Consider the following 56090-nt stretch of genomic DNA (forward strand, 5'->3'; position numbering starts at 1 on the left):
GACCACCCGCCGAGACGCCCTACCCGGCTGGCTCCACTTCTACAATCACCACCGAGCCCACAGCGCCATCGCAGGCCTACCACCGATCAGCCGCCTGACCAACCTGCCTGGACATCACAGCTAGGGCGTGTCTGACAATTCTCGCTCGTCGCGAACGGCGGTCGGGTGCGCGCGATGCAAGGCGGAGGAGGACGGTCGTAGCCTGCTACGGCCGACGACGACAACGCGGCAGCGTGCGTGCCCGGGCGTCGCGCAGCAGAGCATGGGATTGTCAGACACGCCCTAAGTGTCACCGGCCATCAGGTTGGTAGCCGGACAAGTAGACCTAGTAGCGCGGTGGCGGGGTCTGCACGCCCGCCACATGGACCGGACCCTCCCGATCGCGCAGCGCACCCCCGGCGGACGCCGAGCGTCCGGCCAGGATCTCGGCGACGATGGAGACCGCGATCTCCGCGGGGCTGTGGGCATCGATGTCCAGACCGGCGGGACCGTGGATGCGGTCGAGGTCCGTCACGTCGTGCGCGGTGAGCCACTCGCGGCGCGCCGCCTGGGTCCGTCGCGACCCGAGCGCGCCGACGTAGCCCACCCGTGACGCCAGTGCCGCGGTGAGGGTGGGTCCGTCGACATCGCGGCTGTGGCTCAGGACGACGACGGCATCGCTGCGATGCAGGGCGGTCGTCAGCCGGACGGCCTCCGCCACATCGGCGGTGATCTCGCTTCGCCACCCGAGCAGCCGACCCTGCGCGGCGAGGGCATCGGCGATGAGCCCGTCACCGACCACGACCAGGGTCGGCACCGGCCAGAGGGCGACGACGGCGCCTCCGCCCACCACCGCGGTCGTGGCGGTCCCCCGCCCGAAGAGCCGCGGGATCTCGTCGGCGTGCCGGTGCGCGTCCCGGATGGTCTCTGCGGTGTAGACGGTGCTCGTCGGGTGCTCGGTGACGAGACAGACCGGCTCACGCGTGGCCAGCAACGGCCACAGCTCGGTGGGGAGCGCCGCGGCGTCGTAGACCTCGACGGTGACGTGACCACCGCACGACAGGCCGGCGGTGGCGGCGGTGGCCTCGGAGATGGCGAGCTCGTGCCGTCCCGGCTCCGACGGAGGCTCGACGGGCAGGCCGAGGCTGCCGATCCGCTCCCCACCCGACCACGCCAGCGCCGCCGCCTGGTCGCGCGAGCTGACGCCGCGCGTCGCCACCACCGTCGCGAGGCGGACGTCCCGGCCCTGACGCAGCCAATCGGAGACCTGCTCAGCGATGTCGTACACCCGTCCTGTCTAGCCAGCCGGTCCAGACGTGGCAAGGGGATCGGGCGGGCTCAGCCCAGCCAGCGCCCGAGGGCGTCGATCCCCCGTTCGATCTCGTCGCCGTCGCCGGCGAAGCACATCCGCACGAAACGGCCGCCCGCCACGGGGTCGAAGTCGACGCCGGGCACCAGTGCCACGCCGGCCTCGTCCAGGATCCGCGCGCACCAGGCGAGGGAGTCCGAGGTCCACTCGGAGACGTCGGCGTAGACGTAGAAGGCGCCGTCGGCCGGCGCCAGGCGGGTGAGGCCGACGGCGTGCAGCTGCGCCAGCAGCCGGCGTCGGTTGTCGGCGTAGCGGGCGACGTTGGCGTCCAGCTCGTCGTACGCCTCGAAGGCCGCGACCGCGGCGACCTGCGAGACAACCGGCGCGCAGATCGTGAAGTTGCCGGCCAGCCGGTCGACGGAGTCGATCAGCTCGTCGGGCACCAGCAACCAGCCGATCCGCCAGCCGGTCATGGAGAAGTACTTGGAGAAGGAGTTGACGACGACGCTCTCGTGGTCCGTCTGCCAGGCGCTGGTGGCCACCTCGCCGAAGGTGATGCCGTGGTAGATCTCGTCGGAGATGAGCCGCGTGCCGTTGGCTGCGCACCATTGCGCAGTATCGCGCAATTCCTCCGGCGACACCATGGTGCCGGTCGGATTCGCCGGACTGGCGAGCACCAGTCCCGCCGGTGGCTCCGGCAGCGCCGCCAGCTGGGCGACGGTGGGCTGAAACCTGGTCTCGGGACCGCACTCCAGCTCCACGACGCGGCAGCCGAGGGCGGCCAGCATGTTGCGATACGCCGGGTACCCGGGCCGCGCCAGGACCACGGTGTCGCCCACGTCGAAGGCGGCGAGGAAGGCGAGCTGGAAACCTCCCGAGGAGCCGGTCGTCACCACGACGTTCGCCGGGTCGACGCGCATTCCGCCCCGGTCGAGGTAGTGGCGGGCGATCGCCTCGCGCAGCGGCGCGATGCCCAGTGAACCGGTGTAGCCCAGGCGGTCGCTCTCGATCGCCCGGACCGCTGCGGCGCGCACCGGGGCGGGCGCCGGTGTCGACGGCTGGCCGGCGGAGAGGTCCACCACGGGCAGTCCGGCGGCCCGGCGGCTGGCGACGGCGTCGATCACGCGCATCACCCGGAACTGCGGCACCTGCCCGCGCTGCGAGATCACACCCTCGACACTAGACATCGTCGCGTCCGCTGCAGCGCCAGGAGACGCCGGCGGGGTCCTCACGCCGACGACGGTAGCCTCCGGCCGTGCCCGACTTCGCCGACGACCTCGCTCTGGCCCGCCAGCTGGCCGACCTCGCCGACGCCATCTCGTTCGCGCGCTTCCGCGCCCACGACCTGGTGGTGGAGACCAAACCGGATCTCACCCCGGTCAGCGACGCCGATCGTGCCGTCGAGCAGGCGATCCGCTCGGAGCTCGCCGCACGGCGGCCGGAGGACGCGGTCTCGGGCGAGGAGTTCGGCAGCACGGGCTCCGGAACGCGGCGCTGGGTCATCGACCCCATCGACGGCACCAAGAACTACGTCCGCGGCGTCCCGGTATGGGCCAGCCTGATCGCCCTCCTCGACGGCGACGAGGCGGTGGTGGGGGTGGTGTCGGCCCCGGCCCTCGGCCGTCGCTGGTGGGGCGCGCGCGGGCTCGGCGCCTACGGCACCGCGCTCGGCGGCGAGCCGGCACGGCTCGCGGTGTCGCGGGTGGCGCAGCTGGCAGACGCCAGCCTCTCCTACTCGTCGCTCGGCGGCTGGCGCGAGCGCGGCGTGGACCTGGGCGCGGTGACCGACCGGCTGTGGCGCAGTCGCGCCTACGGCGACTTCTGGTCCTACATGCTCGTCGCCGAGGGAGCCGTCGACGTCGCCGCCGAACCAGAGCTGTCGCTGTGGGACATGGCCGCCCTGGTCCCCGTCGTCACCGAAGCCGGCGGGGTGTTCACGTCGGTGGACGGCACCGCCTGGGTCTACGGCGACAGCGCGGCCGCCAGCAACGGGCTGCTGCACGACGAGCTGCTCGCCGCCCTGCGCCCGAGCTGACCTCAGCCGGCGAGCCCCTGGACCACCTCGGACGCGAGAGTCTCGCTTGACGCCCCGTCCTGAACCCACGACGAGAAGCGAACTCGTCCTGGGTTATATCGGTGGCATCCCGCATGATGGCCAAATGAGCAGTGACGAGGAGAGGGCGCCACTCCGCTTGACTAAGGGCTCTAATGCATCTCTGCGTGATCGTGACGCGGAGCTGGGTTCGGTCACGGTCGTGCTGGAAACTGGCGACGCCGACGGCGAGCCGATCGACGCAGATGTCAGCGTCCTGATGCTCGGCGAGGATGGTCGAACTCGAAGCAACGACGATCTGGTTTTCTACAACAACCGGATTGCATTCGACGGAGCCATCAACTTGCGCGAGAAGCTTCGCACCACCGACAACGGCCAGCCCGTATCAGCAGACGTCGTCACCCTGCAACTGGACGACATCCCCGACGACGTCGAACGCATCGTGCTCTCAGCCAGTATCGATGCGGCCCTGGGAGTTGCGTTCGGCGCGGCGCGATTCGTTCGTCTGCGGGTTCAGCGCACCTCAGATGCGGCTGACTTGTTCATGTACGACATCGACGATGCACAAGACGAACTCGCTCTGCTCTTCGGAGAGTTCTACCGACGCCGGGGCGAGTGGCGTATTCGCGCGATCGGCCAAGGCTATGCCGACGGACTCGCCTCGCTCGTGACCGATTTCGGCATCGAAGTCGAATCGGACGCGGCCGAAGGTGATCAATCACCGGACGGAGCCGAAGCGGATGTGCGGCCTGCGGTCACACCCGTCGACGGGACCCCTGCAGAATTGCAGCCCACGCCGCCCTCTGCCGGTGTCTCGGTGCGCCGCGAGGTCAGAGCCCCACGCATGCCGGCCACGTGGAACAAGACACTGCCCTCCGAGGGCGAGACGGACGGACAGATCGCGCGACTCTTCCCGGTGGCAGGCATCGGTGGAGCGGACGAGCAAGAGCGACGGGCGACGTCGGCCTTGCTCGCAGTCATGGCGTTGGTGCGTGACTTCGGCCGGGATCTCGGCTCACGTGTCGGCGCCTCGGGCGGTCAGCTGCAAGCCTTCACAGAGGTCACGTTCGGACGCGACGACGAAGCAGTCCGACCGGACGGCGTCATCAAAACCAAGTGGGGGCAACGCACCTGGACAGCGCTCGTCGAGGTGAAGACCTCGGACGGGAAGCTGTCGACACCTCAAATCGAGGCCTATCTCGACGTAGCCAAGAGCCGTGGCTACGACGCCGTCATCACGATCAGCAATCAACTGGTCGGCGCCGGCGGCGATCACCCGGTTTCAGTCGATCGTCGCAAGCTGCGCAAGGTCGCTCTGCGACATCTCTCCTGGGACGAGATCCGGTGCCGAGCGCGCATCTTGACGCAGCATCAGGGCCTTGCCGACCCCACGCAACAGCGGGTCCTCGAGGAATTTTTGCGTTACATGGATCATCCCCGTTCGGGAATGCGCGGTTTCGAGGACATGGGTCAGCGATGGGTCACCGTCCGTGACGCGGTCAAGGCGCGTACGCAGCGCGCCAACGACAAGAGCTCCGTCGAGGTCGCCGATCGTTTCGACCAGCTCGTCCGGCACACCGCCTTGCGCCTCTCCGGCCTTCTGGGTGTCGAGGTGCAGGTGCAGCTACCGAACGATGCGGCCGACTCCGCTACGAGATGCCAGCAGTTAGCAGACTCCGGCCTGCTCTTCGGCTCGCTGCGCGTTCCCGGCGCCGCCGGCCCGTTGGTGCTGACTGCCGATCTTCGGGCCGACCGCGTGACCTGCTCGATGTCGGTCTCGGCCCCGAGAGAGGGGCGGCAGACCACTCGTGTCAACTGGCTCCTCCGCCAACTGGCTGAGGCCCGCGACACCACCCGAGTCGAGTCCCTGGCTGCAGGATCGCGCAACGCCTCTCTGCCTGCGCTTCTCAAAGCAGCACGCGAGAACCCCGCAGCATTGACACCCGACAACGACCGGGAGATCAGGTCGTTCAAGGTGTCGCTCGATCTTCCGCTCGGCAGCAAGCGGGGCACTGGCAGCGGAACCTTGATCGACTCGGTGATCGGCGCCACCCACCACTTCTACGCTGAGGTCGGGCAGCACCTGCGGCCGTGGTCGGCCAAGACTCGACCGCCGAAGATGGAGTGAACTGACCTCAGCCTGCGAGCCCCTGGACCACCTCGGCGCCGGGGAGGTCGGCGAGGGCAGCGGGCGGGAGCGCGATCTTGGACTGTCTCAGCCCGCTGCCGATGACGACGGCCGGCCGGGTGAGGACGGCGGCGTCGACCAGGATCGGCCAGTCGGCGGGCAGGCCGATCGGCGTGATGCCGCCGTACTCCATCCCGGTGAGCTCGACCGCGTCGGCCATCGGCGCAAACGATGCCTTGCGGGCGTCGAGGCGCTTGCGGACCACGCCGTTGACGTCCGCGCGGGTGGTCGCCAGGACGACGCAGGCGGCGTGACGGACCACGTCCCCGCGACGACCAGCGATGATCACGCAGTTGGCCGAGTCGGCAAGTTCCACGCCGTATTCCTCGCAGAACTCGGCGGTGTCGGCGAGCGATGCGTCGATCGCCGCGGCCCGGACCTCTGCTCGTCGCGGCCAGCCGGCCAGGAACGCCGCCACCGGTGCGGCCACCAGGTCGTCGGCGGCGGGCTGCCAGTCCAGGGTTCCGGGCATCGTCATCAGCCGACCGTACTGTGGCGGTCATGACCACCGACGAGACCGTCGAGCAGATCCTGCGCACGTACGACACGATCACCGTCGTCGGCGCCAGCAACGACCCGGCCAAGCCGGCCAGCTACGTGCCGCGCCACATGCAGGACCACGGCTGGCGCATCATCCCCGTCAATCCCCGGGGCGGCACCGTCGTCGGCGAGACGGCCTACGAGACCCTGGCGCAGATCCCCGAGAAGGTCGGCCTGGTGGATGTCTTCCGGCCTTCGGCGCAGGCGCCGGAGATCGCGCGGCAGGCGGTGGCGGCCGGCGCGAGCGCGCTCTGGCTGCAGCTGCACATCACCTCCGACGAGGCTCGGCGCATCGCCGAGGACGCCGGGCTGCTCTACGTCGAGAACCGCTGCCTCATCGTCGAGCAACGCCGCACCATGCTCGAGGCGCCGCAGCTCTGAGCCGTCCGATTCGGGAGCGCTGGTCCCGCTGAGCGGGACCGGCGCTCCCCGATCGGCGATGGGTCAGCCGGCGAGACGCAGCTCGCGCGGCCGCGACGGCCAGGCCGGCTGCACGCCGGCGGTCCAGAAGGCGACCGCGCCGCTGGCCTCGCCGTCCCTGCGCCGCTCGAACTGGTCGGCGACATCGTCGATCCCGTCGGGCCGGCCGGCGGTGTCGTGCCAGGCCGCGTTCGTGACGTACTCGGAGTCGCTCATGGGGGACCTCCCGTGGTCGCGTCGATGACGATCACGGTCCTCCGCCGTTGTGACCGACGCGTTTCACCCGGTCGACACCGGTGCTAATCCTGCGAACGCGCTATCCGCCGGCGAACGGCGGCAGGACGTCCACCTCGGCGCCGCCGACGAGCGGCGTGTCGTCGCGTGCCCGCTGGCCGTCGACGAGGAACGAGGCGACCGTGCTCAGGGCCGTGAGTGCTGGACGGGCCGCGAGTACGTCGCGCAGCTCGCCCACCGTGGCCGCGGCCAGCAGCTCGTGGTCCACGCCCGCGGCACGCTTCGCGCCGGCCCAGTAGCGGACGGTGACGACGGCCATCAGCCCAGCTTGCCACCTGCCGTGCCCGGCCTCGGGTAGGCGGTCACATCCGTTGCCTTGGCGGCGAGCCAGACGCCTCGGCCGGGGGCGAGGTCCAGCTCGGCGACGGCGGCGGCGCTGACGTCCACGGTGGCCTCGAGCTCGCCGGAGGTACTCACCCGGACTCGGTCGCCGAGCGGGGCGAGTGCGGTCACCGTCGCCGGCCACCGGTTGCGCGCGCTGGCGCCGTCGGGCCGCTGCCTGTGCACGGTGATCGCCGACGGTCGCAGCGCGGCGAGCACCGGTCCCGCCGGCGCGTCGGCCGCGATGAGCACTCCCCCGGCCGTCGTGACGATGCGACCGGCGCTCGCCTGCCCCTCGTAGAGGTTGACGCCGACGAGCCGGGCCACGTACGGGGTGAGCGGCCGAGTGGTGATCTCGGTCGGCGTGCCCTGCTGGACGATCTCACCTCGCTCGAGGACGACGATCCGCGAGGCGAGCAACAGCGCCTCGATGGGGTCGTGCGTGACGATGAGGGTGGGGCCGGTGAAGGCGGCGAGGTGCTCGCGCAGCTCTCCCTGGACCTCGGCCCGCGTCTGCACGTCGAGCGCGGCCAGCGGCTCGTCCAGCAGCAGCACCGCGGGGTCGCAGGCCAGCGCGCGGGCGAGCGCGACTCGCTGTGCCTGTCCCCCGGAGAGCTGCCGGGGATACCGTCCGGCCAGGTCGCCCAACCCGAGTCTGTCGAGCCAGTGCCGCGCCGTCTGCCGGGCCGGACCGCGCCGCACGCCCCGCGACCGCGGACCGAAGGCGACGTTGTCCAGCACCCGCAGGTGCGGGAAGAGGCGGTGGTCCTGGAAGACGACCCCGATCCGCCGCTGCTGCGGCGGCAGGTAGACGTCGGCAGCGATGTCGTCCACCACCGTGCCGCCGATGCTCACCCGACCCGCGTCCAGCGGCAGCAGTCCCGCCACCACCCGCAGCGTCGTCGACTTGCCGGCACCGTTCGGTCCCAGCACCGCGACCACCTCGTTCGTCGAGGCGGTGAGGGCGAGCCGCAGCGTGAACTCGCCGACGGTGACCTCCCCGTCGAGCTGCAGCGGCTCGCTCACGACGCCGCCACCGGGCGCATCCAGCGATCCCGCAGCGCGCCGAGCACGAGCAGCGCGGCGGCGATGAGCGGCAGGCTGAGCGCGGGGGCGTCGGCGGGGTTGTCCTGGAAGACGGTGAGGACCGCCGTCGGCAGCGTCTGGGTGCTGCCGGGCTGATTCCCGCCGACCAGCAGCGTCGCCCCGAACTCACCGAGCGCCCGCGCCCAGCAGAGCACCGTCCCGGCCAGGATCGCCGGCGTCACCAGCGGAACCGTGACCCGCAGGAAGATCCGGCCGCGGGAGGCGCCCAGCGTCGCCGCGGCCTCCTCGACGCCGCGGTCGGCGATGCGGAAGGCCCCCTCGACCGTCACCACCAGGAAGGGCATCGCGACGAAGGTCTGCGCCACCACGATGGCCGGATAGGTGAAGGTGAGCTGCCCGCCGAAGACATCGTCGATCGGCCCGCCGAGCAGCCCGAAGCGGCCGAAGGCATCGAAGAGGGCCACGCCACCGATGACCGGAGGCAGCACCAGCGGAACGGTGACGATCGCCCGGACCACCCCCATCCCCGGCAGCCGGAACCGCGCCAACATCCAGGCCAGCGGGACGCCGAGCAGCAGCGCGATCGCGGTGGCCTCAAGCGAGCTCTCCAGCGAGATGCGCAGCGCCGTCCAGACCTGGCGGTCGCGGTAGATGCGGCCGAGCTCCGTCCACGGCACCCGGACCACGAGCGCCAGCGTCGGCAGCAGCAGGAAGAGCACGCCCAGGACGGCCGGCGGCACCACCAGCAGCGGGGTACCGGAGCCGGCCGCACGCCTTGCGCGCGACCGGGGATTGATCATGCGGTCACGACGGCGCCTTCTCGAAGCCCGCGGCGGCCAGGATCCGCTGCCCTGCCGCGGAGCGGACGAAGGCGACGAAGGCACGGGCCAGTGTCGGGTTCTTCGACCCGGTGAGCGTGGCGATCGGGTACGTGGTGCTCGCGTTGACGGCAGTGGGGATCGCGATGCCCTTCACCTTGCTGCCGGCGGCACGGACGTCGGTGACGTAGACCAGTCCGGCGTCGGCCTCGCCGGACTCGACGACGGCGAGGGTGGCCTTGACGTCCGACAGCGACGCCGCGGGCTTCACCGCGAGCTTGGCGTTGGCGAAGACCTGCTTCGCCACGGCACCGCAGGGGACGGCCGCGTCGCAGACCGCGACCTTCACCCCGGACCGCGCCAGGTCGGCGAGCCTGGTGACGCCGCCGGGGTTGGACGGCGGCACCGCGATCTCGAGGGTGTTGGCGGCGAAGTCCACCGGGGACTTCGCGTCCCCGGCCTTGGCGACCGAGGTCATGTTCTTCGTCGAGGCGGAGGCGAAGACGTCGGCGGGCTTGCCCTGCGTGATCTGGGTGGCCAGGTCCGAGCTCGCTCCGAACGCGAGGGTGACGGTGGTGCCGGGGTTGGCCTTCTCGAAAGCGGTCTTGACGTTGCCGAAGGCCTCGGTGAGCGAGGCGGCCGCCAGCACGGTGACCGACCCCGACGGCGTGCCCGATGCTCCTGACGATCCGCCGCTGGACCCCGTGCTGTTCGAGCCGCAACCGGCCAGCAGCAGCGTCGCGGCGGCACCGGCCGCGACGAGACGACGGGACGAGGTGAGCCTCATGATCGGACCTCCGAGATCTCAACGACGACGTTGGTGGACTTCACCGACGCGGTGGCGGTGACGCCGGGTTCGAGGCCGAGGTCGTCAGCCGCCTCACGGCTCATCAGCGAGACCACCCGGTAGGGGCCGCACTGCATCTCGACCTGGGCCATGACACCGTCGCGTAGCACCCGGGTGACCAGGCCGACGAACCGGTTGCGTGCCGACTCCCGGCTGACCGGGCCGACCTCGGGGACAGGTCCCGCGTTCTGCTCGGCGAAGCGCGCCAGGTCGACACCGTCGATGACGCGTCGGCCGGTGCCGTCGGTGCTGGTCGCGACCCGGCCGCTGTCGGCCCATCGGCGCAGCGAGTCGTCGCTGACGCCCAGCAGCGCTGCGGCCTCCCGGATGCGGTACGTCGTCATGCGGACGACACTAGCCGGTTGCAGCCGCAGACGCGGCGCATGCGCGACTCATCAGACGCATCTACTGACATGCGGGTTAGGTGGCGACGGATTCGGTGTCGCGCGCGGCCGGCATTCGGTCACTCACCCACTTTGCGCACCGTCGCGCCGCAGACCGAAGCCGCATCGCGCTGCGGCGTGGCCGTTTCGCAGCGCGGATCGTGCTGCGTCTCAACTCGCGGCAGGCACCAGCGATAGCCCCCGTCACACCAGACGGGACGACGAAAGGTGGCCGAGGTGTACGACGACGATGACGAGATCGTGCAGGCATTCCTCGTCGAGAGTCACGAGGGACTGGACGAGCTCGACCGCGACCTGGTCGAGCTGGAACGCACTCCGGAGGCGCGTGAGGTCCTGTCCCGCGTCTTCCGCACCATCCACACCATCAAGGGGACGAGCGGCTTCCTGGCCTTCGGTCGGCTGGAGCGGCTGACCCATCGCGGTGAGGACGTGCTGTCGCGGCTGCGCGACGGCAAGCTCACCCTCACCCCGCCGATCGCGGACGCGCTGCTGGCCATGGTCGACACGGTCCGCGCGCTGCTCGCCGACATCGAGGTCACCCGCAGCGACGCCACGGCGGCGGTGGACATCGACGCCGTCATCGCGCAGCTGGCGGCCGCGGCCGACGGTCCCGCCCCGGCTGCCGCCCCGGCTGCCGTCCCGGCACCGGTCCCCGCTGCCCCGGCACCGGTCGCCGCTACCCCAATGCCGGTCGCCGCCACACCGGTTGCCGCCACCCCTGTGCCGGTCGCCGCGACCCCGGCAGCCGAGCCCGCGGTCGCCACTGCTCTGCCGCAGCCCGACACGGTCCGGGTGGATGTCGACCTGCTCGACACCCTGGTCGGTCTCGTCGGTGAGCTCGTCCTCACCCGGAACCAGATCCTGCAGCACGCCGATGCCGACGCCCCCGCCGAGCTCGGGCGGGCGGCACAGCGCCTGGACCTCGTGGTCAGCGAGCTGCAGGAGGGCGTCATGCGCACCCGGATGCAGCCGATCGGCCAGGCCTGGACCAAGTTCCCGCGCGTCGTCCGGGACCTCGCCGCGCAGCTCGGCAAGCAGGTGCAGCTCGTCACGACCGGACAGGAGACCGAGCTCGACCGCTCGCTGCTGGAGGCGGTGAAGGACCCGCTCACTCACCTCGTCCGCAACGCGATCGATCACGGCATCGAGACTCCCGCCGAACGGATCGCGGCCGGCAAGCCCGCCGACGGCACCCTGGCGTTGCGCGCCTACCACGAGAGCGGGCAGGTCGTCGTCGAGATCAGCGACGACGGCAAGGGCCTGGACCCCGTCCGCATCGGTGCTGTCGCCGTGGAGCGGGGTGTCGTCACCGCAGACCAGCTCGCCCGCATGACCGACCGCGAGATCACCGAGTTGATCTTCCGTCCCGGCTTCTCCACGGCAGCGGCCATCACCAACGTCTCCGGCCGCGGCGTCGGCATGGACGTCGTCCGCACCAACATCGAGCGGATCGGCGGCGTCGTCGACCTCGCCGGCCACACCGGCGCCGGCACCACGGTCCGCGTCCGCATCCCGCTGACGCTGGCGATCATCCCGGCGCTGCTGGTCGAGACCGGCGGCGAGCGCTTCGCACTGCCGCAGGCCAACCTGGTCGAGCTGGTGCGGCTCGAGGCCGCCGACGCGGCGCGGGCCATCGAGACTGTGGCGGGGGCGCGAGTGCTGCGGCTGCGCGGCCAGCTGCTGCCGCTGCTCACCCTCGCCGACGAGCTGGGGTTGCCGGTCCGTGGTGACGACGCGCTGCGCATCGTGGTCGTGCAGGCCGACGAGCTGCGCTTCGGCCTCATCGTCGACGAGGTCCACGACACGCAGGAGATCGTCGTCAAACCGCTCGGCCGGCAGTTGAAGGCGCTGGCCGTCTACGCCGGAGCCACCATCATGGGCGACGGTCGGGTGGCGCTGATCCTGGACGTCAGCGGGCTGGCCCGGGGCGCCGGCATCGACCAGCCGAGCGGCGGGCGCCGCTCCGGCGGCGGACCGGGCCACGCCGATGACGCGACGTCCCTGCTCGTCCTCGACCTCGGCGGGGAGCGCCGCGCCGCCCTGCCGCTGGCCGAGGTGTCGCGGCTCGAGGAGTTCGAGCCGCAACGCTTCGAACGCTCCGGCGAGACCGAGGTCGTCCGGTACCGCGGCGGCATCCTGCCGCTGGTCCGGCTCGCGGATGTCCTCGGCCTGCCCTGCCTCACCGGACGAGCGACAGCCGAGGCGGTGTCGGTCGTCGTGCACCAGGAGGCCGGCGGGGCGCTCGTCGGCCTGGTCGCGGACGGAGTGGTCGACGTCGTCGACATCGGCACCGTGCCCAGCGCGGCGGGCCACCGCCCCGGCGTCCTCGGCACCGCCGTGGTCCTGGACCGCGTCACCGACCTGATCGATCTGCCCGCCGTCGTCGGAGGGGCGCGATGAGCCGCTACTGCACCTTCACCGTGGCCGACCTGCATCTCGGTGTCGGGGTCCACGACGTCCAGGAGGTCCTGCGCAGCCAGGAGATGAGCAACGCGCCCGCCGCGCCCGCCGGTATCCAGGGGCTGCTCAACCTGCGCGGCCACATCGTCACCGCGATCGACCTGCGCCGCCGTCTCGGACTCTCGGCGCGACCGGACCCGTCGGCCGCGATGAACGTCGTGGTCCGCAGTCGCGGCGAGGTGGTCAGCCTGCTCGTGGACGACATCGGCGACGTCATCGACGCCGACGGCGTCCCGCTGGAACCTGCCCCCGTCACGGTGCCTGCCGCTGTCCGCGACGCCGTCCACGGCGTGCTCGCCCTGCCCGAGCACATCCTGCTCGTTCTCGACGCCGACCGCGCCGGCGACGTCACCCCCGACGTCCCGGCTCTCACCCCAGGAGGAGACCAGTGACCAGCACCCTCGACCGCCCGACCCCCTCGGCCGACACCGCACTGCACGAGCGCGCGGCGCTGCTCGAGGAGCTGCCGCTCTGCGCTCTCGTGCTGGGTGGCGACGGCGGCATCGCCTTCGCCAACCGCGCCGCCCGCGCCGAGCTGCGAAGTGCGGAGAACCCGCCATCGTTCGTCGAGCACGTCGGCACGAACCCCGGCGCGCTGCCCCGGCGCTCACTCGAGCAGGTGGACGGCCGGACGCTCGACGTCAGCGCCGTCACCCTGCGGGGCGCCGACGGGGAGCGTGTCGGCACCGTGGTCTCTTGGCACGACGTCAGCGAGCAGCACGCACTGCGCGCCGCGCAGGCCGACACCACACGCCACCTCGCCGCGGTCAACTCGCTGGTCGACGCCGTCCGGGACGCGGCCACGCCCGAGGCAGCGATCACGCTTGCGCTCGACACCGTCCGCGAGTCCTTCGGCTGGGCCTACGGCTCCTACTGGGCGATCGGCGCCGACAACGCGCTGCACTTCAGCGCGGAGTCCGGTGACGCCGGTCCGGAGTTCCGTCGCGTGACGCTCGAGGCGTCGTTCCGCGAGGGCGTCGGGCTCTCCGGCCGCGCCTGGCAGCGGCGGGACCTCTTCTTCGTCGCGGATCTGGGCGAGATGACCGACTGCGTGCGCGCCCCGGTGGCGCAGCGCGTCGGGGTGAAGTCCGGCGTCTGCTTCCCCATCATCACCGACGGCAACGTCATCGGGACGATGGACTTCTTCACCACGGTGACGCTGGCGCAGTCCGACAGTCGCATCGACGCACTGCGCAACGTCGGCCGCATCGTCTCGACCGCCCTGGAGCGCAAGGCGCTCGCGGCGAAGGTCGACCACATGCTCGCCACCGTCGAGGCGGTGACGGCCGGGGACCTCACCTGCGAGATCCCCGTCCAGGGCACGGACGCGATCGGACGCCTCGGCAGCGGGCTCGCGCAGCTGCTCGGGAACCTTCGCACCAGCATGAGCGAGATCGGCGCTACGGCCGAGGCGCTGGGCCGGGCCGCGGACCAGCTCGGCGGGGTCAGCGACAGCATGGGCAGCGGCGCCTCTCAGACCTCCGAACGCGCTACCAGCGCGGCCGCCGCGGCTGAGGAGATCTCGGTCAACGTGCGGGCCGTCGCCACCGCCGCCGAGCAGATGACCGCGAGCATCGGCGAGATCAGCAAGAACACCTCCGACGCCGCAGCCGTGGCCGGCGGTGCCGTCACCGTCGCCGCCGACGCGCAGCAGACCGTCACCAGCCTGGGGCAGGCCAGCAGCGAGATCGGCAAGGTGATCAAGGTGATCACCTCGATCGCGCAGCAGACCAACCTGCTCGCCCTCAACGCCACCATCGAAGCAGCCCGGGCCGGCGACGCGGGCAAGGGCTTCGCCGTTGTCGCCAACGAGGTGAAGGAGCTCGCCAAGGAGACCGCCCGCGCCACGGAGGACATCGGGCTGAAGATCGAGTCGATCCAGTCCAACACCCGCGGCGCGGTGGACGCCATCGGCGAGATCAGCACGATCATCGAGCGGATCAACGACTTCCAGACCACGATCGCCTCGGCGGTGGAGGAGCAGACCGCCACCACCAACGAGATCTCGCGCAGCGTCGCCGAGGCGGCGACCGGAGCCACCGGCATCTCCGCCGACGTGGCCGAGGTCGCCATCGCCGCGCAGAGCACCCTCGACGGCTCCGTCGAGACCCAGCGCTCGGCGACGACCCTCGCCGACATGGCCGCCGAGCTGAAGCGCCAGCTCGCGCAGTTCCGGTACTGAGCGGCCTGCGAGGTACCCGGTTTGGAACCCCGTTGCGGTGTCTGTAAGCTGAACTCACCGACGCGGGGTGGAGCAGCTCGGTAGCTCGCTGGGCTCATAACCCAGAGGTCGCAGGTTCAAATCCTGCCCCCGCTACTGTTCAGCTCTCGCCGGGCCCGAAGTGATTCGGGCTCGGCGGGAGCTTTTTCATATGCTCCACAATGAGCCCGGGTGCCCGGTAGCGGTCAGCACCCTCCCCAGCGAGCGCTCGCCAGCAGGGCAACGAACTCGACGACCACAGCGGTTCGGATCGAGTAAGCCGAATCGCACCGTGAGGATGTGCCGACGCGAATCATGGCAGCCGCCGCGGTGGTGAGGCGATCGGGCAGCTCAACGAGTCGGGGTGGGTTCCCGCTCGAGCGGCCACGATCGAGGTGTCGCACAACCGACGACCCGCGCCGATACCGAGACAGAGATTTCGGGCGCCGGTTGTGAGCGCGTACCGAGGGCCTACGACGCCCCCGCAGGGTCTCCGCAGCGCTGGATTGTGAGACGTGCGGACTCACCGGCCAACGTTTGTGGGTGTCTCACAACTGTGTTTCGTAAACGGGTGGGTTTCGGAACGAGCGCGCGTTGCAGCGCGATGTCGTTAGCCGGGCTGGGGGGTGACGGTGTGTGCGTCCGCGGGGCTGACGTGGATGGTGGCAGCGTTCAGGCGTCGGACGTCGGCGAGCAGGTGCCGTTCGACGTGGTGGGCAAGGTCATGGGCCTGCACCAGGGAGAGATCGGTCGCGGCGGTGACATCGACCTCGGCACGTAGGGTGTGGCCGATCCAGCGGATCCGCAGTTCGCGGATCTGCTGAACTCCGGGGACGCCCGCAATCGCCGTGCTGGCCTCGTCGACGATCTCGGGGTCGACAGCGTCCATGAGTCGGGCGCCGACCTGTTTGGTGGCCGAGCGGAGTACGCCGAGGATGGCGACGGTGATCGCCAGACCGATGATCGGGTCGGCCCACTGCCAGCCGAGAGCGACGCCGCCAGCGCCGACGAGGACAGCGAGGCTGGTGAACCCGTCAGTGCGCGCGTGCAGGCCGTCGGCGATCAGGGCAGCCGAGCCGATCTGTCGTCCGACGCGGATGCGGTAGCGGGCGACGAGCTCGTTGCCGAGGAAGCCGACCAGGCCGGCGCCGGCGACGGCCCAGAGATGGCTCACGTCACGGGGGTGAACGAGGCGGTCGATCGCCTGGAAGGCCGCGAGGACGCCGGACATGATGATCATGGCGACGACGAAGAGGCCGGCGAGGTCCTCGGCCCGGCCGTAGCCGTAGGTGTACCGCTTCGATGCGGGCCGGCGGGCCAGCGAAAACGCGATCAGCAACGGCACCGCGGTGAGGGCGTCGGCGACGTTGTGCAGCGTGTCACCCAGCAGCGCGACCGAACCGCTCACCACGACGACGACCGCCTGCAGCGCTGCCGTCACCAGCAACGCCACCAGACTGATCACCAACGCCCGGCGTCCCCGCGCGTCGGCCTCGAACGCGTGGTCGATCGCGTCGGCCGAATCATGGGAATGCCCGCCGATCAGGTCGGACAACGCATGGCGGAAACGCGACCACAGCGACGTCCCATGACCACCCACGTGACTGTGCGGATGATCATGACCGTGCCGGTGGGGGTGCGAGTGATCGTGGGTCTCCCCCGCTGAGGGGCGCTCCTGACGTTCCACGCCTCGAAGCTAACACGTATTCGCAGATGCGAATATGTTGCGATAATCGGTAGGGTCGACTCATGCACCGCGTGCGGCCTGACATCTACGAGCTGACCGAGTCCGACCATCCCGAGACCCTGACCGACCGCCAGGTGTCCGCCGCCGCGCTGGCCTTCAGCCTGCTCTCCGACGAGACTCGCGTCCGGATGCTCTGGGCGATGCGCGACTGCGAGCAGGACGTCACCAGCCTCGCCGCCGCCGCCGAGTGCCGGCAGACCGTTGCCAGCCAGCACCTGTCCAAACTCCGGCTGGCCGGCCTCGTCCAGACCCGCCGCGACGGACGACGCGTCCTCTACAGCGTGCACGGCGGCCACGTCCGCAACCTGCTCGTCGAAGCGCTCTTCCACGCCGACCACCAGGCAAGCGGCAAGCCCACACACACCTAACCCCACCCCGTCTGTCTTCACCCCACGCCTCAGACCGCGGGCAGCACGCCGCTCCACTGGACGGCGTGGGCCACCGCAGCCGGTGCCATGCCCAGGTCCCACGCGGTCAGCACCAGAGACAACAACGCGTGATCAATATCGGAGCACTCGCCGGAGGCGATCAGAACTCCGCTTGCCTCGAACATCGCTTTCGGATCGATCGGGTCGGTCACCAGGACCCCCGTCGGGTGTGGGCCCTCCGTGTGTCGGTAAGACCATCACCGACCGTACCCGCAGGTTCAGAGAACAGCGGCGACGCGCCCGCAACCCGCCCGGAGCACGAGACAGGTCCGTCGAGCTGCACTGGGCGATGGGTGCCCACTGCACTCGACGAGTGAGCGGGATCGTCGCCCCTCGGCGCCGATTCACGGGCGGCCGGTGAGAGCCGGCCGCCCGTCGATCGGTTCGCTGCCGTACTACTCGCTGACGTACTACTTGAAGACGATCTTCTTCTTGGAGAATTCGGCGATGACCTTCTTGAAGGCTGCGGCTTGGCTCCCGGGAACCTTGGTCACGATCAGCTCGCCCGGGCTCGTCCACCCCCCCTAGCCGACATCGACGGTCCCGCTGAACTTCCCGGGACGGCCCTTCACCGGGTCCTCGATCTGCCGCGGGTGCCGGTGACCGATGAGAACAACGAGTTGCTGCTTGCGGCCGACATCGATCGGGGCCGCGACGTACTCCAAGGTGCCCCCGTTGGGTGCCCCCTTCAGGGACTGCTGATTGCGCTCCTGGGCTTCTTTGACCTGCTGACGATCGAGGGACGGGTCGGGCATGAAGGCCTCCTGTTTCCGCGGCGGCGTATGCGGCGGTGTGTTCGGTTGGGTGCAGCTCGGACTGTGGGGCAGAGGGCCAGTCACGTCCTCTCAACCTCTGTCGGCTCCGGATTGGCAACCCCCCGAAGCCATCAGCACACGCGCACCGCGGACCACACTCGCTCCTGCTCGCCCCACCCGAACATTCGCACCACCGTCCACACCGGGCCGGACCTACGGCTCCACGCCGCTAGCGGCGACGCCAGATACGAGCCCATGCCACTCCTCACGGTCCTCGAATGCACAAGCGCCCTCGATCCCAGCCCTCGACCCGTCTCACGACCGTGTCGACAACAGACCCCGAACACCACGAAGACCCCAAGGCACGCGGATCTCGAGACATGCCGCCCACCACACACAACCCGGTCTCACAAACGGTCGATTCTGAGACGCGAGACGGCGTTGCCGGGCCCCGGCAAACGGATGCGGCGCGCACTGGGGACCAACTCCGACACCCGGCCGTGGTGAACCGACGGAGGGTGGGCGTTGCGGATCGGGGTGCCGGCGTTACGGCTGCGGCCGGTCGGTCTGCAGGCTGCTGAGCCGCCGATCGGCCAGACCCACTGCCACGCTCAGGTCGGCTGAGGGCATGACGTGCTGCACGGCTCGCTGGGCGGACGCGAGGACCCGCTTGATCTCGAGCCGGTCGATCGAGGGATGCAGAGCGGCGAGGTAGTTGACTGCCTGCGCCACTGCCTGTGGGGACTGCCGACCCCCTTCGTCGGTGGGGCTGACGCGGCGGGAGGTGGGCGTCTGCGGGGTGTCCACCGGCCGAAGGTATGACGAGTGGATCGGCGCCGTCGACGGGCCCTAAGTCCCATTTTGAGGCGCGCTCTTAGATTGTGGGTTACTTAGCTGCCACCCGGACCGCCGAGCGCGACTCAGCCGGCGATCGACGCTGCGCGCGGCCCCGAGACCGACGGCAGTAAGGCCGGCGGAGGCGGCGCTCTCGAGCCGGCTGTGAACCTGGATGCGGCGGTGGCGGCGTTGAGGTCGCGGGTCGGTTGTAGCTACGCCGGCGCCGAGATGTTGCTGCGCATGACGGCAGGTGAGCTCGGGGAGCGCGTGACCGATGTCGCGGCCTATGTCGAGCGTTTCGGCGAGCTGCCTTGACACGAGCCGACCATGCTGCTGACGGCTGAGGTTATCGAGGTCGGTACTGGCTGCGGTCGCCTTGTTCGAAGGCTGTGCCGATGTCGCGGCTGTGTCGTAGTGCGTTCTCAAGGTTCTCGTTCTTAGCTCGGATGGTCGCTGTGGGCTGCTGCTCGCGGGTCAGCGCGAGGGCCAATTCGTCTTGCGGATCTGCCTCACCAGGCGGTGTCGGCGCGATGACCGCGGCAGCGTCGACGGCGGCATTGCCGGCGGCAGCGTCGACGGCGGCATTGCCGGCGGCAGCGTCGACGGCGGCATTGCTGGCGGCAGCGTCGACGGCGGCGGTCACGTCTTCGACGTGGTGGAGCACGCCGGCAACGCTGGCTCCGTCGCGTAGCGGAGAGTTGATCGGTCGCCATACCCGCCGGACAAAGGTTCCGTCGCGTTCTGGCGCCGGAACGTCATAACGCTGCAACCGCGTGCGCTGCTGCGTGCCGCGCTGAAGCACCGTCTCCAGCGAGTGCCCGAGGTTCGCCACCGACTGCGCCTCGGGGGTGTCGGGGTTGTCGGGGAACGCCTCGAAGATCTGACGTCCCACGAGCGCCTCGGCCGGTTGCAGCGTCGCCTGCTGGTAGGCCTCGTTCACCGCCCGGATGCGCAGGTCACGGTCCAGGATGAGATATGGCGACGCTGTCGCGGTGAAGGCCTCGCGGCGCGCTTACTCTGTGGGCGCCTACCGGCCTGTGATCATGAGAGCGTCCTGCGGCGTCCTGCGGCGTCCTGCGGCGTCCTGCGGCGTCCTGCGGCGTCCTGCGGCGTCCTGCGGCGTCCGGGCGCGAGTGCGCCGGGGCGACACGGGAACGCCCCGTCCGGTAATGCGTCCTGGTTATCGGTGCGACGACGAGTGCGCCGCGGTCAGGGCGGAATGCAGTGCTCGCGTCGCTGCGCCCTGTGGGCGCCGTCGATCCCGCACCACCGTCAGGTCGTGCTCGGGGGGCGGTCGCCGTAGCGAGACCCGACCGACGCCGCCGTGCCCCGTGAGCGCGGAATCGGGCAGAAAGCCAATGCCGAGGCCTCCGGAGATCAGGTCGAGGGCCGACGATACGTCGGCTACCTCGAAGGCGACGCTGCGACGGAGGCTGTCCCGGGCGAAGGCAGCTTCGGCGATGCTCCGATTGCCCCAACCCGGCGGGAAGTCCACCCACGTCCGGTCGACGAGGTCGCTGAGCTCTACCCGTTTTCGACGCGCCAGCGGATCGTCGGACGCGCAGGCCAGGACGAGCTGGACCTTCCCCACGACCTCGATCTGTGCCCACCGTGGTGGGTCGGTCGGTGCGACGACGAGGGCCAGATCGACGTCACCGGCGGCCACAGCGCCCAGATAGTCCGTCGTCACGGTGGCGAGTTGCCGGATCGACACCGTCACCCGCGGGTAGGTGTCGTTGAAGTCGCGTAGCAACCGCGGCAGTTCGACGTTTCCCGTGGACAGCAGCGTTCCGAGCACGACCGAGCCCGACACCCCGTCGCGCAACGAGTCGAGATCCTGCTGCGCGGCCCGCACCTGAGCGAGCAGCGTGCTCGCGTGCTCGCGCAACACCACCCCGGCCGCGGTGAGTTCGATCCGGCGCGGCGTGCGCTCGAACAGCGGTTGCCCCAGTTCGCGCTCGAGTCGTGCGATCGCAGCAGAGACGGTCGACTGGACCACGTGGGCCCGGCGCGCACCGGCACCGAACCCGCCCTCGTCCACGACGGCAAGGAAGTAGGCCAGCTGCTGCAGCTCCACGCTTTCCATCATCGCATCTAACGATCGCAAACATCGAAATTCATCGTTGGACTAAATCAATTGCTCCGCGAAAAGTGAGAACTGCCGAGCAACCGCATCCGCCGAGGGGGGCCACCATGCACGGGCAGCCGCAGTCACCGCGGTCCCAGCCGCATCAGCACATGACGCGAACGGACGCGTGGACGCTGGTGACGGTCGACGTCGCGAGCGGCAGCCAGGTCGCCGTCGCCACGGGCGGTGACGCGCCCGGAGAGTTCCGCGTTCCGGCGTTCCTGGACGGGTTCGCTTCGGTGTCCGAGGTGGTCACACAGTGGGCAGCCCTGGAACCCGAACTGCGCGACCTGCGTCCGGGTGAGGGCCGGCTGCTCGACGGGCGCATCGGCACACTGCTGCGGTGGCCGCGCAAGGTGATGTGCTCGGGTCCCAATTTCGCCGACCACCTCACTGAGATGGGCGAGAGCGGTCTCGGCGACGACTGGGGTGGCTTCTTTTTCCTCAAGCCGCCGACTACCACCGTGATCGGCCCCTATGACCCGGTGATCGTCAATCCGACCTGGCGCGCCGATCGGGTGGATTGGGAGGGCGAGCTCGCCGTCGTCCTGGCCACCGGAGGCCGCGACCTCACCCCAGCCGAGGCGAGCGATCACATCGCCGGTTACACCGTCGCCAACGACATCTCCTTGCGCGGCCCCCACCGTCGCAGCGCCTCACCGGCGCCGCTCGCATGGGACTGGGTGGCGTCGAAAGCCGCCGACTCGTCGCTACCGCTCGGCCCGGGACTGCGGCCGCACTGGCTCGTCTCCGACCCCAGGCGTCTACGCATACGGACCCGGGTGAACGGCCTCCTGAAGCAGGACGGCTGCACCGCCGACATGGTGCTGGACGTCGCGCACCTCGTCGCCGCCGCCAGCCGGTTGCTGACCCTCGAGGCAGGCGACGTGATCGTGACCGGCACGCCCGCCGGCGTCGGTGCCGGCCACAACGAATTCCTGCGCCCTGGCGACGAGGTGTCAGTCGAGATCGACGGCATCGGACGACTGCACAACCGCATCCACCTACGCCATGACACCCCACCACGCCACGACACCCCACCACGCCACGACGCACGCCGCGTCGGGAACGGAGAAGGACAGTGACCATCAGACCAGCGAGCGGGGCCGGCGTCACACACCTGCGCAGCATCGCCATCTCGGCGCAGAACCCCACCGACCTGCTCGACTTCTACACCGACACCTGGGGGCTGGACCCCGTCGAGTCCACCTCCGACGGTTCGCTGCACCTACGTGCGCGCAGCCCCGAACACCACGTGTTTTCCCTGGTGCCCGGTGACGGCCATTCGCTGGAGCGGATCACGCTCGGTGCCGACTCGCGGGCGGCCGTCGACGGCATTGCCGCCCGGGCCGCGGCCGCGGGCGTCACCGTGGAACGCCAACCCGGCTCGAGCGACCAGCCCGGCGGCGGCTACGCCACCGTGTTGCGCGATCCCGAGGGCCGTCGCGTCGAGATCAGCGCCGATGTCGTCGAACACGCCATCCCGGCCGAACGAACGTTCGGACCCGATCGGCTCTCACACATCGTCCTGAACTCGACCGCGCTGAAGGCGAGCGAGGAGTTCTACACCGAGGTCCTCGGCTTCCGCGTCAGCGACAGGTACGAGAACGACCAGATGGTGTTCCTCTCGTGCAACGACCTGCACCACTGCGTCGTGCTCGCCCCGGGCGAATGGGTCTCACTGAACCACGTAGCGTTTGAGGTGGCCTCGATCGACGAAGTGATGCGGGCGCTCGGACGGATGCGTCGCAACGGCTACGACACCGTGTGGGGCCCCGGCCGCCACGGGCCCGGCGGCAATGTCTTTTGCTACTTCGTCGACCCGGTCGGGAACGTCATCGAGTACACCGCCGACCTCATCGTGCTCGATCACGACTGGCAGGCACACTCCTGGGTCCGGAATCAGGGCAACGCCGACGTGTGGGGAACCAGCGGCGGCATCAACCCCACGGTGCTCGCGGCGATGAGCAACCCGCCGGCGTCAGTTCCCAGGCCGGCGGTCTCCCTCGCGTCGGCCCAGGGGACGTCGGTGCCGGGGGTTGCGTCATGAAGGCGATCGTCCTGCCCGAGTTCGGCTCGCCGGACGTACTGGGCTTCGATGAAGTGCCCGACACCGTGCCCCGCCCTGGTGAGGTGCGCGTCCGCGTCAAGGCGATCGCCGTAGCAAGCACCAAGGACGTCGCCACGCGCGCCGGCCGCCCGCCCTTCGCGTCCCAGGTCCCCGGCTTCCCGCACGTGCTCGGCACCGAGTGCGCGGGAGTCGTCGACTCGGTCGGCGTCGGCGTCGATGAAGACATCGTGGGTGGCCGCGTCGCTGTCTCGGCCGTACTGTCCTGCGGCCGGTGTCGTGCCTGCGAGGTCGACCGCGAGGAGGCCTGTGCGCAGTTCCGCCTCGTCGGCGTTCATCGGCACGGGAGCTACGCCGAATACGTCACGGTGCCGCTGGCGAATGTGCAGCCTTTACCCGACGAGGTGCCCCTGACCGACGCGGCTGCCCTCGCCGCGAACGGCGGGGTCGCGCGGGCCCAACTCGACGCCGGCGCCGTCGGTCCCGACTCGACCGTGCTCGTCATCGGCGCCGGAGGATCACTCGGCTCGACCGCGGCCGCGCTCGCCGCGTTCCGAGGGGCGCGGGTCATCGGCGTCGACCGCCTCTCCGCGCACCCCGACTGCCTGGACGGGCTGCCCCTGCACGCAGCGCTGGACGGCGACCCGGCGGATCTCACCGACCGGCTCGACGCCGCCACGGGGGGCTCGGGGATCGACTGCGTCGTCGACAACCTGGGTCTGCCCTCGGTGTTCGCCGCCTACCAGCCCGTGCTCGCCGCCATGGGACGGATCATCGTGTCCGGCGCGGTCCAGCACGAGCCGCTGCCTATCCGGCTGCTCCCGTTATACCTCCACTCGCAGTCACTCATCGGCGTTCGCACCGGCAATCGTGAGCAGATCGCCGGCCTGTGGCGCGACGTGGCACGCGGGTTCCGCCCGCCACCGTCGCACGTCCATCCGCTGTCCTGGACCCACGTCGCGCTCGCCCACCGACGGGTCGAGGCCGGCACCGCCGGTGGCCAGAGCGTGCTGGAGGTCCCGTGAGCGCCGGCGGTGTCGTGCTTGCCTGCGACGACGGTTCTGCAGGCTCCCGCAACGCGATGCGACACGGCATGGACCTGCTGCGCCCGACCTCCGTAGTCGTGCTGACCGTGTGGGAGCCGCTCGATCTGCAGCTGCGCAGGGTCGCCGCGTTCGGCAACATCGCCGCGGCGACAGTATCGGCCGAGTTCGACATCGAGGAGGAAGCCGCAGCGCGGCATACCGCCGCGGAGGGAGTTCGGCATGCGGTCGAGAACGGGCTTCGGGCCGAGGCCCGCGTCGCGCGCTGCGGTGACGCGGTGTGGCGGACCGTCGTCGAGACCGCACGTGAGCTGCAGGTCGACACCATCCTGCTGGGCTCACGCGGCCGCGGACGGCTGCGCTCGGAGCTGCTGGGCAGCACCTCGCATCACGTTCTCGGCCACGCAACCTGTCCCGTGCTCGTTGTTCCGGAACCGGAGGTAGATCGATGACCTCGCGTCGCTGGACCGAGCAGCGGTGGCTCATCGACCAGGCCATCACCACCTCGGGGATGGAATTCGACCAGCACCGCCTGGGGTATTACCTCGGCCCCGTCAACGACCCCTACGTCGCAGCCGATCGCGCCGTTCTGCTCGGCGGCATCCATTCGCTGGCCGACTTCACCCCACTGGTCGCCGCCCGAGCCGCCCACCGCGATCGGCTCGCCGATATCGCGGCCAGCGCGGATCGCGTCGCGACAGCGGGCGCGCACCGCTTCGCCGCCGCCATGCTGTGGGAGATGGCCGAGTGGCCCTGCTGGCACACCGACGACGCGCTGCGCGACCTCGACCGTCACAAGAACAATTCCTACGACACCTGGGCGACCACGGCCGACCATGACGTTCTGTCGCTCGACATCCCCAGCCCGGCCGGCGCGCTCCCGGCACACCTGCACCTGCCACGCGGTGCCGTCCTTCCGCCCGTCGTGATCGCAATTCCCGGCATGGACGCGGGGCGAGTGACGCTGGTGAGCCGGGTGGCGGACCCGTTGATCTCGCGCGGCGTCGCCGTGCTGGCCGTCGACGGCCCCGGCCAGCACGAGGCGGCCATCCGCGGAATCCACACGACCCCGCAGGCCTGGGCCGACCTCGGCCCGGCACTGGTCGAATGCCTACGCGCGCGCGGCGATGTAGACATGTCCCGCATCGTGGTCACCGGCACGAGCTTCGGCTCCTTCTTCGCCACGTTCATGGCAGCACACGCGCCCGGCTTGTTCGCCGGCCTCGCCGTGGCGCTGCCGGTGTTCGAACCGGGCGCGCGCGCCATCTTCGAGGAGGCGGCTCCGTCCTACCGCGAGCGGCACATGTGGATGGCGGGCGTCGACGACGACGTCGCCTTCGACAAATTCCGTGCCGGGTACGACCTGCGGCCCGTCGCGGGCAACCTCAATCTGCCCTGGCTGATCGTGTGCGGCGGAGGCGACGAGCTCTCGCCGACCCACTGGGTCGACGAGTTGGCCGCTGTCGCCCCAGCCGCCAGCACCGTACTGCGTTACGAGGGAGCACGTCACGACATGGGCGGCAGCGCCTCGACCGTGCAAGGCCCGCCGTGGCAGAACGAGATGAGCGACTGGCTCGCCGCAACCGCGCTCACCGCGGCTCCCGATTTACCTCCGCTGCGCACAGTTGACCGCACCGGCCACGTGCACACCGATTGACCTTCGCCTCTGCTCCCACTCGGATAGAAACCTGTGTCACATCAGGCAGTACCCGACGTCCGGGAACAGGGCCGCCGCGTGAGTTCCGATGCCGTGGCGCGGCTGCGGTAACGGGACGCCGACTTTTCTCACTACCGCGCAAACAACCTGGTCGCGTTGCGGGTGGTGAGCCCGCGCCAGGTGTCGTCGTCCGGTTGTCGCGCGGCGTCCACGGACGCCACCTGCTGCGCGGTAGCGTCGACCGGGGTCCAGCAGTAGTCGCTGCCGTAGACCAGGCAATCGGAACCGAACACCTCGAGGCGCCCTCCAAGCGATGCAACGGGCGAAGCAAGCCGTGGGCGAGGTCGCGGGGGGCGAGGCACCTTGCGCCTGGGCATCCTCTAGGGCCTGACGCCGCCGCAAATCTGGGATGCGCTCGCCCGGTTCCGAGCCGCGCATCCCGCCGTGGATCTTCGCCTGACCGGACCCCGGGCCGAGGGCTCCGCCGATCACACCTCTCGCGTGCGCGACGGCGCCCTCGACGCCGCCGTCGTCATCTCCTCGGGCGCGGTCGCCGGTGTCACGCAGTACGCGTTGCACGCCGAGGACCTGTTGCTCGCCTGCCCGGACGGGCACCCGCTGACCCGGGCAGCCGGGGTGTCGATGCTCGATCTCGTCGACGAGGCCCTGATCGACTTTCCTCGCGGATGGGGTGTGCGCACAGCCGTCGACAACGCCTTCGCCGGTGCCGGCGTCGCCGCGCGCGAGCCGGCGGTCGAGATGAACGACGTGTCGTCCATCCTGCACCTGGTCAGGCTCGGTGTGGGGGTCGCCTTCGTGCCGTCCATCATGCGCGACACCGCCACGGACCTGACCTACCTCCGGGTGAGCGGCCGACCCCCCGGCTACCGCATCTGCCTGGCCGTTCCCGGCACCCGGCCCGTCACCCCCACCGCACGGACGTTTCTCGCGGAAGCCGTTCAGAGGTAGGTGACGGGCCGGGTCGGTCACGTGGTGCAGACCATGCCGGGGGCGGGGAGCGCCCTGGTGCTTAGGTAGTCGACGAGATGCTCCTGCACGCAGGGCGAGAACAGGAACATGGAGTAGTCGTCACCGCGCCGGGTCAGGACGACGCTGCCGGGCAGTTGGGCGGCGAGGCCGAACCCCCACGAGTAGGCCGAGCTGGACTGGTGGCTGGACTGCATAATCAGCGCAGGCGCGACGCCGGGGACGGTGCGCACTGGGGTCGCCGCGGCCGCGCGCGGCGGGACGGGCCAGCCGACGCAGCCGGCGACGGATTCCCAGGCCTGCGTGGCCCCGTACAGGTGTGCAGAGAGCTCGGTGACCATCCGTCGCAGCGCGGTCAGTTCGCCGAACGACGTGACGCGCACGGGGTTGTCCACGCACGCGTGGGTCAGCACTTCGACGCGGTTGAGCGTCTTGTCCTGCGGGCGGGTGAAGGCGGATGCGTCACCGCGACGGGCGTCAAGGATGGCTCGGGCGAGCAGCGGCTGACGTGGACCCTGTCGTCGTTGTCGGTTCAGGTCGCCAGGGTTTGTAGGTTCTCGGGTTCGGGGTTGGGTCGCCAGGTGGCGGCGACTTCGGTTGGGGTGCGGTAGCCGATCCCGGAGTGGGGTCGGTGGTGGTAGGTCTGGATGTAGTCGCCGATCTCGGTCCGGGCCTGCTCGATGGTCTCCCACTCCGCGCGCCAGGCGCAGCGTTTCTTGAATTGTCCGAACCAGGACTCGATGAAGGCCTGGGATTCGGGGTCGCGGTAGCCGCCGCGGCGGTGGGTGACGCCGCGCGCCGAGAGGTGCGTGCGGAAGTCGCGGGCGGTGAACTGGCTGCCGTTGTCCGAGCCGAGGGTGAGTCGGCCGGGTGGGACGGCGCGGGCGATGAGACCGGCCTCGACGCAGGCGATCGCCTCTTCTGTGCGGGTGCGCAGGTCGACGCGCCAGCAGGTGACCTCTCGGGTGCAGCAGTCGACGGCGACGTGCAGATAGACCCAGCCGTGGGCTGCGGTCCAGACCTTGGTCATGTCGATGTGCCAGAGCTCGTCGGGGCGGGTGACCCGAAAGAACCCCGGTCGGCGACGGCGATCGGTATTGCGGGTGCGCTGCAGCAGTCGGTGCTCACGCATGACCCGCTGCACCCGTTTGCGGTTCACCGCCTCGCCCAGCTCGCGGGAGGCAAGTGCTGCGACCATGCGGGTGCCGTCGGTCGGGTTCGCCTTCGCCACCTCGACGATTGATTCATCACCCGGCCGGCCACGACGGCCATCACCCGGACCGGCCGCGGCAGGGCGGCGGCTGATCGGGCGATAGACCGACTGGCGTGAGATGCCGGCGACGCGGGCGACGACGGCGGGTTTGCGCCCGGTGGCGATCACGGCGCGGGCCCTGAACTGGCACCTGGACACCCGGGTGCTCACGTCCAGTCCCGCGAGAGTTCCCCCGCGATCTCCAACTCATAGGTCTTGCGCCCGAGCGCACGCTCCAGGCTGGCGATCTTCTTCTTCGCCTCAGCCAGCTCCGCCGCCTCCGGCGGCTTCTTGTCCCGCGACGTGGCCAGGGCGGCCTTGCCGCCTTCCAGCAGCCGGTCGCGCCACTGGTAGAACAGCGCCTCGCTGATCTCGTACTCGCGACACACATCGCGAACCGAACGATCACCGCGCAGGCCGGCCAGCACGATCTCGGTCTTCTGCTCCGGCGTGAACGTCCGGTACTTCCGCTTCTCGCTCATCCACCCTCCTCGGGGTGATCAGAGCGACCATTCTCTCAAGCCATCGCCGAGAGAAACCGTCAACGAGCTACCGGGGTCCGCGTCACTTTCCATCATCGCGTTGTCCAGGCCGTCGCCGACGGTCCCGAAGCTAGGGAGCAGGCCAGCGGAGCGGATCTTCTCCCCGAACACCCACGACGTGAATTGACTGCCGTGGTCCGCGTGGACTATTCCGCCAGGCTCTGGCCGCCGGTTGCGGATGGCCATGTCGAGGGCGTTGACCACGAGGGTCGCGTCTTGTTTCGAGTCGATCGACCAACCGACGATGCGGCGGCTGAACGCATCCAGCACTGCCGCGCAGTAGAGCCACCCTTCTCTCGTTCTGTGTTGCGTAATGTCGGTGACCCATAGCTCGTTGGGTCGTAGTCGATGGAACTTGCGGTTGACCAGATCGTCGGCGGTGACGACGCCTCGGAGCCGCTTGACTCGCGTTGGGCCGGGCAGCCCGTACAACCCGGCCTCGGTCATGAGCACCGACACCGTGCGTTCGCAGACGGTGACGCCCATGCCCATCGTCAGCTCGGCATGGACGCGGCGGTAGCCGTAGGTGCCACGCGAGGCGACGTGCACCTCGCGGATCAGCCCGGTCAACCACTGCCGCCGCAGCTGCGTCTTCGTGATCGGTGCGCGTTTGGCGAGGTAGTAGTTCTGCCGGTTGACCCCGAGCACCCGGCAGGCACGGTCGACGGGAACCCCGGCGTCAGCGAGACGCTCGATCACCTCCGAAGAGCCTTTTGGGCGGGGCCGGTCCTCCCCGAGGAACTTCGCCGCCTGCCGGATGATCACCAGTTCGGCCTCAAGCTCTCGGATACGTCGCCGCGCCGCGCGCAGCTCCGCGGACTCGGTGGAGCTGAGACCGGGGATCTCGCCGCGGTCAACGCGATCTTGCTTGACCCACGTCGACAGCGTGACCGGATGGATGCCCAGCTCGGTCGCGGTCTGCTTCTGTTCCTTGCCGGCCCGGACCAGGGCAACAGCCCGGGCACGGAACTCAGCGGGATAGGCACGGGGCACGATGTTCAGCCTCTCGATGAGGCAGCCACTTAGCCAGCAGAACTGGAACGTTTCCGGTGGGTCAGGTCAAACTGTCACCCGTTCGTGCAGCAGACCCGTCTACGCCCGCGCAGTCGGACCACCTGCACTGCATGCGTGCGGATGGTCCGGGGTCTGATGACCGCCAGGAGCCGGACAGACCCGTTCGACCTCGTGGTCGGGCGCAGGTGGGCGGCGCTCATAGTCGAGGTCCTGCTGGCCTGCGATGAGGTCCTGCTGGCCGGCGATGAGCCGATGCGCTTCGGCGAGATCGTCGACGGCGTGCCGGGGCTGACCAAACGGCTGCTCAACGAGTTGGAAGAGGCCGGCGTGGAGCGTCGCGAGGTGCGAACCGCCAGGCCGTCCGTGATCACGTACGCCCTTGTCGACGCCGAACTGGTGAGGACCGGGCTACGAGCTCTACGGGCGTGGAGCAATCAAGTCTCGACCTGATACGAGCCGGGGCCAGGGGTGCGCTGCGCTTGTGTGCGCGTGTGCGAGCCAGACCCTTGCGCCGTCAGATGGGGTGATGGGCGCGCTCAGCGCCGCGGGTCCGAAGCCAGCCAGGCTTGCAGCCCGACCGGGCCAAGGGTCTGCAGCCCTTTTAGCCCGCGTCGATCTTGCTGAGGGTGACACGGAATCCCCGTGACTGCAGGTTGGCTGCGATGTCGCGCAAGTTGACCTTGCTGAAGAAGGGCAGCGCGGTGACGAGTTCGCGACCGTTCCAGCGTTCGGCAATCGCGTAGGCGACTTCGAACTTCGATGTTTCGATGGCTTGGCTGGAGAAGAAGTCGAATCCGGTTCGGCCGGCGCACACTTCGTCGATCTTGTTCTTGGCGGCCAGACGGAACTCTGCGTTGGACTGCAGCAACTCCGCTGACACCAGTCCCTGGCTGAACAGATGGCTCAAGTTGCTGGATCCGAGATGGCGTTTGACGTGGATGAGCTGGCGGTCGGTGCTGAGCAGGTCACAGATCTCGATTGGTGTTGTCTTGCTGGTGGTTCGTACCGTCTGCCGGTCCAGCAGCAGCAGTGTCGGATCTAAGCGGGCGGCGTCCTCGTTGTAGGTTCTCTCGATCGTGTTGGGGGTGGTCGGCGGGAGGCTTTTCGTCGAGGCCGGGATAGCGCGGATGTCGGTGTCGAGCTGGGTGATGTAGTCGGCGCTGACGAGCCAGAACTCGCCTTCGTCCAAGACGTAGGTGTTGGAGTTGTGGGAGATCTCGGCGACCAGACATTTCCAGGTGCTCCACTGCTGCACGACGTCCCCGTCCTCGTCGAGGGCCTGGATCTTGCGTCGGCGCAGTGAGTCAATGTCGAGTTCGTCGGGGTCGAAACTGGATCGAAAGAGTCCGCTCAGGTAGTCAGTCAGCCGCAGATCGTGGTGAAGGACCGGTGCGTGCGCTCGGCCTTGGGGGCGGTCGAACGGGAACCGAAACCCGGCAACCCGGTCCCAATCGATGACCTCGGGGGCTGCCAGGCTGGTGCGGGTGGTGTCGCAAGCTCGAAGGTCCTCGAGGATCGCGCGCTCGAGTTCGGCGCGGACCTGCGGATCAGTCACCGGTTTCAGATCGTCGATCCAGCTGAAACGGTCGGTGTAGTCGATGCGGCGGCTGGCTAGCTCGATGTCGCGGCACAGTCGACCGATCTCGTCGATGGACACGTCCGCAGACAGCGACAGTGAGTCTCCCCCGCCGATTCTGCGTCCCCACGACGCGTGGTCTGCCGGCAGACCGTGGGCCTTGCTGACGACATCGCGCAGCCGGTTGACGTCGAAGACCTCGAACTCAGCCAGGTCACTGGCCTGGTCCCGGGACCGCAGAATCGTAGGTCCACGGCGTTTGCTGTCCACCGCACGCAGCCGGGCTGTGTCAGTGGCGCCGCGCGGATACATCAGGTTGAGCGAGGCCCGTAGCCCGTAGCCGCGCTCAAAGGCGTCGGGGCGAAGGAGGTGGCGACCCATCGGGCCGAAGGCGAAGGCGAACAGCACCGACCGCCGCCGATGGCGCGGCTCGCGGATGCGGACCACCAGCAGCGCCGACGGTGACCCGCTTCGGCCAAGGGCAAGATCAGCGAAGCCCCGCTGCAGGAACGGCACCCAGGCCGGCACGTGGGTCTGGGTCGGTGCCGAGTAAGCGACTGCCGTGAAGCCGGGACGCCTGAGCACCTGCGAGCGGATCACCCGGCCGGCCGTGTCCTCGGCCAACAGCGTGTCGAAGTCGGTCACCGCGACGCCGTCGATGAACGGGCGGATGCGGTAGCAGGTCAGTGCCGGCATGACGTTCCTCCGCAACAATGAGTCATGGTGGGCTCGGGTGTGCTGCCAGCCGAAGAGCAGGACGCCGCGAAATGGCAGGCCAGCCGCCCGGAGGCGTAGACCGCGTCGAGGGTGTCGCGGGTGTAGGCGAAGTCGTTGCGGGTCGTGGCGTCGCTGCCGTAGCGGTAGTGGGTGCGCACGCCCAGGGCGAGATAGTCGGCGTCGGCGATGATGGCGGCGCGGACCAGATCTCGGTAGATCGCGTTGCCGCGCACCGCCCGCGCGGACTCGATCTCCAGCACGACCCGATGCTCGGGGTACCAGCCGTCGATCTCCTGCCGCACCCGAACCGAGCTGTTGTCTCCGAACAGCACCGCCCGGTGGATCTTGTCGATGTCACGCTTCTTCCCGGCCTCGATGAGCCATCCCTGCCCGACCAGGGTGTTGCGCACGACCGCGACGACGGCGTCGCTGACCAGCACCGGGTGGGTGAGGGAGTCCAACGCACCACGGTGAGAGTCGATGGCGCTCAGGAACGGCCCTACCCGTGGGGCCGGGATGTGCTGACGCGGGAAATAGGCCCACGTCGGATAGCCGGCAGACATCGAGGGGGGCGTCAGCGGTGGTGCTGGCGGCATTGTGGTCACAGCCCGCCACGGCGTGCGACGTCTTCGCGTTGCCATGCTCGCTCGTCGTGGGTCGCGCCGTGATCGAGGTTCCAGCGGCTGTAGACGTCGGCAGTGACGTGAGGGTGGGCCGGGACGCTTTGGTAGGTGCCTGCCAGCCACAGGACAGGGTCGAAGCGGAGCCGGACGTCGACGATTCGGACGGGGTTGTGCAGTACGCGCGCGATGTGGCCGGTGATCGGGGCGCTGAGCAGCACCAGTTCATGGACGTTCGCCCCGCGTGCGATTGCGCGGGCGGCGACCTCACCGCCGTAGCTGTGGGCGAAGAGGGTCTGCACGCCGTGCGGTGCGATGTCGTAGCTCCAGTCAAAGAAGTCCTGCGCGGCCAGGGCCCGTTGCCGGTCGCTGAGAGCGCCGCTCCAGCTGTAGCGGGCGCCGCGGCTGAACAGATTCGGCCGGTGGGTTCGGAGGATGTGGTCGTGGAAGCCGCTGCCCGGCCGCCACCACGATCCCTTCCACCCCCAGGTGCCGTGAATCATCGTCGACACGACCAGTGCACCTGGCACAGTCGATCGTGGCGCAACAGGCGGCTCCGGTTGGCCGCCGCCGGCGGGAAAAAACGCTGCAGCAGCCAACTGCCGCACGATCGGATCCTCCGAGCGCAGGGCCCGGCCCAGCCGCCACCGGGCAAGTAGACCGATGAGGTAGGCGCTGTCGAGGTCGTCGTCCATGAACTCCGTCGCGGTCGAGAACAGGCTCTGCCACTGCCGAGGATCCCAGCGCAGGTCAGCGTCGCCTCCGCGTCGACCGCGCCGCCCGAGCCCATCGGGACCGTCGAGCCCGCCCCGGCCCGCCCCGTTGGTGTCGATGTCCTCATCGCCGATGTCGTCGTCGCCGATGTCGTCAAGGTCAGCGATGTCGAGGTCCTCGGCGCCAAGGGGCGGGAACGGCATCACCTCCGCCAAAAGTGTGGCGTCGTCCCAGAGACCGATCAGGCGTAGATGACGCCACCAACGATCGGCGCCAGTGCCGTCAGGGTCGGCCAGGCGGGGCGCGACGGCCTGCCACAACGCGCATGCCGATGCTGCCGATTCTCGCTCGGCGGCGCTGCCGAGCACGGCGAGTAGGAAGGCGACCATGTCGCGCGGCTGCGCGGTCTCGTTCAGTCGCAGCCACCGTTCCAGCCGCGCCCGGTGGAGATCACGGCCCGGGGTCAGCGGGTTGTCCGGATCGCGGCGGAACGGGTCGACCTGTGACTGGGGCCGGTCGGCTGCGATGACCTGAGGCGAGAAGCCGAGTTCGGTGAGCACCGAGGCGAAAGGACCTAACCGAGCGCTGGAGGTTCGCCACATGGTGGACAGGGCCGCGACCCGGCACACGTTGGTCGGCTCGCTCTCCCTCGAGCTGGTCACGCTTTCCGGTGACCGCGCCACCTCGAACCACTCCTCCTCCGAGGCGGGCCGGCTCATGCCAGCACCTTCAGCGCGTGCTCAGCGCCGACATCGACGTAACGCACCCGGACGTCCCTGCCACGCGGCGGGGCGAGCTGGGGCAGGGCGAGCTGTGGCGGGGCGATCTGCGGCACCGGAAGAACAACTGGGCGCACAACTGGGCGCGGATTGGGGCGGGCTGTGGTGCGCAGATAGAGATCGGCTCTCATGCGGTGAGCCGGTACCGGTTGAGACGGTCGAGCACGGACAAGTGGGCTTCCCATCCGTCGACGACGGGCACCTGTTCGGCGATCCAGACCGGGTCGGTCGGGGCGTGGGCCATCAGCGCTTACCAGGTCCCCGCCGGCGTTGGCGTAGGCACCGAAGTAGGCGCCGCCAGGGCTGCCGTAGCCACCGACGCGTGCACGAATGCCGTTCCCTGCCAGGACCCCTTTGACGACGTTCTGGGCCCAGACCTTGCATTGGCCGCCTCTGTACCCGTCCGGATATGAATGCGCCGTCGCGACGATCTGGTCGCTGGAGAAGCTGTAGGCCGCCAGCGCCGAAGGTGCAGTGCGCACTTTAGCCGCCGTTATCGAGATCAGCACGAGAATCGCGAGAGTGAGATACCAGTCAACCGATGCATGTGAGATGTCATGGTTATGCCCCCTGAAGCACGCTAGCCGCAAGAAATCCCGCCTGACGCTGAGCCCATGGCAAAGGTTCACGCTCATTCACAAGCGTTCATGCGTTCGCGATCCGACGCGAGGCGCAGTCAAGCGCATGCCTCGACGTTTTGCAAAGGGCAACTCGCCACTATCCGACAATCGCGACCCGATGACCACGACTCCGACATGAATTGACAATGTTAACGTCGCTTCGTCGACTCGGCTGCCCGTAACTGGCAGGGCCAGGCAAGGGGTCGAACACTGCGGACGCCGACCTTCTGCGAGTGCGTCAATCGCGCCGACCTGGCAGACGGCCCGCCCTTTCCACAGTCTCGCCGGCTCTCTCCCCGACGCCATGGACGGCACATCCCGCCCGCGCGCTCGGACCCGGTGCCGCTTGTTTCCTGCTGAGCCTCGACCGCGGCTGGATGGGCGCCCGAACCCCTGCCGACATCGTGCTCGCGACAGCGTCGAACGGTCGAGGAGCATGCGATGAGAACACCGCCCATGCGACGTCGGGCGGCCTGGCGCCGACTCGGCCGGCTCGGCCTGCGTTTCGTCGCCGACGGGCTCATCGGCCTCGGCATCTGCAGCGGGGCGCCGATTCCGGTCCCGCACTGGCCGCGTCCGGCACGGGAGGAACAGCCGCGCTGGTCCTCCGTGCCGAGGCACAACGGCATCGAGCTCAACGGGCACCCGGAGCGGCTGACCCGTCGACTCGCCCGGGAGGAACGCCACCTCCGCCGCATCGTGGGGGCACTTGGAGTCCCTGACTCTCCGGGCGTTCTGGATCGGCCGTCTAGCGACGCGCGCCATCGTCCATCGACCACCGGCACCTGACCCAACCTGAGGAGACTGACATGAATCGAGTGATCGTGATCGGCGGCGGCATTGCCGGGCCGGTGACCGCGATGGCACTGCAGAAGGCTGGTTACCAGCCGGCCGTGTACGAGGCCTTCGACCGGACTGCCGAGGGCGTCGGCGCGTTCATGAACATCTCGCCCAGCGGGCTGGACGCTCTGGCCTGCCTCGACCTCGACGACCTGTGCCGCTCCGTCGGCTTCCACACACCCGGCATGGCCTTCTACCGCCACAACGGCTCCCGGCTGAGCCCGGACATCCCCTTCGACCCCGACGGCGGCGCCGGGAATGTCACGGTGGATCGCTCCGCGCTCTACGTCGCCTTGCGCGACGAGGCCCAGCGGCGCGGGATTCCGCTGCACTACCGCAAGCGCCTGGTCGCGGCCCGCCCGCACGACGGCGGCGTCGAGGCGACATTCGACGACGGCAGCACCACGCACGGCGCTCTGCTCGTCGGTGCCGACGGACTGCACTCGCAGACCCGAACCATCATCGATCCCGACGCCCCGCCGCCCCGGTACACCGGGGTGCTGAACGCATGGGGCCGCGTCCGCAAGTACGACCTCACCGCGGATCCCGGCGTGATCCGGATGTTCTTCGGACGCCAGTGCTTCTTCATGTACACGCAGGCGCCGGACGGCGACCTGCGCTGGTACGCCAACCCGGTCAGCAAGCAACCCCCCGCGAAGCTCGTCGGTGGCGATCAGTGGAAGGCCGAGATGATCGAGCTGTTCCGCAAGGACAGGTCGCCGGTGGCCGACATCATCCGCGCCACCCAGGACCCGCCGGCACCGTTCCTGAACTGCGACCTACCGAGCGTTCCGCACTGGTACCGCGACAACATGATCATCATCGGTGACGCGGCGCACGCGGCATCACCGACCTCGGGCTCGGGCGCGTCGAAGGCCATGGAGGACGCCGTCATCCTGGCCAAGTGCCTGCGTGACCAGCCCAGCATCGAGCAGGCATTCGCGCTCTTCGTCTCGGTACGCCGCAGCCGGGTCGAGGCCATCGTCGCCCAGGGCAAGAAGAACATCGACGGCAACCAGCTCGGCCCGGTCAAGAGCCGGATCCGCGACTACTTCATCTCGAAGAAGTTCCGCGACGCCGTCGACAACGGCGCCGGCGGCAAGACCATGTGGACCCACGACCACCACATCGACTGGGACCGGCCGGAGAGCGCCGACGCCGCTTCCGACGCGACACCGGCGAGCAACCTCCGGCGACACCGGATCGCTGCCGGCCGCTAGCCGTCGCGCACCGCCCGCCGGTCCCCTCAATCGCGACACGCGCAGCCGAATCCGCGGGCCTGACAACTAGGACCAGAACTGACCTAACGGGCCTTTAGGTTCACAGATGTCGATCCGCACAGGTCGGACCCGCACTCGAGCGATCCCCTCTGATCCCTCCCACATCGAAAGGTCACGGCAATGACCACTACCCCAGGTTCAGCAGGCGCGGCAGCTGCGCCGCGACTCGGCATGATCCTTCTCGCCTGCTGCGTCGGGCAGTTCATGGTTGTTCTCGACGCCTCGATCGTCAACGTCGCGCTCGACCCCATCCAGAAGTCCCTGGACCTCTCCCCCGACTCCCTGCAGTGGGTGATCAACGCCTACACCATCGTCTTCGCCGGATTCCTGTTGCTCGGCGGACGGCTGGCAGATCTGTTCGGCAGGCGGAAGGTCTACGCAGCAGGGCTGATCCTGTTCACGGTGACGAGCCTCATCGCCGGGGTCGCCGGCAACGGCGAGTGGCTGCTGGTGGCTCGCGGCCTGCAGGGCCTCGGGGGCGCCATCCTGGCGCCGGCCACCCTGACCATCATCTTCACCTCGTTCAGCGACTGGACGGCGAAGGCGAAGGCTCTCGGCACATGGGGCGCGGTGGCCGCCGCCGGCGGGGCCGTCGGCGCCCTGCTCGGCGGCGTGCTGACCCACTGGGTCTCCTGGCGGTGGGTCTTCCTCGTCAACGTGCCCATCGGCATCGCGCTGCTGGTGCTGATCTTCGCCGTCATCCCGGAGTCGCGTAACGAAGACGCCGACCGGCGTATCGACACCTCCGGCGCGGTGGCCATCACCGGAGGCCTGATGGCCATCGTCTTCGGCGTCGTCGAGTCCAACAGCAAGGGTTGGAGCTCGCCGGAGACCGTCGTCGCGCTGATCGTCGGCGCGGCGCTGGTGCTGTACTTCGTGCTCAACGAGTGGAAGATCGCCAAGAACCCGCTGGTACCGCTGTCGATCTTCTCCAACCGATCGGTGACCTCGGCGAGCATCGTGTCGTTCACGACCAGTGCCTCGCTCGTGGCCGTCCTGTTCCTGCTCACCCTGCAGATGCAGTTCGTCTACGGCTGGAGCTCGCTGCAGACCGGCCTGGCCTACGTGCCCATGTCCGTGACGATCCTCGTGCTGGCCCGGGGGGTGGCCCCGCGACTCACCCAGGCGATCGGCGCCGGGCGAGTCCTCGTGCTGGGCGGCGTCCTGGCCGCCATCGGGACCGGATGGTTGGCCTTCGGCCCCCACAGCGGCGACTTCGTGAAGGACCTGCTCGTTCCGACGATGCTCTACGGCGCCGGCTCGGGCTTGACCACCGCCACCGTCACCGTCGCCGGCACCACCAATGTGCCGTTCACCCAAGCCGGGCTGGTCTCGGGTCTGCTCAACGCCAGTCGCCAGGTCGGCGGCGCGCTGTGGCTGGGCGTGCTGGCGGCCGTGCTGGCCACCTACCCGGCGAGCCTGCTGCCGAATGCGGCCTCCTTCGACGGATACCACCGCGCGTACCTCGTCGGCGCCCTGCTCCCGCTGATCGGAGCCTTCGCCGGGGTCTTCGTGCCCAAGAAGCAGGACGCCCCGGCCGGCTCGTGGGGAGGATCATCCAGCCAGACCGGCAGCACCTCGACCGGAGCGACCGCCGGCGCCAACTCGCCAGCGTCGCGCAGCACGGCCGACGCCACCACCTAGGCGCGGCAGCTGATCAGCGGTGCGCTCCGTCCGCCCTTCATGGGGTCGGGCGGGGCGCACTGTCGCGTCGTGACGTCGCCGCCAGCGCCAGCTGTCGCGAGCCATGTCACGTCGACTGCCCGCTCATTGAGGACCGAAAGCGTCCTAGATAACGCCGAGGATGAAAGCATGACGACGATTCGACCGTTCCGCATCGACATCCCCGAGACGCAGCTGATCGATCTGCGGGACCGGTTGACCAAGACGCGCTGGCCCGACGAGCTCGACGATGCCGGGTGGTCCTACGGCGTCAACCGGCGCTACCTGATCGATCTCGTCGAGTACTGGCGGGAGAGCTTTGACTGGCGGCGGACCGAGTCCCGGCTCAACGCCTTCGCGCAGTACGTGACAGAGATCGACGGCCAACAGGTGCATTTCCTGCACGTTCGATCTGCCGAGCCGAACGCCACGCCGTTGCTCCTGACCCACGGTTGGCCGAGCACCGTCCACGACTTCGCCGACATCATCGGCCCACTGACCGATCCTCGTGCGCACGGCGGTGATCCCGCGGACGCGTTCCACGTGGTCGCACCCTCGGTCCCCGGTTTCGCGTTCTCCGGGCCGACCCGCGAGCGCGGCTGGGGCGTCAAGCGCGTCGCCGGTGCGTGGCTGACGTTGATGAGCCGCCTCGGGTACGACCGGTTCGGCCTGCAAGGCGGTGACGTGGGCAGCCTCGTCTCGCCTGAGGTCGGCCGCCAGGCCCCCGAGCGCGTGATCGGCGTCCACGTGAACGCCCTGGTCAACGCCTCCACCACCCGCGACCCGGCTGAGTTGGACAAGCTGACGGCCGCCGAGCGCGAACGCTGCCAGGAGCAGGCACGAACCTGGCAGCGACGCTCGGGCTACGCCACCGAGATGAGCACGCGCCCGCAGACCATCGCCTACGCCCTGAACGACTCACCGACCGGCCAGCTGGCCTGGAACCTCGAGTGGTTCGTCGACTGGGACCCCGAGCTCAGCGATCAGAACCCGATCGCGTGGGACGACATCCTCGCGAACGTGACGATCTTCTGGGTCACACGCACCGCCGGCTCGGCTGCGCGGTTCTACCTCGAGATGATGCCCGACGCCTGGGGTGCGCAGCCGCCAGCCTCGACGGTGCCGACCGCCGTGGCCGTCTTTCCCGGCGACGGTGCGCTGCGCACGCTGGCCGGCCTGCACAACCGGGTCGTCCGCTGGAATCGATTCACCGACGGCGGACACTTCGCCTCGCTGCAGGCCCCGCAACGGCTGGTCGAGGACGTCCGATCCTTCTTCCGCGACGTCCGTGCAGGCCGCTTCGACGACCTCGAGCAGCCGATCGGTCATCACGACGCCGACGAGCGACGAGCTTCGTAGGCTGTCACGATGCTCGACACGTCCGCCCGGCTGCTCCGGCTCCTTGCGCTGCTGCAGCAGCGCAAGGAGTGGGCTGGTGCCGACCTCGCCACCGAACTCGACATCACCACGCGCACCCTGCGCCGCGATATCGACCGGCTGCGGGAGCTCGGCTATCCGGTCAACGGACGCATCGGCGCCGGCGGCGGCTACCAGCTCGGGGCCGGAGCCGAGATGCCGCCGTTGCTGCTCGACGACGACGAAGCCCTCGCTGTCGCCGTCGGACTGCAGTCCGGCACCACCGAGCCGGTCCACGGCATCGCCGAGGCGGCCCTGCGCGCGCTCGTCAAGCTGCGTCAGGTGATGCCGTCGCGGCTGCAGCATCGCTTCGACGCGCTGCAGATCGAGGTCGTCCCGGGTCGGCAGGCCCGTTCGGCGGTCGACGGCGAGGTGCTGACTGCGGTCGCCCTGGCTTGCCACCGCGACGAGCGGCTGCGCTTCGACTACCGCGCACGCGAGGGTTCGGAGAGCCTCCGCGACGTGGAGCCCTACTCCCTGGTCCGCGCCGAGTCCCGGTGGTACCTCGTCGCGTTCGACCTCGGCCGGGACGACTGGCGCTCCTTCCGGCTGGACCGCATGACGCCGAAGATCCCGACCGGACCGCGTTTCCGGCGCAGGCCGCTGCCCGCCGGCGGTGCGGCCGCTCTGGTCGCGGACGGCTTCCGTGCGTACACCTCGCAGGTGACGGCACGGGTGCTGGTGCACGGTCCTGCCGAGCAGGTGAGCAGCAAGACACCTCGGGACTGGGGCACCGTGGTCGCCGACGGCGATGCGCGCAGCATCGTCACGCTGCGGGGACGGTCGGCGGAGGACATCGCGCCGTGGCTCACGATGTTCGACCTCCCGTTCACGGTGCTCGATCCGCCGGAGCTGGCCGACGCGTGCCGGGACCTCGCCACCAGCCACCGGCTGCTGAGCGAACGATTCGACGCCGGCGCAGCAGGGATCGGCGGGAGCGCGCCATGACGACGGGCACGAAGATCCTCTCCCGGCTGGCGCTGGGGCGTGCCACGCTTGCACGCCAGCATCTGCTCGAACGCTCCGACCTCGATGCGTTCGAGATGATCGAGCACCTGGTCGGCATGCAGGCGCAGGCGCCGTGGCCGCCCTACGCCGGCTTGTGGTCGCGGTTGCGGGACTTCGGACACGACGAGCTGGCTCAGCTCCTGCTCGACCGCTCGGTGACCCGCATCCTCTTACAGCGTGGCACCGTGCACCTGGTCACCGCAGCGGACTGCTTCCTGCTGCGCCCGGTCGTCCAACCGGTCATCGACCGCATGTACGTCACCGCGCGCCAGATCGCCAGCGCGGGGGGACGGGACCCCGACGTCGTCGCCGACGTGGCGCGCGACCTGCTGGGCACGGAGGCGATGACGCCTGCCGAGCTCGGTACCGCCCTGGCCGACCGCTTCGGCGGCGGTGCGACCCGCGCGCTCGCAGACCTCGCGCGGGCGCGGCTGCCGCTGGTACAGACGCCACCTCGCGCGGTGTGGGGTCGCGGCGGTGCGACCCGGTACGCACTCGCGGATCGATACCTGTCCTGCGACGAACCCCTCAGCCGGACCCCTGATCGTGGCGACAGTCCGCTGCAAAGCGTGATCAGGCGCTATCTGGCGGCATTCGGACCGGCCACCGTCATGGACATCCAGGCGTGGTGCGGCCTGACGCGTCTGCGCGAGGTGACCGAGACGATGAGCGGACTGGTCACCTTCCGGGCCGAGGACGGCCGTCCGCTGCTGGACCTTCCGGACGCCCCACGCCCGGACGAGGACGTGGCGGCACCTGTCCGCTTCCTGCCCGAGTTCGACAACGTCATCCTGTCGCACGCCGACCGCAGCCGCATCATCGACGAGACACATCGCCCCGCCGTCTTCAACAACCGGGGCATGGTCGCCGCGACCCTGCTCCTGGACGGGCAGGTGGCCGGCACCTGGACCTACGGAGAGGACTCCGGTGGTGCCGTCATCACCGTGTCGGCTTTCGCCGCAAAGCTGACTGAGCAGCAGCGGTCGGAGATCGAGGCGGAGGGATCAGCCCTCGGCCGCTTCCTCAGCGCCCCGTCCGACATACCCGTCGCCGTCAGCCTCCGGTAGGCGACAGCACCCTCGCTACGCCGGGCCGCGCCGCCGTCAGCGGGAGCTCGCCGACGGCATCGGCGAGCAGGTGCAGCTGCTCGACGTCGCTCCCGCAGGCGATGAACACGAGCTCGTCGGCTCCGGCCTGCGCGTAGGCCGACACCGCGTCCCGGATGGCAGCCGGCGACGTCAGCGCGCTCTGCACGAACATCGCCGCCATCGGCCCCATGAAGGCGTAATAGCCGCCCAGGTGAGCGGCCGCCAACTCCGGGGCGTTCTCACCGAGCGCGTAGTAGCTGTGCGCCACGACCCGCGGCCTGCCGGCGCGTCCCGCCGCCTGCCAGACCGTGGCGGCCTGCGACGCTCGCGGCGCGAACATGGCCGGCGGGCCCACGACCACGGTGCCGTCACCCCAGCGGGCCATGCGCTTGAGCGTGGCGTCGGTTCGGCCACCGACAAGGATCGGCGGCGCGGTGGACAACGCCGGGGCGACGGTGCCCTCGGCCCAGAGCGCTCGCAGCTGCTGCAGTACCCCGTCGAGTCTCGCGCCGCGCCCGGCGAAGGCCGTACCGGACACCTCGAAGTCGTCACGGCGGGCACCGGCCCCCACACCCAGGGTGAACCGTCCGCCCGAGACGTGCTGGAGCGTGGCCGTCTGCGAGGCCAGTAGCGCCACGTCGGCACGCGCCGCGGCGATGAGAACCTCGCAGGAGAGCCTGATCCGCTCGGTGGCCCCGGCCACGGCTGCGAGGCTGAGCAGCGGCTCGGTCCCCGGCCAGCAGAGCCGATCACCCATGGACAGCGACGCGAACCCCGCCTCCTCGGCGGCGCGCGCCCACGCCAGCAGGTCGCCGCCGGCCCCGTCGAGGACCGAGTTGGGCAGGCCGACACCGATCTGCATCGTCAGCTCCCCAACGCCAGAGCGGTGAAGGCCCCGGCAGCCTTCTCGAACCGCAGGGCAGCGTGCGAGGTCCCGGTCGCCACGTCGCGCCAGCATCGGTTCAACGGACTGTGCCGGTCATGCGCCTGGGTGCCGCCGACGCTCATCACACGGTCCATGACGCGACGCAGGACCTGGGCTGCGAAGCCGGCGTCCCGTGCGTTGCGCAGCGCGACGGCCGACGCCTCACCGGCATCGAGGGCGGCGGCGATACGGTCGATGATCAACGCGACGGAGTCGAGCTCGGCGGTCGCGTGCGCATAGGTGTCGTCGAACAGCGCCTGCGCGCCAGGTGCCATCGCGGCGTGCCGACCACGCATGACGGCCTCGGTCATGGCGAGCGCGCCGCGAGCGGCCCCGAACGCCGGGATGATGCACGTCAGCCCGCCCACCGAGGGCAGCGGCACATTGTGCTGCACGACGGCGGAGGTCGCGTTGCGACCGGCGATCACCTGCGGCAGCGGCACCATCCGGTGTTCGGGCACGAAGACGTCGTCCAGCGTCACGCTGTGGCTGCCGGTGGCGCGCATTCCGGCCGTGTCCCACGTCCGTTCGATCTGAAGGTGCTCGCGCGGTACCGCGTGGAAGTGCGGCAGCGGGGAGGTCGGGCCGGGCTGGGGACCGGCGAGCACAGCCCAGTCGGCGAACTCGACGCCGCTCACGTAGTTCCAGCGACCGGACAGACGCACGCCGCCGGGCACCGCCGTCGAGGTTCCGGTCGGTACCAGCCCCGAGACGCAGATGCAGTGGGGGTCGGCGCCCCAGATCTCCTCCTGGGCAGGCGGCGGCAGGTAGGTCGCGAAGCGAGCGCTGTAGGCGAACATCGTGCCGACCCAGGACGCGGAGGCACACGACTCGCCGAGGGCGATCATCGTCTCGGATATCTCGGTGAAACTGCCTTCGCGTCCACCGAACCGGGCGGGTACGAAGTGGCCGGGGACCCCGGCCGCCACCAGCGCGTCGACGACGCGTCGGGACAGCACACCATCGCGGTCGGCTTGCGCGGCCTGCTCGGCGGCGACGGTGACGAGGTGGTCGAGCTCCTCGAGCGGGCGGTGGGCGACCTCTGTGATGCTCATGATCGTGTTCCTCCTCGGTTGCAGATGACGTATGGGGGCGTTACCAGGTGACCGGTAGTTCATGGACGCCGAAGACCAGGCCGCCCTCGCGGAAGCGGACCTCCTCGTAGGGCACCGCCAGGCGCAGGTCCGGCAACCGGCGGAACAGCGTGGTGAGACTCAGCTCCAGCTCGATCCGGGCGATGTCGGCGCCGAGGCAGAGATGCCGGCCGTGTCCGAAGGTGAGGTGGTCGCTGCGCCGGCGCGTGATGTCGAACTCCTCGGGGCGGTCGAAGACCGCGGGGTCACGATTGGCCGCGCCGGTGAGCGGGAAGACGCCTTCGCCGACGCCGATCTCCTGGTCGCCCAGCGACACGGGCGCCACTGAGACCCGGGGTGTGGTGATGTCGGTGACGGTGAGGTACCGCAGCAGCTCCTCGACGGCCGACGGCGCGAGGTCCGGGTTCTCCTGCAGGAGGCGCAGCTGCTCAGGGTGCTGCAGCAAGGTCAGCACGCTGAGCGAGATCATGCTGGCCGTGCTGTCGTGGCCCCCGTTCAGGAGCAGGCGGGTCATGTTCGCCGCCTCGGGGTAGTCCACCGGCTCCGGCCACCGCTGCATCAGGCGGCTGACGACATCGTCCTGCGGTTCGGCGTGCTTGCGCTTCACGATGTCGATGAAGTAGTCGTTCATCTCGGTGACCGCGGTTCGCCGCTGCTCGGCCGAGCTCTGCCCCCCGAACATCACGCGGGTGCGTTCCATCAGATACTGGATGTCGGCGAAGGAAATCCCGAGCATCTGGGTGATCACCGACATCGTCGTCTTCACCCCGAGCTCGAGGTGAACGTCGACCGGCGTGCCGTCGGCCCCTGCCTGTTCGATGCCGTCGACGAGGCCGTCCACGATGGCTTGAATCCGGGGGCGCATCGCCCGGGCCTTGTGATAGGTGAATTCGCCGGCGACCAGCTTGCGGTAGGCCCCGTGCACCGGCGCATCCATCACCAGCAACGACCCACCGAGCTTGATCTCGGACGGGATCGGGATGGGCGCCGGGTAACCCTCGTGCGCGCGATTGTTGCTGAGACGGTCGTCGTTCAGCGCGGCCTTCACCTGGTCGTACCGGGTGACAAGCCAGGCTTTGCCGCCCGTGGCCATCGGAGCCTGCACCGGACCCGGCTCCTCGCGCAGCTCGGTGTAGGTCGTCGGCATGGCGAACGGGCACGTCCGCGGATGCGGGAAGGTCTGATCGATCTGCTCGGTCATGAGACCGGCTCCCTTCGAGACGGTGGGACTGCGCGGACGGGTCCGGCCGGCAGCACGGAGCGGATGCTGGATGCGACTGGCTCGACCGTCAGGCCGGGACCGGCTGTCCCGCCAGCGCCTCGTCGAGCAGGCACTGCAGGGTCTCCCCCGGGCTGGGGCCGTCCAGGATGGCGCGGATCTTCGGGGCGATCGCGCCGTGGCGCTCCAGATCCACGTGGCCGATGCTCACCAGCGTGCGCTGCGGGGTGAGTGGGGCGAAGACGATGCTGACCCTGCTGGCGAGCGCATCGTCGGTGATCGAGCTGAAGTTGTCGCCGATCAGCCAGGACATCTTGATGTGGCGGTTGTCCTCCCAGACCAGGACCCGGCCCCAGTCGCGTTCGGTTCCGTCGGCGGACCGCTCGAACCAGCGACCCCCGACGAACGGCTCGAAGACGACGGCCTCGCGCTCGGCGGTGATCTTGTGGCTCTTCGGCCACCACCGGGTGGGCTGCCGGGTGACCAGTGCGAACGCCTGGTCGAGCGGCAGCGGTATCTCAGCGGACTTCCACACCGGAGCAAGCGAGTGAGGCGACTCCGGCGACGTCGTGTGCGTTGTCATGCGATCACAGTCAGCGCCGCCGTCGGAGTTCCGACCGAACCCGGACCGAGAGCCGATCGAGGCGCAGTGGAGTCGTGGCAGCTTCGAGCGGATCTCCGACAGCCGTGGATCAGCAGTCGAGACGAATGTTCTTCAGTTCGCTGCATCGCTTCCACAGACCGACCGGGCTGGTCAGCCATTGCCGTACCGCCAGGCCCGCTCGCCTCTCCTGAGGAGACCCATGACTCGCACAGTCGTCATCACCGGAATCGGCGTTCAAGCGCCCGGCGGCGCCGGGAGGGAGAGCTTCTGGGACCAGATCAGCGCAGGACGCACGGCGACGCGCCGCATCACCTTCTTCGACGCCGCTACCCATCGTTGCCAGGTCGCCGCGGAATGTGACTTCGACCCGATCCGTGCCGGGCTCACCCCCCAGGAGGCACGCCGCGCCGACCGCACGTCGCAGCTTGCGATGGTCGCCGCGCGGGAGGCCTTGCAGGACAGCGGACTGACGCTCTCCGACGGTTTGGCCGAGCGCACCGGCGTCGCGATCGGAAGCGCTGTGGGCGGCACCACCACGATGGAGCAGGAGTACGTGGTGCTCAGCAACTCCGGCGAGAAGTGGCTGGTGGACCCGGCCTTCGCCGGCCCGCACCTCTACGACTACTTCCTCCCCAGCTCCATCGCCGCCGAGGTCGCGCGGACGGTGGGCGCCCTCGGTCCGGCGAGCGTCGTCTCCACCGGCTGCACCTCCGGCATCGACTCGGTCGGCCACGCGGCGGATCTGATCCGTGACGGCGAGGCCGACTTCATGGTGACCGGGGGTAGCGACGCTCCGATCTCACCGATCACGCTGACCTGCTTCGACATCATCAAGGCGACGTCCAATCGCAACGACACTCCGGACACCGCCTGTCGACCCTTCGACCGTTCCCGCAACGGACTCATCCTCGGCGAGGGCGCAGCGGTGCTGATCCTCGAGGAGTACGAGCACGCCAAGGCACGGGGTGCGCAGATCTACGCCGAGGTCAGCGGCTACGGCTCGCGGTGCAATGCGTTCCATATGACCGGACTCAAGCCCGACGGTCGCGAGATGGCCGAGGCCATCGATGTGGCGCTGGCCGAGTCACGGCTCAACCCCGACCAGATCGACTACGTGAACGCGCATGGTTCGGGAACGAAGCAGAACGACATGCACGAGACCGCGGCGGTCAAGCGCAGCCTCGGTGAGCACGCCTATCGCACGCCGATGAGCGGCATCAAGTCGATGGTCGGTCACTCACTCGGCGCGATCGGGTCGATCGAGATCGCCGCCTGCGCGCTGGCGATGCAACGCAGCGTCGTCCCCCCGACCGCCAATCTCTTCGAAGCCGACCCCGACTGCGATCTGGACTACGTCCCGAACGTCGCGCGTGAGAAGGAACTCGACGCAGTCCTCACGGTGGGCAGCGGCTTCGGCGGATTCCAGAGCGCCATGGTGCTCTCCAACCCCGAAAGGCACGCCCGGTGACCACGATGACCGCTGCCCCTGACCTCCCCGACGTTGTCTTCACCGGGATCGGAGTCACCGCCCCGACCGGCGTCAGCCTCGACGACCACTGGAGCGCCACGCTCGCCGGGCGCTCGGCGATCCGGCCGATCAGCAAGTTCGACGCGTCGGGCTACCCGGTCCGGCTGGCCGGGGAGATCGACGAGACCGACGAGGAGCGCGTGGCCGAGCGGGTCGCCAAGCGGATGATGCCGCAGACCGACCGGATGACCCGGCTGGCCATCCTCGCCGCCGACATGGCTCTCGAGGATGCCAAGATCAACCCCGAGGAGCTGCCGGACTACTCGATGGGGGTCGCCGCCACCAGCAGCACCGGCGGTCTGGAGTTCGGCCAGAAGGAACTCGAGAAGCTGTGGAGCAAGGGCTGGCCGACGGTCAGTGCCTACATGTCCTTCGCCTGGTACTACGCGGTGCACACCGGCCAGATCTCCATCAAGAACGGCATGCGCGGACCGGGCGGTGTCGTGGTGTCCGAGCAGGCCGGCGGCCTGGACATCCTCGCCTTCGCTCGGCGCCGGGTCCGGCGGGGGACGGCAGTCATGACCGCCGGCGGCCTGGACGGGCTGCTCTGCCCCTACGGCGTCGCCATCCAGTCGGCGGGTCCGGACGCATCGCGTAGCACCGACCCGTCCCGCGCCTACCGCCCGTTCGCCGCCGGCGCGGCAGGATTCGTCCCCGGCGAGGGCGGCGCCATCCTGGTGATGGAGTCGCGTGAGGAGGCCCAGCGTCGCGGCGCGCCCCAGATCTATGGCCGCCTCGCCGGCTACGGCGCCACCTTCGACCCGGATCCGCGCGCTCACGGCGACGGGCTGCGCCGCGCGATCGAGGTCGCCCTGGCCGATGCAGCGCTGCACCCCACCGACATCGACGTCGTCTTCGCCGACGCCGCCGGCTCGCCCGACCTCGACGGTGCAGAGGCCGCAGCGCTGACGACGGTCTTCGGCCCTCGCGGCGTTCCGGTCAGCGTGCCGAAGACGATGACGGGCCGGCTGCTGTCCGGTGGCGCCCCGCTCGATGTCGCCACCGCGCTGCTGAGCCTCCGAGACGGCGTCATCCCGCCGGCGATCAATCTGGATCCGGACGACGTCGACGCCCGCCTCGACCTGGTCACGGTGGCACGTCCGCAGCCGGTGCGTACCGCGCTGGTGCTGGCACGAGGCCACGGTGGGTTCGCCTCCGCCGCGGTTCTGAGCGGGGACTGACGCCATGACGGTCGAGCAGACGCTGTCCCCGTTCGCTCCGGACCTGGCCGTGCTCGAGCAGGTCGCGCCGGGAGTGCACGCCTTCATCCAACCCGACGGCGGATGGTGCCTCAGCAATGCCGGCCTGATCGGGGACGGTGACCCGGACGCCCCGCTGCTGCTCGTGGACACCGCGGCCACCCGGTCGCGCGCGGAGCGGCTGCGGGCCGAGGTGCTCCGAGTCGCGGGACGGATGCCGACCCTGCTGGTGAACACGCACTTCCACGGCGACCACGTCTTCGGTAACTGCGTCTTCGTCCCCGAGGCGACAGTGATCGGCCATCGCGCGATCCGCGATCAGATCGTCGAGTCGGGCCTGTCCCTCATGGGGCTGTGGCCGGCTGTCGAGTGGGGCGAGCTGGAGGTCGTCGCTCCGTCGGTCACCTTCGACGGCGACGCCGTCGTCCACGTCGGTGGTATGGAGGTTCACCTGATCCATCTGGCGGGAGCACACACGCCGGACGACCTGGTCGTCTGGCTGCCCGCCCAACGCGTGCTCTTCACCGGCGACGTCGCGATGTCCGGCGTGACCCCGTTCTGCCTGATGGGCTCGGTCCAGGGCTGCCGGGAAGGCATCGCTCGGCTGCAGGCGCTCGACCCCGCCATCGTCGTCCCGGGGCACGGCCCGACCGGTGGCCCGGAGGTGCTGGCCGACACCCATGCGTACCTGTCCTGGCTGAGTGACGTGGCCGCCGAAGGCGTGCAGGCGGGCCGGCCGCCCCTCGAGCAGGCCCGACGGACCGACCTCGGCGACTTCGCCGAACTGATCGACGCCGAGCGACTCGTCGGCAACCTGCACCGCGCCTATCACGACCTCACCACCGACGAACGGGCTGGCCGCATCGACATCGAAGCGCCCTTCATGGAGATGGTCGCCTGGAACGGTGGTCTGCCGCCCTGCCACGCGTGAGCACGGCCAAGCCTGCGCCCGCGACGACACCCCGCAGAGGAACCATCATGACGATTGCGCCGAGTGAGCACAGCGAGTCACCACGCTGGTCGGCTCTCCCCGACCTGCGGGTCGTGCGTCGATCACCCGAGACAGACTCCGACCCCGGGGTCAGCGATGGCCCCACGTCCGGCGGCGAAGCCGGCCCTCGGGCCCGACCGACGGTCCGGCCCGAGGTGGAGAGCATGGAGCAGCGGGTGCGGCTGCTGCACCGCCGCCGAGAGCAGGCGCTCGACGAGGACTCGAGAGCCACCCGGGCCCAGAAGGCCAAGGGCAAGCTCACCGTTCGCGAGCGTCTGGACCTGCTCTTCGACGCTGGTACCTTCACCGAGCTCGAGCAGCACCGAACCCACCGCGCGCAGGGCTTCGGGATGCAGAACCGGCATCCCGCGACCGACGGAGTCGTCGTCGGCTGGGGCACAGTCGAGGGGCGCAGGGTCTTCGCCTACGCGCACGACTTCCGGGTCTTCGGCGGCTCCCTCGGTGAGGCCCATGCCGCCAAGATCCACAAGGTGTTGGACCTCGCCGCGTCGGTGGGCGCGCCCATCGTCGCCCTCTGCGACGGCGCGGGCGCGCGGATCCAGGAGGGCGTCGTTGCGCTGGCCGGGTACGGCGGGATCTTCCAGCGCAACGTACGCAACTCCGGTGTCGTGCCGCAGATCAGCGTCATCCTCGGCCCCTGTGCCGGAGGTGCCGCCTACTCCCCCGCGCTCAGTGACTTCGTCTTCATGGTCGAGGGCACGGCCCAGATGTTCCTCACCGGGCCCGATGTCGTCCGCGCGGTCACCGGCGAGCAGGTGAGTCACGAGGCACTCGGCGGAGCGCGGTCGCACACCAGCAGGAGCGGGCTCGCGACCCTGTCCTACACCGACGAGCAGGACTGCCTCACCGACGTCCGCTACCTGCTCACCATGCTGCCCTCGAACAACCTGGACATGCCGCCGACCTACCAGTCCGATGACGATCCGCAGCGTCGCTGCCCGGCGCTCAGCTCGATCGTCCCTGCCGATTCGACCCAGAGCTACGACATCCACGACGTCATCGCCGAGATCGTCGACGACGGCGAGTACTTCGAGATGCACGAGGCGTGGGCACCCAACGTGGTGGTGGCGCTGACCCGGTTGGACGGTCACGTCGTGGGCGTCGTGGCCAATCAGCCGAAGGTGCTGGCCGGGGTGCTCGACATCGCCGCCTCCGAGAAGGCATCGAGGTTCGTGCAGATGTGCGACGCCTTCAACATCCCGATCGTGACGCTGGTCGACGTGCCCGGCTTCCTGCCGGGCGTCGAGCAAGAGCATGGCGGCGTGATCCGGCACGGCGCCAAGCTGCTCTACGCGTACTGCGACGCGACAGTCCCCCGGGTGCAGGTCATCCTGCGCAAGGCCTACGGCGGCGCGTACATCGTGATGGACTCGCGGTCCATCGGCACGGACATCTCCCTCGCCTGGCCGACCAACGAGATCGCCGTCATGGGTGCCGACGCCGCCGTCGACGTCATCTTCCGACACGAGTTGGCCGCCGCCCCGGACCGCGAGGCGTGCCGGCGTGACCTCCTCGAGCAGTACCGGTCCACCTTGATGGATCCCTACTACGCGGCCGAGAACGGCCTGGTCGACGACGTGATCGACCCGGCGGAGACGCGGGCGCGCCTCATCGACGCACTCGCCGTCCTCCGCGGCAAGGCCACCGGTCGACCTGTCCGTAAGCACGGAAACCAGCCGCAGTGAGGACCGTCATGCAGACCCTCGATCCCGACCAGGAGCTGATCCGGCAGGCGCGCGAGTTCGCACGTTGCGACCTGCTGCCCGAGGCCGAGTGGCTCGACACCCGCCCGCCGGTCCCCTTGGTGCTGAGTCAGCTGCTGCACAAGGCGGGGCTGGCGAACTGGTGGCTCCCACCGCAGTACGGTGGCGCCGGCGTCTGTCTGCAGACCGGCGTCGACATCGTCTCCGAGCTCTCCTACGGCGACGCGGGCTTCGCGTTCGGGTCGTTCCTCAGCATCCTGGGGACGACGATGCTGGAGCGGTTCGGCACGCCAGAACTCTGCGACCGCTGGCTCGCTCCGATGGGGGCGAATGGCGGTTGCTGCGCCGTGGTGATCAGCGAGGAGTTGGCGGGCAGCCAGCTGGGACAGATGGCCACCACCTACCGCGCACAGGGCGCCGATCTGGTGATCGACGGGACCAAGTATTTCAGCACCAACAGCGCGGCGGCGGACTTCCTGCTGGTCGCCGCGCGCTCGGCCGAGGATCCCGACTCCTTCTCCGTGATCCTCGTACCGCGAGACACGCCCGGACTCGAGATCACCTCACGCTGGGACATGATCGGCATGCGCGGCTCGGCCACGTACCGGGTTGCGCTGCACGGGGTGACAGTTCCCGCGACGAACGCACTGCGGGGCCACGGACTTCGGGTCCTCGAGGTCGGATTGAACGCCAGCCGCACCTTGATCGCCGCGACGGCGATCGGGATGGCCCGCCGGGTGCGGGATCTGTGCCTCGAGTACGCCGCGGACAAGCGGATCAAGGGCAGCACCTTGGCCACCAACGACGTCTTCGCCGGCAAGCTGGGTCAGCTGGAGATGCTCATCGACGTCATGCGCAACCAATGTCGCGCCGCGGCGGCCGAGTTCGACCGGCTCGGAGCCGACCCGCAGTCGAACGAGCTCTACCGCGTGGGCACCATCCGCTCCGCTCTCGCGGCGAAGATGCACTGCGGGCAGGCCGGCTGGGAGGTCGCCACCATGGGCTCGCAGATGTTCGGCGGCCTGGGCTACACCCACGAGCACCCCATCGGGAAGCTCGTGCGAGATCTGCGCTACGTGGGTCTGGTCGAGGGCGGCGACGAGGTCATCCGCGACCTGATCTACACCCGGTTCGTGGTGCCGGCAGCCAAACGACTGTGACGCCACCGGCGTCGGCTTCAGTCTGACCTCGGCCTCAGTCGACCGGCGGCGTCGCGACGATCTCCAGCACCGCCACCGACCAGGCGAACGCCGCCCCGACCCCGACCAACGCGACCAGGTCGCCGGGCTGAAGCTCGCCGCAGTCCACGAGGTGCGCCAACCCGCCGAGCTGGTCGCCGGCGCCGAGGTGCCCCACACGCGCCCCCCATTGCGGCCACAGCGTCCGGGACGGCTCGATCTCCAGCGGCTCGAAGAACAGTGCGGCCATCTTCGGCCGGCCCAGGTTGGGCAGCACGAACCGGTGGATGTCGTCCGTACCTACTCCTGCCTCGGCGAAGGCGGTCGCGCACGCCTCACGCTGGCCGCTGCGCATCCGGTCCACCAGCGGGGTCACCCCGTACTCGCGGACCAAGCTCCCGCGGTGGCCCGCGACGCAGACCGGTGTCCGGGCGTCCAGCGGTCCGGCGTTGAAAGGGTCGTCCCCACGGCCCATCGCCTCCAGGCCGGGGTCGGAGACGCTGGCCAGGCTGAGCACCCGCGCGAAGCCACGCCGCGTGGACAGCATCGCGGCCGTACCGCCGTCGCCGCAGATCGTGCCGGGATCGGTAGCGAACCGGTCGATCGAGGGTGGGGCGAAGCGGTCGCCCGTGGTGATCAGGGCATTGCCCCGCGCGCGGTCGGCGAGCAGGTACGAGGCGGCCAGCTCCAGCGCGGCGAGCCCGCCATTGGACAGCTGCCGGACCTCCATCGAGGGGCAGCTGTTGCCCACCGCATGCCGCTGCACGAAGGACGCCGGCGCCCAGAGGTCGTGTCCCTGATACCAGGTGCAGGCGTGCAGGACGAGGCCGACGTCCACCGGGCGGACCCCTGATCGGCGCATGGCCTGCCGTCCCGCGGCAGCGGCCATCTCAGGCCCCGACTCGCCCTCGGAGACACAGACCGACTGCTGCTCGGCACGCACGACCAGATGCTTCGGGGTGATGCCCGTCGCCACGGCATCCGCGACGGAGAGCCGGGGAGCCAGCTGGCTGCCGGTGGCCGAGATGAACAGATCGTCGAACCGCATGTGCAAACCCCCGCAAGTACCTGGCAGTCCGCGGCACGGCCGGAGAGGCGCCGCTGGGCATCCAGGCTTGCAACGGTCGATCTCGCGGCGCTCGAAGCTGATTTGAGCTCGATGAATCGAGCCGGGTCAGGCCCGCCACGCGCAGCAGGGGGCTCCGGCGATCCTCCAAGCGTTCTCGGCGGCGCCTCGAAGGCCAGGGGCGGAAATAGAGGCACCTGCTCGAGGAGGATCGCCATGACGCCCATCACGACCGGAACCGCCGATCTACCGCTCGCACTGCAGTTCGCCGGACAGGGTTCGCAGCACCCCCGGATGGCGGCCGGGCTCTACGACGTCGACGAGGTGTTCACCACCTGGATGGATCACGCGTTCCAGCTCTTCGACGACGCCGGCGCCAGGTTGCGGTCGGTCTGGCTCGACCCGGATCCGGGAGCGTGTTTCGACGACGTCACCGTCTCCCAACCACTGCTCTACGCCGTGAGCCACGCCCTGGGTCAGATGGTGCTCTCGTGGGGCGTGCGGCCGGTGGCCATGCTCGGCCACAGCGTCGGCGAGATGATCGCCGCAACGCTCGCCGGCGTCATCGACTTCACCGACGGCGTCATGCTCATGCGCGACCGGCTCGACCTGTTCGCCCGTACGCCGCCCGGCGGGATGCTGGCCGTCGCCGCGTCGGTCCGGGAGGTCGACGCCGTGCTCGGCGACGACGTCTTCCTCGCCGCGGTCAACGCGCCGCGGCAGCTACTGCTCGCCGGAGAGGACGGTCCGCTCGCCCGAGCCGCGCACCAGCTGACCGAGCGCGGCCTGATCTGCCGTCGCGCCGCGGCCCACCAGGCGTTCCACAGCCCGATCGTCGCCGACGCGGTGCGCCGATCACTGCCGGCCTGGGCCGGCGTCCGCCTGCGCCCGCCCCGGCAGCGGCTCTACTCGGCCTACACCGAGGACGTCCTCGACGACGCTCGCGCCCGGGACTTCAGGTTCTGGGCGCACCAACCCGGTGAGACGGTGCTCTTCGCCTCGACCCTGGATCGAGTGCTCCGCGATCAGGACGTGCTCCTGCTCGAGGCCGGCCCGGGCGCAAGCCTCACCATCCTGGCCCGGCGCCATCGGGCTGTCGTGCACGGGGCGAGCAGCAGCTTGGCGCTGCTGCCCGAACGGTGTCGGGGTGACGCCGCCGACCGCGCCTGCGTGACCGCCGCCTACGAGCGTGTCGCCGAGCTCCGACGGTCCCCGACCCCGGTCCCCGCTGCCCGCCTGCTTCCTCGTCTCGTCTGACCGAAGGACCCCGCCATGCACACCTCCCGCACTCCGATCACCCCGACCGACGCCGGCCATCGCGTGCCTCACCGCGATCTGGAGCCGGTCGCCATCGTCGGGCTCGCGTGCCGCTTTCCCTCCGCCGCGAACCCCGACGAATTCTGGGAACTGTTGCGCTCCGGGCATGACGCCGTCGGTGACGCCCCGGCCTGGCGGCCGTACGGACGCGGCGGGTGGCTGGACGACGTCGAGATGTTCGACGCCGACTTCTTCGGCATCACCCCGGGAGAGGCCGCGGCGATGGACCCGCAGCAGCGGCTCGTCCTCGAACTGGCGTGGGAGGCCCTGGAGGACGCCCGGGTGGCGCCGCGAAGCCTGCAGGGAGGCGACGTTGCCGTCGTGCTCGGCGCGATGGCCGACGACTGGGCGCTGCTCACCAAGGCCGACGACCGTGGCGGTCCGTGGTCGGCCACCGGCACCGGCCGCACGTTCCTGGCCAATCGGGTGTCCTATCTGCTCGGCCTGCGCGGGCCCAGCCTGGTACTGGACACCGGACAGTCATCGTCGTTGGTCGCGGTGCAGCACGCCGCCCTCGCCGTGGCTCGCGGCGACTGCGCCGCGGCCATCGCCGGCGGCGTCCAGCTGAATCTGGCGCCGGAGAGCACGCAGGCGATCAAGGCTCTTGGCGCACTGTCACCGAAGGGCCACTGCCGCCCGCTGGACGCCGACGCCGACGGCATCGTGCGTGGTGAGGGCGGCGGCGTCCTCGTCCTGAAGCCGCTGCACCGTGCGCTCGCCGACGGTGACCGGATCTACGCCACCATCCTCGGCGGTGCCGTGGCACACGACGGTTCCGGGCCAGCCATGACCACGCCGAAGCAGGATGCGCAGGCGGCGGTGCTCGCAGCGGCCTGCCGCGCCGCCGGTGTCGAACCCCTCGACGTCGACTACGTCGAGCTGCACGGCACCGGCACCCGGGTGGGTGATCCGATCGAGGCCCGCGCCCTCGGCGCGGTCTATGGCGCCGGGCGTCGCACCGCGCTGCGCGTGGGGTCGGTCAAGGCGAACATCGGCCACCTCGAGGGCGCCGCTGGTATCGCCGGCGTCATCAAGACCGCGCTCGCGCTGCACCATCGCGCCCTGCCGGGCACGCTGCATCACCAGCGACCGAACCCTGCCCTCGACCTCGACGCGTTGCGCCTGAGCGTGCCGACCGAGCTCTCGCCCTGGCCGGACGGCGGGCGTCGATTGGCCGGGGTGTCGTCCTTCGGGCTCGGCGGCACCAACGCCCACCTCGTCCTTGCCGGCGTCGACGCGGCCGAGCGGACCTCGACGGGTCAGCCCGAGCCGTCGGCTTTCGCTGCGCCCTGGCTGCTGAGCGGACGAACCGCCGACGGGCTGCGCGACCACGCGAAGACGCTGGCCGAGTACCTGGACCGCCCCGGAACCACAGTCTGCGCGACTGACATCGCGCGCTCACTGGCGCAGACTCGCGACCACGGTGCCCACCGCGCTGCGCTCTGCGGAACGACTGACGGCAGCGGTGGCGTGAGCGTCGCTGAGCGGGTGGCCGCGCTCCGCGATGTCGCCGCCGGCCGACGTACCCCGTCGCTGGTGTCCGGGACGACCGTCGTCGATCCCTCGCGCGACTCGGCCGACGCTGTC

At 69.9% G+C, this 56090-nt stretch carries 53 protein-coding genes, 1 tRNA gene and 3 pseudogenes (1 of these 57 running past the window's edge); 29 read left to right on the plus strand and 28 right to left on the minus strand.

Features of this window, described 5'->3' with window-relative positions; genetic code table 11:
• A pseudogene (locus AC0NZQ_RS21490) lies at nt 1-124 on the plus strand (IS481 family transposase); the annotation flags it as partial.
• Between the two features lie 201 nt (nt 125-325).
• Here AC0NZQ_RS21490 and AC0NZQ_RS21495 read toward each other — a convergent pair.
• Both AC0NZQ_RS21495 and AC0NZQ_RS21500 read right to left on the minus strand, forming a co-directional pair.
• Complete coding sequence (locus tag AC0NZQ_RS21495) at nt 326-1267, minus strand: XdhC family protein (RefSeq protein WP_474532167.1); 942 nt, start codon at nt 1265-1267, stop codon at nt 326-328.
• 50 nt (nt 1268-1317) lie between these two features.
• Nucleotides 1318-2418: an aminotransferase class I/II-fold pyridoxal phosphate-dependent enzyme gene (locus AC0NZQ_RS21500; RefSeq protein WP_474532226.1), complete on the minus strand. Its 1101-nt coding sequence runs from the start codon at nt 2416-2418 to the stop codon at nt 1318-1320.
• 125 nt (nt 2419-2543) lie between these two features.
• On the opposite strand from AC0NZQ_RS21500, the gene AC0NZQ_RS21505 reads away from it, so the two are divergent.
• Both AC0NZQ_RS21505 and AC0NZQ_RS21510 read left to right on the plus strand, forming a co-directional pair.
• Complete coding sequence (locus AC0NZQ_RS21505) at nt 2544-3323, plus strand: inositol monophosphatase family protein (RefSeq protein ID WP_474532168.1); 780 nt, start codon at nt 2544-2546, stop codon at nt 3321-3323.
• Nucleotides 3324-3447: 124 nt separating this feature from the next.
• Nucleotides 3448-5469 (plus strand): TerD family protein, encoded by a 2022-nt coding sequence (locus tag AC0NZQ_RS21510; protein WP_474532169.1) that lies wholly within the window; start codon nt 3448-3450, stop codon nt 5467-5469.
• 7 nt (nt 5470-5476) lie between these two features.
• On the opposite strand, the gene AC0NZQ_RS21515 is transcribed toward AC0NZQ_RS21510, so the two are convergent.
• The gene (locus AC0NZQ_RS21515; protein WP_474532228.1) at nt 5477-6001 is read right to left on the minus strand and encodes a YbaK/EbsC family protein; all 525 of its coding nucleotides are present in this window, start codon (nt 5999-6001) and stop codon (nt 5477-5479) included.
• Between the two features lie 29 nt (nt 6002-6030).
• Between AC0NZQ_RS21515 and AC0NZQ_RS21520 the strand changes: the two genes are divergently transcribed.
• On the plus strand, nt 6031-6450 hold the full coding sequence (locus AC0NZQ_RS21520; RefSeq protein WP_474532170.1) for a CoA-binding protein: 420 nt from the start codon (nt 6031-6033) through the stop codon (nt 6448-6450).
• Between the two features lie 63 nt (nt 6451-6513).
• Here the strand turns inward: AC0NZQ_RS21520 and AC0NZQ_RS21525 are convergent, their stop codons facing one another.
• The 6 genes from AC0NZQ_RS21525 to AC0NZQ_RS21550 form a co-directional block, all read right to left on the minus strand.
• Nucleotides 6514-6705: a hypothetical protein gene (locus tag AC0NZQ_RS21525; protein ID WP_474532171.1), complete on the minus strand. Its 192-nt coding sequence runs from the start codon at nt 6703-6705 to the stop codon at nt 6514-6516.
• A 100-nt stretch (nt 6706-6805) separates the two neighbouring features.
• Nucleotides 6806-7042, minus strand: a complete 237-nt coding sequence (locus AC0NZQ_RS21530; protein WP_474532172.1) for a MoaD/ThiS family protein — start codon at nt 7040-7042, stop codon at nt 6806-6808.
• Complete coding sequence (locus AC0NZQ_RS21535) at nt 7042-8130, minus strand: ABC transporter ATP-binding protein (protein WP_474532174.1); 1089 nt, start codon at nt 8128-8130, stop codon at nt 7042-7044. Before AC0NZQ_RS21535 ends, AC0NZQ_RS21530 begins: the two co-directional genes overlap by 1 nt.
• Nucleotides 8127-8951, minus strand: coding sequence for a molybdate ABC transporter permease subunit (gene modB / locus AC0NZQ_RS21540; RefSeq protein ID WP_474532175.1), 825 nt, complete (start codon nt 8949-8951; stop codon nt 8127-8129). The genes AC0NZQ_RS21535 and modB overlap by 4 nt, the downstream gene beginning before the upstream one ends.
• 4 nt (nt 8952-8955) lie before the next feature.
• Nucleotides 8956-9756 (minus strand): molybdate ABC transporter substrate-binding protein, encoded by an 801-nt coding sequence (gene modA / locus AC0NZQ_RS21545; protein ID WP_474532176.1) that lies wholly within the window; start codon nt 9754-9756, stop codon nt 8956-8958.
• Nucleotides 9753-10160 (minus strand): TOBE domain-containing protein, encoded by a 408-nt coding sequence (locus AC0NZQ_RS21550; protein WP_474532177.1) that lies wholly within the window; start codon nt 10158-10160, stop codon nt 9753-9755. The genes modA and AC0NZQ_RS21550 overlap by 4 nt, the downstream gene beginning before the upstream one ends.
• A 276-nt stretch (nt 10161-10436) precedes the next feature.
• On the opposite strand from AC0NZQ_RS21550, the gene AC0NZQ_RS21555 reads away from it, so the two are divergent.
• The 4 genes from AC0NZQ_RS21555 (at nt 10437) to AC0NZQ_RS21570 (ending at nt 14997) form a co-directional block, all read left to right on the plus strand.
• Complete coding sequence (locus AC0NZQ_RS21555; RefSeq protein ID WP_474532178.1) at nt 10437-12620, plus strand: chemotaxis protein CheA; 2184 nt, start codon at nt 10437-10439, stop codon at nt 12618-12620.
• Complete coding sequence (locus AC0NZQ_RS21560; RefSeq protein ID WP_474532179.1) at nt 12617-13072, plus strand: chemotaxis protein CheW; 456 nt, start codon at nt 12617-12619, stop codon at nt 13070-13072. The genes AC0NZQ_RS21555 and AC0NZQ_RS21560 overlap by 4 nt, the downstream gene beginning before the upstream one ends.
• The gene (locus AC0NZQ_RS21565; protein ID WP_474532180.1) at nt 13069-14862 is read left to right on the plus strand and encodes a methyl-accepting chemotaxis protein; all 1794 of its coding nucleotides are present in this window, start codon (nt 13069-13071) and stop codon (nt 14860-14862) included. Before AC0NZQ_RS21560 ends, AC0NZQ_RS21565 begins: the two co-directional genes overlap by 4 nt.
• Before the next feature lie 61 nt (nt 14863-14923).
• Nucleotides 14924-14997, plus strand: a tRNA-Met gene (locus tag AC0NZQ_RS21570).
• Nucleotides 14998-15490: 493 nt separating this feature from the next.
• Here AC0NZQ_RS21570 and AC0NZQ_RS21575 read toward each other — a convergent pair.
• Nucleotides 15491-16435, minus strand: a complete 945-nt coding sequence (locus tag AC0NZQ_RS21575) for a cation diffusion facilitator family transporter (RefSeq protein WP_474532181.1) — start codon at nt 16433-16435, stop codon at nt 15491-15493.
• Between the two features lie 194 nt (nt 16436-16629).
• On the opposite strand from AC0NZQ_RS21575, the gene AC0NZQ_RS21580 reads away from it, so the two are divergent.
• Nucleotides 16630-16995, plus strand: a complete 366-nt coding sequence (locus AC0NZQ_RS21580; RefSeq protein WP_474532183.1) for an ArsR/SmtB family transcription factor — start codon at nt 16630-16632, stop codon at nt 16993-16995.
• A 29-nt stretch (nt 16996-17024) separates the two neighbouring features.
• Here the strand turns inward: AC0NZQ_RS21580 and AC0NZQ_RS21585 are convergent, their stop codons facing one another.
• From AC0NZQ_RS21585 to AC0NZQ_RS21595, 3 genes are all read right to left on the minus strand, one after another.
• The gene (locus tag AC0NZQ_RS21585; protein ID WP_474532184.1) at nt 17025-17207 is read right to left on the minus strand and encodes a hypothetical protein; all 183 of its coding nucleotides are present in this window, start codon (nt 17205-17207) and stop codon (nt 17025-17027) included.
• Nucleotides 17208-17579: 372 nt separating this feature from the next.
• Nucleotides 17580-17810, minus strand: a complete 231-nt coding sequence (locus AC0NZQ_RS21590) for a hypothetical protein (RefSeq protein ID WP_474532185.1) — start codon at nt 17808-17810, stop codon at nt 17580-17582.
• 546 nt (nt 17811-18356) lie between these two features.
• A complete protein-coding gene (locus tag AC0NZQ_RS21595; protein WP_474532186.1) occupies nt 18357-18617 on the minus strand; it encodes a hypothetical protein in 261 nt (86 codons plus the stop codon).
• A 192-nt stretch (nt 18618-18809) separates the two neighbouring features.
• On the opposite strand from AC0NZQ_RS21595, the gene AC0NZQ_RS21600 reads away from it, so the two are divergent.
• Nucleotides 18810-18962 (plus strand): hypothetical protein, encoded by a 153-nt coding sequence (locus AC0NZQ_RS21600; protein WP_474532187.1) that lies wholly within the window; start codon nt 18810-18812, stop codon nt 18960-18962.
• A gap of 31 nt (nt 18963-18993) precedes the next feature.
• Here the strand turns inward: AC0NZQ_RS21600 and AC0NZQ_RS21605 are convergent.
• Nucleotides 18994-19638: pseudogene (locus tag AC0NZQ_RS21605) on the minus strand (PAS domain-containing protein); the annotation flags it as partial.
• Between the two features lie 189 nt (nt 19639-19827).
• Entirely contained in the window at nt 19828-20724 is an 897-nt protein-coding gene (locus AC0NZQ_RS21610) for a LysR family transcriptional regulator (protein ID WP_474532188.1), read from the minus strand.
• Between the two features lie 188 nt (nt 20725-20912).
• Between AC0NZQ_RS21610 and AC0NZQ_RS21615 the strand changes: the two genes are divergently transcribed.
• Genes AC0NZQ_RS21615 through AC0NZQ_RS21635 form a run of 5 tightly spaced genes read left to right on the plus strand, consistent with a single transcriptional unit; the run spans nt 20913 to nt 25543 of the window.
• On the plus strand, nt 20913-21860 hold the full coding sequence (locus AC0NZQ_RS21615; protein ID WP_474532189.1) for a fumarylacetoacetate hydrolase family protein: 948 nt from the start codon (nt 20913-20915) through the stop codon (nt 21858-21860).
• Nucleotides 21857-22825, plus strand: a complete 969-nt coding sequence (locus AC0NZQ_RS21620) for a VOC family protein (RefSeq protein ID WP_474532190.1) — start codon at nt 21857-21859, stop codon at nt 22823-22825. The genes AC0NZQ_RS21615 and AC0NZQ_RS21620 overlap by 4 nt, the downstream gene beginning before the upstream one ends.
• On the plus strand, nt 22822-23868 hold the full coding sequence (locus tag AC0NZQ_RS21625) for a quinone oxidoreductase family protein (protein WP_474532191.1): 1047 nt from the start codon (nt 22822-22824) through the stop codon (nt 23866-23868). The genes AC0NZQ_RS21620 and AC0NZQ_RS21625 overlap by 4 nt, the downstream gene beginning before the upstream one ends.
• The gene (locus AC0NZQ_RS21630) at nt 23865-24338 is read left to right on the plus strand and encodes a universal stress protein (protein ID WP_474532192.1); all 474 of its coding nucleotides are present in this window, start codon (nt 23865-23867) and stop codon (nt 24336-24338) included. The genes AC0NZQ_RS21625 and AC0NZQ_RS21630 overlap by 4 nt, the downstream gene beginning before the upstream one ends.
• Nucleotides 24335-25543: an alpha/beta hydrolase family protein gene (locus tag AC0NZQ_RS21635; RefSeq protein WP_474532193.1), complete on the plus strand. Its 1209-nt coding sequence runs from the start codon at nt 24335-24337 to the stop codon at nt 25541-25543. The genes AC0NZQ_RS21630 and AC0NZQ_RS21635 overlap by 4 nt, the downstream gene beginning before the upstream one ends.
• 131 nt (nt 25544-25674) lie before the next feature.
• Here the strand turns inward: AC0NZQ_RS21635 and AC0NZQ_RS21640 are convergent, their stop codons facing one another.
• On the minus strand, nt 25675-25836 hold the full coding sequence (locus AC0NZQ_RS21640) for a hypothetical protein (protein WP_474532194.1): 162 nt from the start codon (nt 25834-25836) through the stop codon (nt 25675-25677).
• 109 nt (nt 25837-25945) lie between these two features.
• Here AC0NZQ_RS21640 and AC0NZQ_RS21645 point away from each other — a divergent pair, with 109 nt between their 5' ends.
• A complete protein-coding gene (locus AC0NZQ_RS21645) occupies nt 25946-26512 on the plus strand; it encodes a LysR family transcriptional regulator substrate-binding protein (protein ID WP_474532229.1) in 567 nt (188 codons plus the stop codon).
• A 17-nt stretch (nt 26513-26529) separates the two neighbouring features.
• On the opposite strand, the gene AC0NZQ_RS21650 is transcribed toward AC0NZQ_RS21645, so the two are convergent.
• The 4 genes and pseudogenes from AC0NZQ_RS21650 to AC0NZQ_RS21665 form a co-directional block, all read right to left on the minus strand.
• Nucleotides 26530-26925 carry an alpha/beta hydrolase gene (locus tag AC0NZQ_RS21650; RefSeq protein ID WP_474532195.1) on the minus strand — a complete coding sequence of 132 codons (396 nt, stop codon included), beginning with the start codon at nt 26923-26925 and terminating at the stop codon, nt 26530-26532.
• A 137-nt stretch (nt 26926-27062) separates the two neighbouring features.
• Nucleotides 27063-27911, minus strand: coding sequence for an IS3 family transposase (locus tag AC0NZQ_RS21655; RefSeq protein WP_474532196.1), 849 nt, complete (start codon nt 27909-27911; stop codon nt 27063-27065).
• A gap of 38 nt (nt 27912-27949) precedes the next feature.
• Nucleotides 27950-28264 carry a transposase gene (locus AC0NZQ_RS21660; RefSeq protein ID WP_474532197.1) on the minus strand — a complete coding sequence of 105 codons (315 nt, stop codon included), beginning with the start codon at nt 28262-28264 and terminating at the stop codon, nt 27950-27952.
• Nucleotides 28265-28348: 84 nt separating this feature from the next.
• A pseudogene (locus AC0NZQ_RS21665) lies at nt 28349-29317 on the minus strand (IS3 family transposase); the annotation flags it as partial.
• A gap of 156 nt (nt 29318-29473) precedes the next feature.
• Between AC0NZQ_RS21665 and AC0NZQ_RS21670 the strand changes: the two are divergent.
• The gene (locus AC0NZQ_RS21670) at nt 29474-29788 is read left to right on the plus strand and encodes a winged helix-turn-helix transcriptional regulator (protein ID WP_474532198.1); all 315 of its coding nucleotides are present in this window, start codon (nt 29474-29476) and stop codon (nt 29786-29788) included.
• Between the two features lie 151 nt (nt 29789-29939).
• Here the strand turns inward: AC0NZQ_RS21670 and AC0NZQ_RS21675 are convergent, their stop codons facing one another.
• The 3 genes from AC0NZQ_RS21675 to AC0NZQ_RS21685 all read right to left on the minus strand — a co-directional run bounded on the left by AC0NZQ_RS21675 (nt 29940) and on the right by AC0NZQ_RS21685 (nt 33684).
• Nucleotides 29940-31610: a DUF6119 family protein gene (locus tag AC0NZQ_RS21675; RefSeq protein WP_474532199.1), complete on the minus strand. Its 1671-nt coding sequence runs from the start codon at nt 31608-31610 to the stop codon at nt 29940-29942.
• Entirely contained in the window at nt 31598-32092 is a 495-nt protein-coding gene (locus AC0NZQ_RS21680) for a hypothetical protein (protein ID WP_474532200.1), read from the minus strand. The genes AC0NZQ_RS21675 and AC0NZQ_RS21680 overlap by 13 nt, the downstream gene beginning before the upstream one ends.
• Nucleotides 32093-32232: 140 nt before the next feature.
• Nucleotides 32233-33684: an alpha/beta hydrolase family protein gene (locus AC0NZQ_RS21685; protein WP_474532201.1), complete on the minus strand. Its 1452-nt coding sequence runs from the start codon at nt 33682-33684 to the stop codon at nt 32233-32235.
• Nucleotides 33685-35173: 1489 nt separating this feature from the next.
• On the opposite strand from AC0NZQ_RS21685, the gene AC0NZQ_RS21690 reads away from it, so the two are divergent.
• The 5 genes from AC0NZQ_RS21690 to AC0NZQ_RS21710 all read left to right on the plus strand — a co-directional run bounded on the left by AC0NZQ_RS21690 (nt 35174) and on the right by AC0NZQ_RS21710 (nt 41637).
• Entirely contained in the window at nt 35174-36424 is a 1251-nt protein-coding gene (locus AC0NZQ_RS21690; protein ID WP_474532202.1) for an FAD-dependent oxidoreductase, read from the plus strand.
• Nucleotides 36425-36604: 180 nt separating this feature from the next.
• Nucleotides 36605-38128, plus strand: coding sequence for an MFS transporter (locus AC0NZQ_RS21695; RefSeq protein ID WP_474532203.1), 1524 nt, complete (start codon nt 36605-36607; stop codon nt 38126-38128).
• Nucleotides 38129-38296: 168 nt separating this feature from the next.
• Complete coding sequence (locus tag AC0NZQ_RS21700; RefSeq protein WP_474532204.1) at nt 38297-39505, plus strand: epoxide hydrolase family protein; 1209 nt, start codon at nt 38297-38299, stop codon at nt 39503-39505.
• Between the two features lie 9 nt (nt 39506-39514).
• The gene (locus AC0NZQ_RS21705; RefSeq protein WP_474532205.1) at nt 39515-40510 is read left to right on the plus strand and encodes a helix-turn-helix transcriptional regulator; all 996 of its coding nucleotides are present in this window, start codon (nt 39515-39517) and stop codon (nt 40508-40510) included.
• The gene (locus tag AC0NZQ_RS21710) at nt 40507-41637 is read left to right on the plus strand and encodes a winged helix DNA-binding domain-containing protein (RefSeq protein WP_474532206.1); all 1131 of its coding nucleotides are present in this window, start codon (nt 40507-40509) and stop codon (nt 41635-41637) included. The genes AC0NZQ_RS21705 and AC0NZQ_RS21710 overlap by 4 nt, the downstream gene beginning before the upstream one ends.
• Here the strand turns inward: AC0NZQ_RS21710 and AC0NZQ_RS21715 are convergent.
• From AC0NZQ_RS21715 to AC0NZQ_RS21730, 4 genes are all read right to left on the minus strand, one after another.
• Entirely contained in the window at nt 41624-42520 is an 897-nt protein-coding gene (locus AC0NZQ_RS21715) for an LLM class flavin-dependent oxidoreductase (RefSeq protein WP_474532207.1), read from the minus strand. The genes AC0NZQ_RS21710 and AC0NZQ_RS21715 overlap by 14 nt on opposite strands.
• A gap of 2 nt (nt 42521-42522) precedes the next feature.
• Nucleotides 42523-43638 carry an acyl-CoA dehydrogenase family protein gene (locus AC0NZQ_RS21720; protein WP_474532208.1) on the minus strand — a complete coding sequence of 372 codons (1116 nt, stop codon included), beginning with the start codon at nt 43636-43638 and terminating at the stop codon, nt 42523-42525.
• A 40-nt stretch (nt 43639-43678) separates the two neighbouring features.
• Complete coding sequence (locus AC0NZQ_RS21725; protein WP_474532209.1) at nt 43679-44878, minus strand: cytochrome P450; 1200 nt, start codon at nt 44876-44878, stop codon at nt 43679-43681.
• 88 nt (nt 44879-44966) lie between these two features.
• Nucleotides 44967-45479: an SRPBCC family protein gene (locus AC0NZQ_RS21730; RefSeq protein WP_474532210.1), complete on the minus strand. Its 513-nt coding sequence runs from the start codon at nt 45477-45479 to the stop codon at nt 44967-44969.
• A 220-nt stretch (nt 45480-45699) separates the two neighbouring features.
• Between AC0NZQ_RS21730 and AC0NZQ_RS21735 the strand changes: the two genes are divergently transcribed.
• From AC0NZQ_RS21735 to AC0NZQ_RS21755, 5 genes are all read left to right on the plus strand, one after another.
• Entirely contained in the window at nt 45700-46968 is a 1269-nt protein-coding gene (locus tag AC0NZQ_RS21735) for a beta-ketoacyl-[acyl-carrier-protein] synthase family protein (RefSeq protein WP_474532211.1), read from the plus strand.
• Between the two features lie 5 nt (nt 46969-46973).
• Nucleotides 46974-48209 (plus strand): ketosynthase chain-length factor, encoded by a 1236-nt coding sequence (locus AC0NZQ_RS21740; protein ID WP_474532230.1) that lies wholly within the window; start codon nt 46974-46976, stop codon nt 48207-48209.
• A 4-nt stretch (nt 48210-48213) separates the two neighbouring features.
• Nucleotides 48214-49158, plus strand: coding sequence for an MBL fold metallo-hydrolase (locus AC0NZQ_RS21745; protein WP_474532212.1), 945 nt, complete (start codon nt 48214-48216; stop codon nt 49156-49158).
• Nucleotides 49159-49382: 224 nt separating this feature from the next.
• Nucleotides 49383-50924, plus strand: a complete 1542-nt coding sequence (locus AC0NZQ_RS21750) for an acyl-CoA carboxylase subunit beta (RefSeq protein ID WP_474532213.1) — start codon at nt 49383-49385, stop codon at nt 50922-50924.
• An 8-nt stretch (nt 50925-50932) separates the two neighbouring features.
• A complete protein-coding gene (locus tag AC0NZQ_RS21755) occupies nt 50933-52102 on the plus strand; it encodes an acyl-CoA dehydrogenase family protein (protein ID WP_474532214.1) in 1170 nt (389 codons plus the stop codon).
• Nucleotides 52103-52136: 34 nt separating this feature from the next.
• Here the strand turns inward: AC0NZQ_RS21755 and AC0NZQ_RS21760 are convergent, their stop codons facing one another.
• Nucleotides 52137-53168: a ketoacyl-ACP synthase III family protein gene (locus AC0NZQ_RS21760; protein WP_474532215.1), complete on the minus strand. Its 1032-nt coding sequence runs from the start codon at nt 53166-53168 to the stop codon at nt 52137-52139.
• 234 nt (nt 53169-53402) lie between these two features.
• Here AC0NZQ_RS21760 and AC0NZQ_RS21765 point away from each other — a divergent pair, with 234 nt between their 5' ends.
• Together AC0NZQ_RS21765 and AC0NZQ_RS21770 are read left to right on the plus strand one after the other, a co-directional pair.
• On the plus strand, nt 53403-54443 hold the full coding sequence (locus AC0NZQ_RS21765; RefSeq protein ID WP_474532216.1) for an acyltransferase domain-containing protein: 1041 nt from the start codon (nt 53403-53405) through the stop codon (nt 54441-54443).
• 15 nt (nt 54444-54458) lie between these two features.
• A protein-coding gene (locus AC0NZQ_RS21770) for a type I polyketide synthase (protein WP_474532217.1) crosses the window boundary here: on the plus strand, nt 54459-56090 show its start. The gene runs 8106 nt beyond the window's last position; the window shows 1632 of its 9738 coding nt (coding positions 1-1632); its start codon is at nt 54459-54461; its stop codon lies off the right edge, out of view.

Source organism: Jatrophihabitans sp. sgz311053, from assembly GCF_056135305.1.

Bases quoted from the DNA above. Each gene is read 5' to 3' on its own strand.
- AC0NZQ_RS21500 (WP_474532226.1), bottom strand. From the start codon at position 2,418: ATGCGCGTGATCGACGCCGTCGCCAGCCGCCGGGCCGCCGGACTGCCC.
- AC0NZQ_RS21510 (WP_474532169.1), top strand. From the start codon at position 3,448: ATGAGCAGTGACGAGGAGAGGGCGCCACTCCGCTTGACTAAGGGCTCT.
- AC0NZQ_RS21515 (WP_474532228.1), bottom strand. From the start codon at position 6,001: ATGCCCGGAACCCTGGACTGGCAGCCCGCCGCCGACGACCTGGTGGCC.
- AC0NZQ_RS21520 (WP_474532170.1), top strand. From the start codon at position 6,031: ATGACCACCGACGAGACCGTCGAGCAGATCCTGCGCACGTACGACACG.
- AC0NZQ_RS21525 (WP_474532171.1), bottom strand. From the start codon at position 6,705: ATGAGCGACTCCGAGTACGTCACGAACGCGGCCTGGCACGACACCGCC.
- AC0NZQ_RS21530 (WP_474532172.1), bottom strand. From the start codon at position 7,042: ATGGCCGTCGTCACCGTCCGCTACTGGGCCGGCGCGAAGCGTGCCGCG.
- modB (WP_474532175.1), bottom strand. From the start codon at position 8,951: ATGATCAATCCCCGGTCGCGCGCAAGGCGTGCGGCCGGCTCCGGTACC.
- modA (WP_474532176.1), bottom strand. From the start codon at position 9,756: ATGAGGCTCACCTCGTCCCGTCGTCTCGTCGCGGCCGGTGCCGCCGCG.
- AC0NZQ_RS21550 (WP_474532177.1), bottom strand. From the start codon at position 10,160: ATGACGACGTACCGCATCCGGGAGGCCGCAGCGCTGCTGGGCGTCAGC.
- AC0NZQ_RS21560 (WP_474532179.1), top strand. From the start codon at position 12,617: ATGAGCCGCTACTGCACCTTCACCGTGGCCGACCTGCATCTCGGTGTC.
- AC0NZQ_RS21580 (WP_474532183.1), top strand. From the start codon at position 16,630: ATGCACCGCGTGCGGCCTGACATCTACGAGCTGACCGAGTCCGACCAT.
- AC0NZQ_RS21590 (WP_474532185.1), bottom strand. From the start codon at position 17,810: ATGCCCGACCCGTCCCTCGATCGTCAGCAGGTCAAAGAAGCCCAGGAG.
- AC0NZQ_RS21625 (WP_474532191.1), top strand. From the start codon at position 22,822: ATGAAGGCGATCGTCCTGCCCGAGTTCGGCTCGCCGGACGTACTGGGC.
- AC0NZQ_RS21635 (WP_474532193.1), top strand. From the start codon at position 24,335: ATGACCTCGCGTCGCTGGACCGAGCAGCGGTGGCTCATCGACCAGGCC.
- AC0NZQ_RS21660 (WP_474532197.1), bottom strand. From the start codon at position 28,264: ATGAGCGAGAAGCGGAAGTACCGGACGTTCACGCCGGAGCAGAAGACC.
- AC0NZQ_RS21670 (WP_474532198.1), top strand. From the start codon at position 29,474: ATGACCGCCAGGAGCCGGACAGACCCGTTCGACCTCGTGGTCGGGCGC.
- AC0NZQ_RS21675 (WP_474532199.1), bottom strand. From the start codon at position 31,610: ATGCCGGCACTGACCTGCTACCGCATCCGCCCGTTCATCGACGGCGTC.
- AC0NZQ_RS21685 (WP_474532201.1), bottom strand. From the start codon at position 33,684: ATGAGCCGGCCCGCCTCGGAGGAGGAGTGGTTCGAGGTGGCGCGGTCA.
- AC0NZQ_RS21690 (WP_474532202.1), top strand. From the start codon at position 35,174: ATGAATCGAGTGATCGTGATCGGCGGCGGCATTGCCGGGCCGGTGACC.
- AC0NZQ_RS21695 (WP_474532203.1), top strand. From the start codon at position 36,605: ATGACCACTACCCCAGGTTCAGCAGGCGCGGCAGCTGCGCCGCGACTC.
- AC0NZQ_RS21700 (WP_474532204.1), top strand. From the start codon at position 38,297: ATGACGACGATTCGACCGTTCCGCATCGACATCCCCGAGACGCAGCTG.
- AC0NZQ_RS21705 (WP_474532205.1), top strand. From the start codon at position 39,515: ATGCTCGACACGTCCGCCCGGCTGCTCCGGCTCCTTGCGCTGCTGCAG.
- AC0NZQ_RS21710 (WP_474532206.1), top strand. From the start codon at position 40,507: ATGACGACGGGCACGAAGATCCTCTCCCGGCTGGCGCTGGGGCGTGCC.
- AC0NZQ_RS21715 (WP_474532207.1), bottom strand. From the start codon at position 42,520: ATGCAGATCGGTGTCGGCCTGCCCAACTCGGTCCTCGACGGGGCCGGC.
- AC0NZQ_RS21720 (WP_474532208.1), bottom strand. From the start codon at position 43,638: ATGAGCATCACAGAGGTCGCCCACCGCCCGCTCGAGGAGCTCGACCAC.
- AC0NZQ_RS21725 (WP_474532209.1), bottom strand. From the start codon at position 44,878: ATGACCGAGCAGATCGATCAGACCTTCCCGCATCCGCGGACGTGCCCG.
- AC0NZQ_RS21730 (WP_474532210.1), bottom strand. From the start codon at position 45,479: ATGACAACGCACACGACGTCGCCGGAGTCGCCTCACTCGCTTGCTCCG.
- AC0NZQ_RS21735 (WP_474532211.1), top strand. From the start codon at position 45,700: ATGACTCGCACAGTCGTCATCACCGGAATCGGCGTTCAAGCGCCCGGC.
- AC0NZQ_RS21740 (WP_474532230.1), top strand. From the start codon at position 46,974: ATGACCGCTGCCCCTGACCTCCCCGACGTTGTCTTCACCGGGATCGGA.
- AC0NZQ_RS21745 (WP_474532212.1), top strand. From the start codon at position 48,214: ATGACGGTCGAGCAGACGCTGTCCCCGTTCGCTCCGGACCTGGCCGTG.
- AC0NZQ_RS21750 (WP_474532213.1), top strand. From the start codon at position 49,383: ATGGAGCAGCGGGTGCGGCTGCTGCACCGCCGCCGAGAGCAGGCGCTC.
- AC0NZQ_RS21755 (WP_474532214.1), top strand. From the start codon at position 50,933: ATGCAGACCCTCGATCCCGACCAGGAGCTGATCCGGCAGGCGCGCGAG.
- AC0NZQ_RS21760 (WP_474532215.1), bottom strand. From the start codon at position 53,168: ATGCGGTTCGACGATCTGTTCATCTCGGCCACCGGCAGCCAGCTGGCT.
- AC0NZQ_RS21765 (WP_474532216.1), top strand. From the start codon at position 53,403: ATGACGCCCATCACGACCGGAACCGCCGATCTACCGCTCGCACTGCAG.